Origin of the sequence: Massilia varians (genome assembly GCF_027923905.1) — a bacterium.
Classification (GTDB): Bacteria; Pseudomonadota; Gammaproteobacteria; order Burkholderiales; family Burkholderiaceae_D; genus Telluria; species Telluria varians_B.
Window position 1 is genome coordinate 2422355 of record NZ_AP026966.1, and the last position, 56078, is coordinate 2478432.

At 66.1% G+C, this 56078-nt stretch carries 50 protein-coding genes and 4 tRNA genes (2 of these 54 running past the window's edge); 23 read left to right on the forward strand and 31 right to left on the reverse strand.

The window, feature by feature from the left end:
- From MasN3_RS11020 to MasN3_RS11070, 11 genes are all read right to left on the reverse strand, one after another.
- Positions 1-192 carry the beginning of a DegT/DnrJ/EryC1/StrS family aminotransferase gene (locus MasN3_RS11020; protein WP_281914483.1) on the reverse strand. 963 nt of this gene lie to the left of the window's left edge, so 192 of the gene's 1155 nt are visible here — the first part of the coding sequence; the start codon lies at positions 190-192; its stop codon lies beyond the left edge, outside the window.
- A gap of 50 nt (positions 193-242) precedes the next feature.
- On the reverse strand, positions 243-1487 hold the full coding sequence (locus MasN3_RS11025; protein ID WP_281914100.1) for a glycosyltransferase family 4 protein: 1245 nt from the start codon (positions 1485-1487) through the stop codon (positions 243-245).
- Positions 1488-1509: 22 nt separating this feature from the next.
- Entirely contained in the window at positions 1510-2307 is a 798-nt protein-coding gene (locus MasN3_RS11030) for a hypothetical protein (RefSeq protein WP_281914101.1), read from the reverse strand.
- Positions 2308-2314: 7 nt separating this feature from the next.
- Positions 2315-2965: a hypothetical protein gene (locus MasN3_RS11035; protein ID WP_281914102.1), complete on the reverse strand. Its 651-nt coding sequence runs from the start codon at positions 2963-2965 to the stop codon at positions 2315-2317.
- A gap of 131 nt (positions 2966-3096) precedes the next feature.
- Entirely contained in the window at positions 3097-4263 is a 1167-nt protein-coding gene (locus tag MasN3_RS11040; protein WP_281914103.1) for a glycosyltransferase, read from the reverse strand.
- A 127-nt stretch (positions 4264-4390) separates the two neighbouring features.
- Positions 4391-5539 carry a DegT/DnrJ/EryC1/StrS family aminotransferase gene (locus MasN3_RS11045; RefSeq protein WP_281914104.1) on the reverse strand — a complete coding sequence of 383 codons (1149 nt, stop codon included), beginning with the start codon at positions 5537-5539 and terminating at the stop codon, positions 4391-4393.
- A 10-nt stretch (positions 5540-5549) separates the two neighbouring features.
- Positions 5550-6164: an acyltransferase gene (locus MasN3_RS11050; protein WP_281914106.1), complete on the reverse strand. Its 615-nt coding sequence runs from the start codon at positions 6162-6164 to the stop codon at positions 5550-5552.
- A gap of 2 nt (positions 6165-6166) precedes the next feature.
- Positions 6167-7228 (reverse strand): Gfo/Idh/MocA family protein, encoded by a 1062-nt coding sequence (locus MasN3_RS11055; RefSeq protein WP_281914107.1) that lies wholly within the window; start codon positions 7226-7228, stop codon positions 6167-6169.
- A gap of 50 nt (positions 7229-7278) precedes the next feature.
- Entirely contained in the window at positions 7279-8607 is a 1329-nt protein-coding gene (locus tag MasN3_RS11060; protein WP_281914108.1) for a nucleotide sugar dehydrogenase, read from the reverse strand.
- Between the two features lie 34 nt (positions 8608-8641).
- Positions 8642-10606 carry a polysaccharide biosynthesis protein gene (locus MasN3_RS11065; protein WP_307730415.1) on the reverse strand — a complete coding sequence of 655 codons (1965 nt, stop codon included), beginning with the start codon at positions 10604-10606 and terminating at the stop codon, positions 8642-8644.
- A gap of 416 nt (positions 10607-11022) precedes the next feature.
- Positions 11023-11997, reverse strand: coding sequence for an N-acetylmuramoyl-L-alanine amidase-like domain-containing protein (locus tag MasN3_RS11070; RefSeq protein WP_281914110.1), 975 nt, complete (start codon positions 11995-11997; stop codon positions 11023-11025).
- A 248-nt stretch (positions 11998-12245) separates the two neighbouring features.
- Here MasN3_RS11070 and MasN3_RS11075 point away from each other — a divergent pair, with 248 nt between their 5' ends.
- From MasN3_RS11075 to MasN3_RS11105, 7 genes are all read left to right on the forward strand, one after another.
- Positions 12246-15200: a TonB-dependent receptor gene (locus tag MasN3_RS11075; RefSeq protein WP_281914111.1), complete on the forward strand. Its 2955-nt coding sequence runs from the start codon at positions 12246-12248 to the stop codon at positions 15198-15200.
- 289 nt (positions 15201-15489) lie between these two features.
- Positions 15490-15651, forward strand: a complete 162-nt coding sequence (locus tag MasN3_RS11080; protein ID WP_281914112.1) for a hypothetical protein — start codon at positions 15490-15492, stop codon at positions 15649-15651.
- Positions 15652-15697: 46 nt separating this feature from the next.
- Positions 15698-15871 (forward strand): hypothetical protein, encoded by a 174-nt coding sequence (locus tag MasN3_RS11085; RefSeq protein WP_281914113.1) that lies wholly within the window; start codon positions 15698-15700, stop codon positions 15869-15871.
- A gap of 198 nt (positions 15872-16069) precedes the next feature.
- Complete coding sequence (locus MasN3_RS11090) at positions 16070-16459, forward strand: LiaF transmembrane domain-containing protein (protein ID WP_281914114.1); 390 nt, start codon at positions 16070-16072, stop codon at positions 16457-16459.
- Entirely contained in the window at positions 16449-17159 is a 711-nt protein-coding gene (locus MasN3_RS11095) for a LiaI-LiaF-like domain-containing protein (protein WP_281914115.1), read from the forward strand. Before MasN3_RS11090 ends, MasN3_RS11095 begins: the two co-directional genes overlap by 11 nt.
- Before the next feature lie 22 nt (positions 17160-17181).
- Entirely contained in the window at positions 17182-18255 is a 1074-nt protein-coding gene (locus tag MasN3_RS11100; protein ID WP_281914116.1) for a sensor histidine kinase, read from the forward strand.
- 3 nt (positions 18256-18258) lie between these two features.
- Entirely contained in the window at positions 18259-18987 is a 729-nt protein-coding gene (locus MasN3_RS11105) for a LytR/AlgR family response regulator transcription factor (RefSeq protein WP_281914117.1), read from the forward strand.
- Here MasN3_RS11105 and MasN3_RS11110 read toward each other — a convergent pair.
- The 7 genes from MasN3_RS11110 to MasN3_RS11130 form a co-directional block, all read right to left on the reverse strand.
- Complete coding sequence (locus MasN3_RS11110; protein ID WP_281914118.1) at positions 18944-21241, reverse strand: ATP-dependent DNA helicase; 2298 nt, start codon at positions 21239-21241, stop codon at positions 18944-18946. The genes MasN3_RS11105 and MasN3_RS11110 overlap by 44 nt on opposite strands.
- Positions 21238-22881 carry a VRR-NUC domain-containing protein gene (locus tag MasN3_RS11115; RefSeq protein ID WP_281914119.1) on the reverse strand — a complete coding sequence of 548 codons (1644 nt, stop codon included), beginning with the start codon at positions 22879-22881 and terminating at the stop codon, positions 21238-21240. Before MasN3_RS11115 ends, MasN3_RS11110 begins: the two co-directional genes overlap by 4 nt.
- An 87-nt stretch (positions 22882-22968) precedes the next feature.
- Positions 22969-23178 carry an HNH endonuclease gene (locus MasN3_RS25280; RefSeq protein WP_370662358.1) on the reverse strand — a complete coding sequence of 70 codons (210 nt, stop codon included), beginning with the start codon at positions 23176-23178 and terminating at the stop codon, positions 22969-22971.
- 259 nt (positions 23179-23437) lie between these two features.
- On the reverse strand, positions 23438-24463 hold the full coding sequence (locus MasN3_RS11120) for an IS5 family transposase (RefSeq protein WP_281913434.1): 1026 nt from the start codon (positions 24461-24463) through the stop codon (positions 23438-23440).
- Between the two features lie 11 nt (positions 24464-24474).
- Positions 24475-24906: a group II intron maturase-specific domain-containing protein gene (locus MasN3_RS25285; protein ID WP_370662359.1), complete on the reverse strand. Its 432-nt coding sequence runs from the start codon at positions 24904-24906 to the stop codon at positions 24475-24477.
- Positions 24906-25814 carry a reverse transcriptase N-terminal domain-containing protein gene (locus tag MasN3_RS11125; protein WP_281914120.1) on the reverse strand — a complete coding sequence of 303 codons (909 nt, stop codon included), beginning with the start codon at positions 25812-25814 and terminating at the stop codon, positions 24906-24908. Before MasN3_RS11125 ends, MasN3_RS25285 begins: the two co-directional genes overlap by 1 nt.
- 718 nt (positions 25815-26532) lie before the next feature.
- A complete protein-coding gene (locus MasN3_RS11130; protein ID WP_281914121.1) occupies positions 26533-27330 on the reverse strand; it encodes a hypothetical protein in 798 nt (265 codons plus the stop codon).
- Positions 27331-27422: 92 nt separating this feature from the next.
- Here MasN3_RS11130 and MasN3_RS11135 point away from each other — a divergent pair, with 92 nt between their 5' ends.
- From MasN3_RS11135 to MasN3_RS11150, 4 genes are all read left to right on the forward strand, one after another.
- Entirely contained in the window at positions 27423-28265 is an 843-nt protein-coding gene (locus MasN3_RS11135; RefSeq protein WP_281914122.1) for a M15 family metallopeptidase, read from the forward strand.
- A 112-nt stretch (positions 28266-28377) separates the two neighbouring features.
- Positions 28378-32145: a type VI secretion system membrane subunit TssM gene (gene tssM, locus MasN3_RS11140; RefSeq protein WP_281914123.1), complete on the forward strand. Its 3768-nt coding sequence runs from the start codon at positions 28378-28380 to the stop codon at positions 32143-32145.
- Complete coding sequence (gene tagF, locus MasN3_RS11145; protein ID WP_281914124.1) at positions 32145-33110, forward strand: type VI secretion system-associated protein TagF; 966 nt, start codon at positions 32145-32147, stop codon at positions 33108-33110. Before tssM ends, tagF begins: the two co-directional genes overlap by 1 nt.
- A gap of 20 nt (positions 33111-33130) precedes the next feature.
- Positions 33131-33868, forward strand: coding sequence for an OmpA family protein (locus MasN3_RS11150; RefSeq protein WP_370662341.1), 738 nt, complete (start codon positions 33131-33133; stop codon positions 33866-33868).
- Positions 33869-33922: 54 nt separating this feature from the next.
- On the opposite strand, the gene icmH is transcribed toward MasN3_RS11150, so the two are convergent.
- From icmH to tssJ, 3 genes are read right to left on the reverse strand one after another with little or no spacing between them, the layout of a single operon-like run.
- Positions 33923-34684: a type IVB secretion system protein IcmH/DotU gene (gene icmH, locus MasN3_RS11155; RefSeq protein WP_281914126.1), complete on the reverse strand. Its 762-nt coding sequence runs from the start codon at positions 34682-34684 to the stop codon at positions 33923-33925.
- Positions 34681-36042, reverse strand: a complete 1362-nt coding sequence (tssK, locus tag MasN3_RS11160) for a type VI secretion system baseplate subunit TssK (protein WP_281914127.1) — start codon at positions 36040-36042, stop codon at positions 34681-34683. The genes icmH and tssK overlap by 4 nt, the downstream gene beginning before the upstream one ends.
- 51 nt (positions 36043-36093) lie before the next feature.
- Entirely contained in the window at positions 36094-36657 is a 564-nt protein-coding gene (gene tssJ / locus MasN3_RS11165; RefSeq protein ID WP_281914128.1) for a type VI secretion system lipoprotein TssJ, read from the reverse strand.
- A 198-nt stretch (positions 36658-36855) separates the two neighbouring features.
- Between tssJ and MasN3_RS11170 the strand changes: the two genes are divergently transcribed.
- The 7 genes from MasN3_RS11170 (at position 36856) to tssA (ending at position 44296) form a co-directional block, all read left to right on the forward strand.
- Complete coding sequence (locus MasN3_RS11170; protein WP_281914129.1) at positions 36856-37449, forward strand: tetratricopeptide repeat protein; 594 nt, start codon at positions 36856-36858, stop codon at positions 37447-37449.
- Positions 37450-37506: 57 nt separating this feature from the next.
- Positions 37507-38019: a type VI secretion system contractile sheath small subunit gene (tssB, locus tag MasN3_RS11175; RefSeq protein ID WP_281914130.1), complete on the forward strand. Its 513-nt coding sequence runs from the start codon at positions 37507-37509 to the stop codon at positions 38017-38019.
- Entirely contained in the window at positions 38019-39509 is a 1491-nt protein-coding gene (tssC, locus tag MasN3_RS11180) for a type VI secretion system contractile sheath large subunit (RefSeq protein ID WP_281914484.1), read from the forward strand. The genes tssB and tssC overlap by 1 nt, the downstream gene beginning before the upstream one ends.
- Positions 39510-39543: 34 nt before the next feature.
- Positions 39544-40035, forward strand: coding sequence for an Hcp family type VI secretion system effector (locus tag MasN3_RS11185; RefSeq protein WP_281914132.1), 492 nt, complete (start codon positions 39544-39546; stop codon positions 40033-40035).
- 102 nt (positions 40036-40137) lie between these two features.
- Entirely contained in the window at positions 40138-40608 is a 471-nt protein-coding gene (tssE, locus tag MasN3_RS11190; RefSeq protein WP_281914133.1) for a type VI secretion system baseplate subunit TssE, read from the forward strand.
- A gap of 37 nt (positions 40609-40645) precedes the next feature.
- On the forward strand, positions 40646-43288 hold the full coding sequence (tssH, locus tag MasN3_RS11195) for a type VI secretion system ATPase TssH (protein WP_281914134.1): 2643 nt from the start codon (positions 40646-40648) through the stop codon (positions 43286-43288).
- Between the two features lie 9 nt (positions 43289-43297).
- Positions 43298-44296: a type VI secretion system protein TssA gene (tssA, locus tag MasN3_RS11200; protein ID WP_281914135.1), complete on the forward strand. Its 999-nt coding sequence runs from the start codon at positions 43298-43300 to the stop codon at positions 44294-44296.
- Between the two features lie 70 nt (positions 44297-44366).
- On the opposite strand, the gene phaP is transcribed toward tssA, so the two are convergent.
- From phaP to MasN3_RS11215, 3 genes are all read right to left on the reverse strand, one after another.
- Positions 44367-44927 (reverse strand): TIGR01841 family phasin, encoded by a 561-nt coding sequence (gene phaP / locus MasN3_RS11205; RefSeq protein WP_281914136.1) that lies wholly within the window; start codon positions 44925-44927, stop codon positions 44367-44369.
- Positions 44928-44989: 62 nt separating this feature from the next.
- Positions 44990-45187: a hypothetical protein gene (locus MasN3_RS11210; RefSeq protein WP_281914137.1), complete on the reverse strand. Its 198-nt coding sequence runs from the start codon at positions 45185-45187 to the stop codon at positions 44990-44992.
- A gap of 80 nt (positions 45188-45267) precedes the next feature.
- Positions 45268-47172, reverse strand: coding sequence for a hypothetical protein (locus MasN3_RS11215; protein ID WP_281914139.1), 1905 nt, complete (start codon positions 47170-47172; stop codon positions 45268-45270).
- Positions 47173-47289: 117 nt separating this feature from the next.
- Here MasN3_RS11215 and cueR point away from each other — a divergent pair, with 117 nt between their 5' ends.
- Positions 47290-47736, forward strand: coding sequence for a Cu(I)-responsive transcriptional regulator (gene cueR / locus MasN3_RS11220; protein ID WP_281914140.1), 447 nt, complete (start codon positions 47290-47292; stop codon positions 47734-47736).
- A 68-nt stretch (positions 47737-47804) separates the two neighbouring features.
- Here cueR and MasN3_RS11225 read toward each other — a convergent pair.
- The 4 genes from MasN3_RS11225 to MasN3_RS11240 form a co-directional block, all read right to left on the reverse strand.
- A tRNA-Leu gene (locus MasN3_RS11225) sits at positions 47805-47889 on the reverse strand.
- 60 nt (positions 47890-47949) lie between these two features.
- A tRNA-Leu gene (locus MasN3_RS11230) sits at positions 47950-48034 on the reverse strand.
- A 93-nt stretch (positions 48035-48127) separates the two neighbouring features.
- Positions 48128-48212 (reverse strand) — tRNA-Leu (locus tag MasN3_RS11235).
- Between the two features lie 118 nt (positions 48213-48330).
- Positions 48331-48415 (reverse strand) — tRNA-Leu (locus MasN3_RS11240).
- A 323-nt stretch (positions 48416-48738) separates the two neighbouring features.
- On the opposite strand from MasN3_RS11240, the gene rnr reads away from it, so the two are divergent.
- From rnr to MasN3_RS11260, 4 genes are all read left to right on the forward strand, one after another.
- Positions 48739-51312, forward strand: coding sequence for a ribonuclease R (gene rnr, locus MasN3_RS11245; protein WP_281914142.1), 2574 nt, complete (start codon positions 48739-48741; stop codon positions 51310-51312).
- 3 nt (positions 51313-51315) lie between these two features.
- Positions 51316-52059, forward strand: coding sequence for a 23S rRNA (guanosine(2251)-2'-O)-methyltransferase RlmB (gene rlmB, locus MasN3_RS11250; protein WP_281914143.1), 744 nt, complete (start codon positions 51316-51318; stop codon positions 52057-52059).
- Positions 52060-52206: 147 nt separating this feature from the next.
- Positions 52207-52944, forward strand: coding sequence for a serine O-acetyltransferase (gene cysE, locus MasN3_RS11255; RefSeq protein WP_281914145.1), 738 nt, complete (start codon positions 52207-52209; stop codon positions 52942-52944).
- 8 nt (positions 52945-52952) lie between these two features.
- Positions 52953-53648: a YceH family protein gene (locus MasN3_RS11260; protein WP_281914146.1), complete on the forward strand. Its 696-nt coding sequence runs from the start codon at positions 52953-52955 to the stop codon at positions 53646-53648.
- Here MasN3_RS11260 and MasN3_RS11265 read toward each other — a convergent pair.
- The 3 genes in view from MasN3_RS11265 to MasN3_RS11275 are tightly spaced (at most 4 nt apart) and all read right to left on the reverse strand, a layout consistent with a single transcriptional unit that may run on beyond the window.
- Positions 53608-54420: a hypothetical protein gene (locus MasN3_RS11265; protein WP_281914147.1), complete on the reverse strand. Its 813-nt coding sequence runs from the start codon at positions 54418-54420 to the stop codon at positions 53608-53610. The two genes, MasN3_RS11260 and MasN3_RS11265, sit on opposite strands and share 41 nt — an antisense overlap.
- 4 nt (positions 54421-54424) lie before the next feature.
- Positions 54425-55390, reverse strand: a complete 966-nt coding sequence (locus MasN3_RS11270; RefSeq protein ID WP_281914148.1) for a hypothetical protein — start codon at positions 55388-55390, stop codon at positions 54425-54427.
- Positions 55387-56078, reverse strand: partial view of an ABC transporter ATP-binding protein gene (locus MasN3_RS11275; protein ID WP_281914150.1) — the 3' portion only. Its footprint extends 181 nt past the window's final position; only the last 692 of its 873 coding nucleotides appear in the window; its start codon lies off the right edge, out of view — the gene reads right to left on this strand; it ends in the stop codon at positions 55387-55389. The genes MasN3_RS11270 and MasN3_RS11275 overlap by 4 nt, the downstream gene beginning before the upstream one ends.

Here is a 56078-nt window from a genome sequence, read left to right on the forward strand (position 1 = left end):
ATGCAGGCCGGCGGTGGCGGAATTGACCGAGATCGCCTGCACGTCGCCGCCCAGGTAGGACTGGAATTCCTGTTCGAAGCGGCGCGTGGTCGGTCCGGTGGTCACCCAGCCGGAGCGCAGGCAGGTTTCGACGGCCCGGATTTCCTCGTCGCCGATGTCGGGCAGCGCAAAGGGCAGGAAGGTCCGCGGCATGTTGTCCAGCGGATCGGCGTGCAGCTGCGCGCCAGCCTGTGCCTGTTCAGTCATGGGGAAACCTCGTGTGCGAAAGTGGTCAGGAAGCGTTGTCCAAGGACGGGATAGGTCAGGTTGGCCAGTGCGTGGGCGCGGCCGCGCTCGCCCAGCGCGCGCCGCTCGCGCCAGGACAGGGCCAGCAGGGACGCCAGGCCGTCGGCCACGGCGCGCGGATCCTCCGGCGCCACCGTCAGGCCGCAGCCGGCCTCCTGCACCGGGTCGTTGCCGGCTTCGACCGCATGCAGGACCGGGCAGCCGCCCATCATGTAGTCGATCAGTTTGTTCGGCGCGATGCCGAAGCGGTACAGGGGCTGGCGTTGCCAGCCGAGGTAGGCGATGTCGATCCGCGCCATCAGGGCCGGGATCTGGGCCTTCGGGATGGGCGCTGCAAAATACAGGTGCGCAAGGCCGAGTTCGCGCGCGCGTCGTTCGAGCCGGGTCTTTTCGGGGCCGTCGCCCACCAGCACGAAGGCCAGCGGCCGGTCTTTCAGGAGGGCGGCGGCATCGAGCAGGGTGTCGAGCGCATTGGCCAGCCCGTGGCTGCCGGCGTAGCCGACCACCGTGCGGCCCTGGGCGCGCAGGCCGGCGAGCAGGGCGTCGAGTTCTTCGGGCGGGGGCGGCGGCGTCGCCAGCCACTCGACCGGGTCGGCGCCGTTCGGGACCACGTGCAGCTTGTGCGGCGCCATGCCGCGCGCTTCGAGGTGCTCGCGGACCTTGGGCAGGATCGACACCACCGTATCGGCGTGGCGGCAGGCGTAGTCTTCGGCCGCCTGCAGCAGCCGGATGAAGGGATGGTGGCGCGAGAAGCCGCCCAGTTCCATCAGCGAGAGCGGCCACAGGTCATGCACCTCGTGCAGCAGGCGCGCCCCGGCGAGGCGCGCGATCCGGTGCGCCGGCCAGATGTCGAGCGGATAGGTGCTGGAGGCGATCACGACCTGCGGCGCGACCTCGCGCGCCAGCGCCGGCGCTTCACGCCACAGGCGCAGCACGAAGGCCGCCATGTTGCGCACCCTGGCCAGGCCGTTGCCGCGGTAGGGCGGCGTAGCGAACCAGGTGTAGTCGATGCCGTCGATGCTTTCGTCGCGCCGGCTGCGTCCCTCCATGCTCGGGGCACGGGCGCGCACGTGGGCGTGGCTGGCCGTCACGATCCGTACCCGATGCCCGAGCCGCACCCACTCGCGCGCGAGGTAGTAGGGCCGGTACTCCATGCCGTGGTGGACCGAGCCGGCGTAGTGGTTGATCAGGAGGATGTTCATGGTGGTGTCGGGGTGATGCGCGTCAGGCGCGCCAGGCCATTTCTTCGACCAGCCGGCGCACGTTGCAGCGCGTGCTTTCGACCCAGTTGGTTTCCCATTGCACAGGATGGGTGAGCAGGCAGATGTGCTCGTACTTCCCGAGCGCCTCGAAAGGCGACAGCGGGTAGTAGTAGACCGGGTGCTTGCGGTCGCTGATGTAGAGATCGAAGCAGCGCAGCAGCTCGGCATCGTAGGATTCGCACTCGATGCCGCAGCGGCGGCGCAATGCCTCGTCGCGCAACAGTTCGTGGTTGATCACCTTCAGGCGGCGGTTGGCAAAGTCGCCGTGGCTCGCCACCGTGGTCAGGGGATAACCGAGGCGCTCGACGATCCGGCCGACGTTGCGGGCGAACAGTTCGCGGATCTCGGGGAAGCGCTGGCGCACCGCATCGGCACTGCGCAGACGGTGGCGCTTGGCGAAATCGGCCACTTCTTCATAGTGATAGCTGGCTTCGCTGCCGGCGGCCTCGATCTCGCGCATGAAACCGTAGTCGAGTGTGCACAGCCGGAAGTAGTAGCTGGCGCGCACGCCATGGCGCGATTCGATGGCGAACATCTTCCTGGCGGTGCGCAGGTCGCTGTCGATGTCGTGCCGGTGCACGAAGCTGCGCGGCATGGGCTGGTCCTGGGCGCCTTCCTTGCCATAGGCCTGGCGAAAGAACTCGCGCACCGACAGCTGGGCATAGCCGGCGCTGGCGACCTCGCGCACCAGGGTCTCGTATTCGCCGAGCCGGCTCGGCATCAGGTAGTCCGCATAGACGCGGTTGAGCATGGCGTTCATGGCAGGCTCATTGCAAGTGATAGCTGGCGCGGTAGGGACGGAAACCCAGGATGGTCTTGAAGTTGCGCAGACCCGGCTGGGCGCCGAAAAAGGTGTCGTACATGACGTAGCGGACCTTGCCGGCGTCGATCAGCCGGCAGATCGCTTCGCTCAGGAGCAGGTGCATGATGCCGTCGTTATTCCGGATTCCCATCATTTGGGAAAATGAGGCGAAATTCCCGTAAATACCCAGGGTCGCATAGGCCACCAGTTTTCCTTCGGGATTGAGCACGCCCCAATAATGGAAATGCTGCTGGCGCTCGAAACGTTGCTGTTTCTCCAGATAGTGTCCGTCCATTTTCCGGCCCTGCCGCACATCCAGGCTGGTATTGATGTCGTGGATGTCGTCGACATAATCGTTGCGATCGATCTCGCGTACCACGTAACCGCGGCTGCGGGCCCGTTTGGCGTGGTAAGCGCCCTGGTTCTTGCCCTTGATGTGTTCCAGGTAGGCGGCGCGGTCCGGGAAAGGCGCGAGGTCGACCAGGGCCGCGCCGATGGTCTTATGGCGGATGATCTTGAAACGCGGATGCGGTTTCGTGTAATTGCGATAGGTCGCCTCGATATCGACCGGGTCGATTTGCTGCGAGAAATAAAGCCGCGCGCGCGGCAGTTTCATTACCTCGAGAAACGTATTGTAGTGTTGCAAGAACATAGTCGCTCTCATATTTCCTTGATAACTAAACAATACGGCCGATGGTGCTGGTCTTTGTTGAACTACGATAAAAACCTGACGCTGAGACAATCGATTCAGCGAATTGGATGGACAGATAGATCGCTTTTCCTGAGTCGTTTTTTTGGGCGCGGATCGGAAGACAGCAGATCGGCATAGAACGCGATCAGCTTGGCTTCTTCGTTTTCCCAGTTGTAGCGGGCGAGGACGGCGCGGCGCCCGTTGGCCCCCATGTCGCGCGCCTGGCGCGGATGGGCGGCGAGGTGGTCGATCGCCGCTGCGATCGCCGCCGGGTCGCGCGGATCGACGCACAGGCCGCAGCGGCTGCCCTCGACGATCTCGCGCCAGAGAGGAAAGTCGGAGGCGATCACCGGGATGCCGGCAGCCATGTATTCGAACATCTTGACCGGCAGGGCGTCACGGTAGCTGGCGGTCGGCAGCAGGGTGACCAGGCCGGCAAAGGCGCGCCCCATGACTCCGGCGATGCCGCCCCGGTCGAGGTGGCCGAGCGCATCGATACGCCGCCAACCCGGGTGGCGCCTGACCTCGGCCTCCAGCTCGGCTTCGGCGAAGCTGCCGGCCAGGGCCAGCCGCGCCGGCGTGCGCAGCAGGGCGCAGGCCTGGACCAGCTCGCGTACGCCACGGATGGCGGAGATGCTGCCGACGTAGCAGAAGCTGTCGCGCGCCTCGGCGGTGGGCGCCGGCCCCATGAACTCTTCGGCGCGGGGATAGTTGTTGACGTCTACGACCAGGGCATTGTGCCCGGCCAGGCGGTCGCGGATGGTGGGTGTCGCCGCCAAGACGCCGCCGAAGCGGCGCAGTGCGCTGCCTTCGAGCATGGCGTACGCGCGCGACAGCAGACGAGCGGCGCGCGGCGCCAGGTAGGGTTTGTCGAGCAGCTGGTTCGGCACGTCCTCGTGGGCGTCGAACACCACCTTGCGGCCGCCGAGGGCGAGCCGCAGGCCGACGGGAATCAGCTCGGGATCGTGCAAGTGGTAGACCTCGGCGTCGAGCCTTCGTGCCGCCCGGCCGACCCGGCGGGTAGCGAGCAGCATGCGTTCACGCCGGCCCGAGGGACGGCCGACATCGACGATCCGGACGCCGTCGCGGCAGGCGTCGCCGAGGCCGTCGGCCACCACCAGCGCAACTTCATGCCCGTGGCTGGCGAGGCTGCGGCACTGCTTGACGAAAATCCGCGTATCGAAGCGCGGGTGTGCCGAGCTCAGATGCACAATGCGGGCCATGTCTGCTCCGGTACGAATAGGGGGCGCAGGCGCCGGGCGGCATGCCTGCGCCGCGAAGGCGGCAGCGGCAGGGAAGGCAGCTTCGTGAAGACCGGCCTGGCGTTTCCCTGCCTCATGCGGCCGTCTTTCATGCCGCCTTGTCGCCGGCCTGCTCGGCAACGCGTTCGTCGCGCAGCTGTGCCAGCCCTTCGCCCAGCGCCTGCACCACGCGATGGGTGCTGGGACGGTCGAGGTAAGGGCCCATCGGCAGGCTCAGTACCTCGTGCGCCAGGCTGGCCGCCACCGGACAGCCGCCGGGACCGACCCAGTGCGCGTAGGCCGGCTGGCGGTCGATCGGCACCGGGTAGTGCACCGCGGTCGGGATGCCGGCCGCGTGCAGGACTTCCTGCAGGCGTTCGCGCTGGGGCACCAGGACCGTGTACTGGGCATACACGCTGGTCCGGTCGGTGCGGCAGCCCACCGGCTCGATCATGTCGCCCAGCACGCTGGCGAGCAGGGCGTCGTAGCAGGCGGCGGCGCGCTGGCGTTGCTCAATTTCCCATTCGAAGCGCTCGAGCTTGGCCAGCACGACGGCGCACTGCAGGGTGTCCATGCGGCCACCCACGCCGATGCGGGTATGCACGTAGCGGCGCGACTGGCCATGCACGCGGATCTCGCGCATCGCGCCCGCCAGGGCATCGTCGCTGGTGAAGATGGCCCCGCCGTCGCCATAGCAGCCGAGCGGCTTGCTGGGGAAAAAGCTGGTGCAGCCGATGCCCGACAGGTTGCAGCTCTTGCGGCCGCGGTAGGTGGCGCCGAAACTCTGGGCCGCGTCTTCGATCACGGCCAGGCCGTGGCGCTCGGCGACCGCGTTGATCTCGTCCATGTCGGCCGGCTGGCCGTACAGCGATACCGGGATGATGGCGCGGGTGCGCGGCGTAATGCGCGCCTCGAGCAGGCGGTGGTCGAGGTTGCAGGTGCCGGCCTCGACGTCGACGAACACCGGCGTGGCGCCCAGCAGCACGATCGCTTCGGCGGTGGCGATGAAGGAAAAGGGCGTGGTGATGACTTCGTCGCCGGGCTGGATGCCGAGCGCCATCAGCGAGATGACCAGGGCCTCGGTGCCGGAGGAGACGGTGATGCAGTGGCGCGCGCCGGTGAAGCCGGCGAGGCGACTTTCCAGTTCAGCCACTTCGGGCCCCATGATGTACTGGCCATGGTCGAGGACCGCCTGGATGCGTGCGTTGATCAGCTCGCGGGAAGCGAGGTATTGCGACTTGAGGTCGATGAAATCCATGGGGTCCTCGTCAGGGTTGGAGGGCGGCGCGTTCGAGGTGGCAGGCGCCCTCGTGCAGCACATACAGGTCGCCGGTGTGGGGACAGCGGGCTTGGGCCTCGCGCTGGACTGCGCCATCGGCGCCGGGCAGGGGCAAATCCAGGCGTTCGCCGAAGCGGCTGATCCATCCGATCTGGCGTGCCGGCACCCCGGCCACCAGGGCGAACGGGGGCACGTCGCGGTTGACGACGGCGCCGGCCGCAACGAAGGCGTACTCGCCGATGGTGACGCCACACACGATGGTGGCGTTGGCGCCGATGGTGGCGCCGCGCCGCACCAGGGTGCGCCGGTATTCGTGCTTGCGGGTCACCGCCGCGCGCGGGTTGTAGACATTGGTGAACACCATGCTCGGGCCGCAGAAGACCTCGTCTTCGAGCGTGACGGCGTCATAGATCGAGACATTGTTCTGGACCTTGACCTGGTTGCCGAGCACGACGTCGTTGCCGACATAGACGTTCTGGCCCAGCGAGCAGTCTTCGCCGACGCGGGCGCCGGCGCAGACATGGGCGAAGTGCCAGACGCGGGTGCCGTCGCCGAGGGCGGCGCCCTGGTCGACGATGGCGCTGGCGTGGATGACGATGGCCATGATCAGTACTCCAGCGGCAGGGCGATGCGCTTGCCGTCGCGCGCCGAACGATAGGCCGCCACCAGCACCTCGAGCGACTTCAGGCCTTCGCGCCCGTCGGTTTCCGGCTCGGCCTCGCCGCGCAGCACCTTGATCACGTTGTCGTAGTAGAGCGGATGGCCGAAACCGTAGACCGAAGTGGTCTGGTAGCTGGCTTCCTTGACGCGCTCGTCGTCCGGATCGGGCGTGGCGAATTCCCACTGCTGCACCTCGTTGACCGCGACGCCGCCGATCCGTGCGGTGCCGTGCTCGCCGAGGATGGTGATCGAGCCTTCCAGGTTGTGCGGATAGGTCAGCATGGTGACGTTCATCGAGCCGAGCGCGCCGTTGCGCCAGCGCAGGCTGATGACCCCGGTGTCCTCGACCTCGATGTCGCGCGCCAGGGTGGCGGTGTAGGCCTGCAGGCTCTCCACCGGGCCGACGATCCAGTCGATCAGGTCGACGTAGTGGCTGGCCTGATTCATGAAGGCGCCGCCGTCGAATTCCCAGGTCCCGCGCCACTTGGCGCTGTTGTAGTACTCGTCCGGCCTGGTCCAGAACACGTTCAGGTTGACCATGTAGATGCGCCCGAAGCGCTTCTTCTCGACCGCGCTCTTGAGCAGCTGCAAGGTGGCGTTGCGGCGGTTCTGCTTGACCACGAACAGGCGCACTCCGGCGGCGTCGGCCGCCGCGACCATCGCCTTGCCATCTTCCCAGCGCGTGGCCATCGGCTTTTCGGTGATGACGTGGCGCCCGGCGCGCGCCACCTGGATCGCCTGCTGCGGGTGCAGCCCGGATGGGGTGCAGAGCACGAAGGCGTCGGCCTCGCACTCGGCCAGCATGCGCTCCAGGCTGGGCCAGGCACGCGCCCTGGTGGCGCCGGCGGCGCTGTCGAGGGCGCGCGGGTCGACGTCGCACACGCCGACCAGTTCGGCGCGGCCGTGGTGTTCGCGGATGGCATTCATGTGGTTCTTCGCTATGCGGCCGCAGCCGACCAGGGCGAAGCGGATCTTGCGGTCGAGAATGGCAGGGGGGTAGGAACGCATCGTGTTCTCCGGCTTGTTCGGTGTGTTGTTGCCTTGTGCTGCGGCGGGTCTCAGGCCTTGATGACGTTCGGCAGGCGCTCGGTGTAGACGCCGCGGGTGTCGACGATCAGGTTGGCGTACTGGCGCACCAGCTCGTAGTCGAAGGCGCTGTGGGCGGTGGCCACCAGCACCACGTCGTAGGAAGCGATCGCGTTCGGGCTCAAGGGCACGCTGGACAGCTCGAAGCGGTGCTCGCGCATGCGCGGGAAGACCGGCACGTGCGGGTCGGAGTAGTCGACGGTGGCGCCCTTGCGGCGCAGGATCTCCATCATGGCCACCGAAGGCGACTCGCGCATGTCCTCCACGTCTTTTTTGTAGGCGATGCCGAGCACCAGCACGCGGCTGCCCATGATCGAGCGCCCGCGCTCGTTCAGCGCATCGGCCACCTTGCCGATCACCCAGTGCGGCATGTCGCTGTTGATCTCGCCGGCCAGTTCGATGAAGCGGGTGTGGACCCCGTATTCGCGCGCCTTCCAGGTGAGGTAGAAGGGGTCGATCGGGATGCAGTGGCCGCCCAGGCCGGGGCCCGGATAGTAGGGGGTGAAGCCGAAGGGCTTGGTGGCGGCGGCGCGGATCACCTCGTGGATGTCGATGCCCATGCGGCCGGCGATGATTTTCATCTCGTTGACCAGGCCGATGTTGACGGCGCGGTGGATGTTCTCGAGCAGCTTGGTGAGCTCGGCCGCGCGGGTCGAGCTGACCGGGACCACGCGGTCCACGGCGGACCGGTACAGGGCCAGGCCGGCTTCCAGACAAGCATGGGTGGAGCCGCCGCACACCTTCGGGATGGTGCGGGTCTGGAAATGCGGGTTGCCCGGGTCTTCGCGCTCGGGCGAGAACACCAGGAACAGGTCGCGCCCCACCGTGAAGCCGCGCGACTCCAGGCGCGGACGCAGTTCCTCCTCGGTGGTGCCGGGATAGGTGGTGCTCTCGAGCGACACCACCTGACCCTCGCGTACATAGGGCAGCAGGGCGCCGACGGTGCCGAGCACAAAGGACAGGTCGGGTTCGCGGAAGGCGTTCAGCGGGGTCGGTACGCAGATGATCAGGGCGTCGGCCTCGCCGGCGCGGGTGAAGTCGGCGGTGGCTTCGAAGCCGAGCTCGCGCGCCGAGCCGATCGCCCTGGCGTCGATGTGCTTGATGTAGCTCTTCCCGCGGTTCAGGCGCTCGACCTTCTCGGTATCGATGTCGATGCCCAGCACCTTGAAGCCTTGCGCCGCATAGCAGAGGGTCAGGGGCAGGCCGACATAGCCGAGGCCGACAATGCCGATGACGGCGGTGCGGTTCTGCAGCTTGGCCAGCAGCTGCTCCAGGTGAGGGGAGGTGTTCTCGTCGCGCATGAATTTCCTCGTCGGTGACAGTGGGGGTACGGGTTCAGATCCGGAACGGCACGAACTTCTTGATCAGGCTCGGCGCCTGGGTGTCGGCCACCAGGGGCGGCGGCGTCACCGGCGAGGTCGGCACGTATTCGGCGACGATGGCCTTGACCATCGATTCGATCGTGCCGCGCTCGTGGGTCTCGCAAGCCATCATGAGGCAGGTGATGCAGGTTTCCAGCACGCTGGGGCGCAGGGCGCTTTCCTTCATCCGCATGATGCGCGGATGCTCGCTCGGGAAGACCGTGCCCTCGGTCAGCAGCTCCTCGTGCAGTTTCTCGCCGGGGAACAGGCCGACGAACTGCACCTCGATGTCGCCGCGCGGGTTCTGCGGGGTGCGTTCGGTGAGCCCCGACATGGCGATCATGGTGCGGGCCAGGTCGACGATCTTGACCGGCTCGCCCATGTCGAGCACGAACACGTCGCCGCCCTTGGCCATGGCGCCGGCCTGGATCACCAGCTGGGCCGCCTCGGCGATCAGCATGAAGTAGCGCGACACCTCCGGATGGGTGATGGTCAGCGGCCCGCCGCGCGCGATCTGGCGCTGGAACAGGGGAATGACCGAGCCGGACGAGCCCAGCACGTTGCCGAAGCGGACCATGCAGAAGGTGGTGTGGGCGCCGTGGCGTACGGCCGCCGCCTGGAAGATCAGCTCGGCGATGCGCTTGCTGGCGCCCATGATGTTGGTCGGGCGCACCGCCTTGTCGCTCGAGATCAGCACGCAGGTCTCGACCTTGTGCTGGGCGGCGGCGCTGGCCACGACCTGGGCGCCGATCACGTTGTTGCGCAGTCCTTCGACGATATTGGCCTCGACCAGGGGCACGTGCTTGTAGGCGGCAACGTGGTAGATGGTGTTGACCTTGCCGTCGCGCAGGACGCGCTCGACCAGTTCGCTGTTGCAGACCGAGCCCAGGTGGGCGTGGATGGCCAGGCCGGGAAAGCGCGCGGCCAGCTCCTGGCGGATGGTGTACAGCGCGTACTCGGAGTGGTCGAGCAGGTGCAGCTCGCGCGGGGTCAGCGTGACGATCTGGCGGCACAGTTCGCTGCCGATCGAGCCGCCGGCGCCGGTGACGAGCACGCTCTTGCCGCGGACGCAGCGGGCAAACAGGTCGAGCCGCGGCGGCACCGCCGGGCGCCCGAGCAGGTCTTCGAACTTGAGTTCGCGGATCGAGCCGTGCGCCGGCGGCCGGTCGTCGGCCAGGTCGACCAGGCGGCTCAGGATCTTGACCGGCACCCCGGCCTGGCCGAGGCGCTGCATGATGTCGCGCAGGCGCTCCGGCGAGACCGAGGGCAGGGCGATCACGATGGTGCGGATGCCCTGGGAAGCGACCAATTCGGCCAGGCGCGCGGTATTAAACACGCGCAGGCCGGCGATGGTGCGTTCGTTCAGGGCGCGCTTGTCGTCGAGGAAGCAGACCGGGCGGTACTCGTCGCCGTGGCGCATCGCCTGCACCAGGCGCGCACCGGCATCGCCGGCGCCGTAGACGGCCACCGCATCGGACGCCCCTGCGCGCCGCCCGGCATGGGCGCGCAGCAGGTTGCGCAGGCCGATACGGGAAATGACGACGTAAGAGAAAACCACGAACCAGTAAATGGCGAGCGCACTGCGCGGAAAACGCGGTTCGTTCATGATGATTAATACGACATACACACATAAAATGCCGAATGCAAGTGCGGCGCCGGTGAAACTCAATAAACGCTGGTCGATAAAACGGATTACCGCGCGATATAAGTCGGATACCGAGAATGCGGCGATGGTGACCACGGCCACCAGCGCATACGATGCGGGACCGAAATTCTGTGCAAGCTGTAAATCGCCACCCCGTAATATCATCGCGATCAGAAAACAGACCGGCAGTGCCAGCAGGTCGCACCCCACCATCAGGGCGATCTTGCCGGTGCGGCTCATCGACACCATCCTTGCGCAAAGCTGGCTGAAAAGATCGGATCTGAAATTGGACATGGCAATCCGCTGCGGTTAGGAATTAATGAAAGCCTAGAGAAATTCGGGCGCGGCAATGCATAAAACGCGATAATCCGGTCATTATCCAGTAAGGAAACAAGTAAATGAATATGAAGTTTTGTAAATTTATTATCAGGCGGCTACTACTAATGGAGTTTGACCTGACTCAACGGCGGCAAGTGAATTAATTCGAAAATGCCCGAAAATGAAAATAGGAAATGAAAATGGGAAATAAATCGCTAATTTCATTTCCATTGATTATTTAATTGATGAGCGGAACTGATGAGGGGCGACAGGCGCGGACAGGCCGCGCGGTGGGCGGCACGCGGCGCGACAGGATGAGGGGAAAAAACGACGCGCCGGCAGGGCGGCGCGTCGGAAGGGGCGGGAACGCCGCCGGCGGGGCGGGCGGCGGGTCAGGCGGGCGGGCGGCCCGGGCGCGGTTGCGGCGCCATCGGCGGCACCGTGATCGCTTCGTTCAGGCGCAGGAACTTGAAACCGGCCAGCACCTGGCCAGGCTTGCCTTCGCGCGCATTGCGCGCCTCGCGCTCGGCGGCGCGCGCGATGAAGGAGTCGAAGCTCTCCTCGCGCACCTGCGGCGCCTGCGAGTGCAGGAAGCGGCGCTCGCCGTCCGGCCCCAGCACCACCAGGCCGACGTGCGAGGCCCAGTATTCTCCGTTGCGGGTCGAGATCACGTTCACGAAGTCGCCTTCCTGCAGGCGGCTGGCGATCGCCGCCACGCCTTCCTTGGGGACGTAGGCCTGGCGGCTGCTCTCGACCGGGATGTCGCGCACCGTGTTGTGGCGGGTGCGCAGGAAACGCGCGCGGTCTACCGTCATCGGGTATGCCGGCCCATCGGCGCCGGCCAGTTCGGCGCTGACGTCGGTCACCAGCCAGCGGTTGGCCACGTTCCAGTCCATCTCGGTGTAGTGGTTGCGGGTGGCCACCCCGATCACGCCGTCGCGGTAGCGGATCCGCTGCAGCATCCAGAAGAACTCTTCCCAGGACTGCGACAGGGCCATTGCATAGGTGTGCTCCGCGAACACCACGCAGTCGCTTTCCTTCAGGCTGAACAGCGGCAGGTCGTCGTGTACTTCATAGGGAAACTCGCCCAGCAGGTGCAGCGAGTAGGGCTGGCCGAGGTTCTTGCGGCCGATTGCCGCAATGCGCTTGCGCAGGTCGGGCTCGGCCGTATGGACGTGGGCGATGTAGCGGCCCGCTTCCTGCGGCGTCATCTGGTAGATCTGCTTTTGCAGTACGGCGGCCAGCGGGAGCTCGGCCGAGGGCGCGCCCGGCCTGGCGGAAGAATGTGGGGTCGGGGGAGTGCTGGCGCAGCCGGCCAGGGCGGCGCCGGCAAGCAGCAGGCTGCTGAGACGAATGGCGATGGGCATTTGTAAAAAAGAGACACTTTGGGCGGTGGAAGATGGTGCCACGCTAACCCCGCGCCGGGATAAATGGGAATGAAATTTTGTTCATTCACTATAACTTAGGCAATGGTCGAATATGTACATTCCTGAAAGTTATATAGAGCCGAACACAAGTGATTATTCAGCAAGCTTCACATCATCAATACTCCCGACCATGGCAGAAAGGTGCCTACCAGTTGCATACCAATAGCTATAATCTCAGGAGAGACGTCATGTTCAAGCAGAAGCCGCTCGCAGCGGCCGTTTCGTTGGCCGTTTGGAGTCTGGCCGCCGCGTCCGCCGTCGCGCAGGACGCACCGATCCAGACCGTCGAGGTCACCGGTATTCGTGCCTCGATGGCGCAATCGCTGGCGGTCAAGAAGAATGCCAGCGCCAACGTCGAGGTGATCACCGCCGAAGACGTCGGCAAGATGCCAGACCGTAACCTGGCGGATTCGCTGCAGCGCCTGTCGGGCGTCGCCGTGCGTACCGACTACGATGAGGCCGAGAAGGTCGCCATGCGCGGTACCAATCCAGACCATACCTTGATCCTGTTCAATGGCCATACGGTGTCCGGCGGCGACTGGTATTTCGGCGACCAGCTCTCGAGCAGCCGCTCGACCAGCCTGTCGCTGATGCCGTCCTCGGTCCTGAACCAGGCCGTGGTGTACAAGACCTCCGAGGCCAAGCTGGTCGACGGCGGCATGGCAGGCACCATCAACGTCAGCACCCGCAAGCCGCTGCAGCAGAAGGAGCGCCTGAGCGGCATCGTCAACCTGGGCGCCGTGTACGCGGACCTGCCGGGCAAGGCCGCGCACGATACCAACGCCTCGCTCAACTGGAAGAACGAATCGAACACCTTCGGCTTCATCGTCCAGGGCTTCGCCCAGAAGCGCCACGTGCGCCGCGACTCGGCCTCGCGCTTCGCCTATGTCGGCGGCAGCGGCTGGGACGTGATCGACACCAAGACCATGCTGGGCATCACCGACGAATCGCTGGCCGGCACCGGCTACAAGGCCTCGGACCTGAACGGCGTGCGCCTGCCGGGCTCGATGAGCACCGAGTACGTCGAAAGCGTGCGTGACCGCAAGGGCGGCATGTTCTCGATGCAGTTCAAGCCGAACCAGGACCTGGACATGACCCTGACCGGCTTCCATTCGGAGATGAAGGCGAACAACTTCGGCCGCCTGAACGCCGGCGCCATGTTCAGCATGCTGAAGGGCCTGGGCGGCGCGCAGGGCGCCGCCACGCCGACCGACTCGAAGGGTCAGCGCGTATACGCCCAGATCAAGAACCCGATCATCACCACCGAGCGTACCGTCTACGGCCACGAGCTGAAGGTGCTGAAGGCCGCCGACATCGTCTACCCGGCGGGCACCACCCCGCAGTACATCGGCGAGACCGAGGGCGCCTACCGCGACGGCGCGCGCGCCACCAGCGCCTTCCTTGACCTGGACGTCAAGTACCGCGTCACCCCGGACCTGACCGTCAAGGCGCTGCTGTCGTCCACCAAGGGCGTCGGCGAGACCGCGCTCGACCAGGGCCTGACCTACACCCGCTACGGCACCGGCGTGTCCTACAAGCTGGGCAGCCTGTACGACGCTCCCTTCGTCAAGTACTACGGCACCGGCCCGAACGTCCCGGGCATGAACCCGGACGGCAGCGGCTACGTGCTGACCGGCCGCGCCGCTTCCGGCGTCACCACCAACGACCGCGAAAACAGCCTCAACCTGGATGCCGAGTACCGCACCGACCTGGGCGCACTGCGCTCGGTCGATTTCGGCGTGCGCCATGCCGATCACCGCCGCGACAGCGCGCGCCGCTTCCCGCAACTGCGCACCGGCAACCTGAACGACAACGCACCGACCGGCGCGTTCAACTTCCAGCCGATTCCGGCCGACTTCGGCAGCGGCCTGGACGGCCCGGCCGGCTGGGACAATACCAGCTGGACCCTGACCCCGGAAGCGCTCAAGGCTTACTTCGCGGCCAACTACAAGCCGACCACCGCAGAGTGGGAGCGTCGCGTGTCGACCGAACTCGACATGCGCGAACGCCAGAGCGCGGCCTATATCCAGGGTAACCTGGAAGCGGAACGCTGGTCGGGTAACTTCGGCCTGCGCTTCGTCCGCACCCAGGTCAATGCGATGATCCCGGTCCCGCTGCCGGTCGGTACCTGCGCGCGCACCGAGCCGGGCAAGCCGGCCACCACCTGCGCCGCCGTGCCGGGCGCGATCACCACCGCCAGCGACGGCGTCCAGTACTACGACGGCGTGCCGTTCAACCCGCTGGCCGGCGTGATGTACTACAAGAAGGAGCGTGAAACCACCTTCAACAACCTGCTGCCGAGCCTGAACCTGCGCTACGAGCTGAGCAAGGACCAGATCCTGCGCTTCGGCGCCAGCAAGACCATCTCGCGCCAGAACTACAACATCCTGGGCGCCGGCTACGGCTCGCCGGCCTGTACCGACGGCGTGTGCCAGGTCACTGGTCCGAATCCGGAAATGGAACCGCTGATCGCCAAGAACCTGGACGTGTCCTGGGCCTGGTACTTCGCACGCCGCTCGATGGTGGGCGTAAACCTGTACTACTCGGATATCAATGGTTATCCGAAGACCGGTACCGCCGGCAGGACCACGGTCGAGCTGCTCGATCCGCGTGATTCGCAGATCAAGACCTTCGCCGTGAACACCGCTTCGCAGCAGGGTGCGCGCATCGCCGGCATCGAGCTGATGTACGAGCAGCCGTTCGGCAACACCGGCTTCGGTTTCACTTCGAACGTCAGCAAGGCCAAGACCAAGGTCGACGACGGTCGTCCGATGGTCGGCGCTTCGGAGTACTCCGCCAACCTGGGCACCTACTATGAGGACGACAAGCTGTCGGCACGCCTTGTGGCCAACTATCGCAGCGAGTATGTCAATACCTCGACCGCTCCCGCGCCGACTGCCAACAGCCAGGGTCTGTCGACCGTCAACGGCATCCTGATGCCGGTGGCACCGACCTTCGCCGCGCCGGTGACCACGCTCGCCTTCAATGCGAGCTACAACCTGACGCCGAATCTGGTGCTGTCGTTCGACGCGACCAACCTGACCAACGTCAAGCGTGCCTATTATCGCTACAGCGAGGAAGAGCAGCAGAAGCTGGACGTCGGCGGCCGCCAGTACTACGTGAACCTGAAGTACAAGTTCTGATCTTCGCGTAGCGCCATCCAGGGGGAGCTTCGGCTCCCCTTTTTTGCGTCCGGCCTCAGCGGCTTCCGGCGGCGCCCGCGGCCTTGTAGGAGACGGCCTATCGAAAAATGTGCGGCACCTAACGGTGGGATCGGGAGCCCATCGGTAACATGGGAACCGTCTGAGCGAGGCACCTGTGCGACAAGCGCACGGCACCTACGGCTCAACAGGTTAGCCGGTCGCCTCGAGGACCGGCACCAATTCGGGCCGCGCACCAGGCGTCGGCCCTCAAACGGAAGTGGAGGTCGCCATGTCCGAGATCAAGCAGCCACCCAAGCACCTGGTTCGTGAATACCTCGAGCGCCGTGCGCGGGACAGTGCGCCACCGCCGACGCCGGAGGAAATCCGCCGCCAGCTCGGCTGGGGCATGCTGATGCCGTCCGATCTCAAGATGGCGACCAACCGCTCCTGATCCCGCGCCGCGCCGCGGTTCACCACGGTCCATCCAGGAGACATTCATGACCAGAAAGATCGGCAGCAAACACGAGGCACAACACCGCGGCAAGAAAGAGCGCCTGGAGATCCGCCGCACCAACATCGCGCGCGAAGCCGTCAAGATGGCCGCGGCCCGCGCCAAGTACCGCAACCAGGTCAAGGGCCGTCCGGCGATGGACCTGTCGGCGCCGGCCTGAAGCGCTGACGTTTGCCCCAGGACCCGCCCGCAAGCGGGTTTTTTTTCGCCCGCCGCCGGCTGTCCGCGCCGCCGCCGTTTGCCGAATACTTCGCCATTCACCGCCCTCGTACCGCCGTTCACCGAAAGGCGCTTTCCCCGCAGCTTGCCGTTCCGGTATCGTGTGTCCATACCGTCCACACCCGAGGAGTCACGCAACATGCATACCGAAGAAGCTTACCGCTGGCGCAAGCAGGCAGTCTGGGGCCTGCTCCTGATCGTCGTCGGCACGGTCATCCTGCTCGACCGCCTGTACTACATCGATGCCGGCGCCTGGTGGCGCTACGCGCCGCTGCTGCTGGTCGTCATCGGCATCAACCAGACCATCGGCTATCCGAGCCCGCGCGAATTCGGCAACGGCTTGTGGACGGTCTTCATCGGTCTGTGGCTGTTCGCCTGCTTCAACCACGTCTTCGGCCTGAGCTTCCGCAACAGCTGGCCGTTGTTCCTGCTGGCCTGGGGACTCAAGCTGGTGTTCGAGCCGCTGGTCGCGCGCCGCTTCGCACAGCAGACCGCCCTCAAGCATTCGGAGAACCAGCATGAAGGATAACTTCCAGTCGAAGGGCGTCACCAGCCAGGTCGTGCTGGGCCTGCTCGTGATCCTGATGGGCCTGCTGTTCCTGCTCGATAACCTCGACCTCATCGAGATCCGCCGCGTGCTGAGCTTCTGGCCGACGGTGTTCATCGTCGCCGGGATCGTCAAACTGTTCGACACCCAGTCCCGCGGCGGTCAGCTGGCGGGCGCCGGCCTGGTCGGCCTCGGGCTCGTGATGACGCTCGACCGCATCGGCATCATCGACCTCGACATCCGCACCCTGTGGCCGCTGTTCCTGATCGGCGCCGGCGCCTTCGTCCTGTACAAGGCCCTGGACGCGCGCCGCGCCGGGCCGACGGCTTTGCTGAAGGACGACGCCGGCTCGGACAGCGACGTGGTCGACGTGGCCGCGATCCTGGGCGGCTTCGAGCGGCGCGTCACGACCCAGAACTTCCGCGGCGGCGAGATCACGGCGGTGATGGGCGGCTGCTCGCTCGACATGCGCACCGCCTCGATCCAGGATGAAGCGACCATCAATGTGTTCGCGTTCTGGGGTGGGGTGACGCTCAAGTGTCCGCCCGACTGGACCGTCGTCCTGCAGGGAACGCCGATCATGGGCGGTTTCGAGGAAAAGACCGCAAGCCCGCCGCACAACCGGAAGCGCCTGATCGTGCGCGGCTACGCGATCATGGGCGGCGTCGAGGTACGCAACTGATGCCGCGCACGGCGGGCCCGCGATGAGCGGCGAGTTCTGGGCGCGCCGCAGTATCGCGCTCTACCTGCTGGCCTGGTCGATGCTTGGCGTGCTGCTGGCGGGACTGATTGTCGCCGCCGCCGGCGCGGGCCCGGGCGCCAGCCTGCTGTTCGCGCTGCCGCTCACCTTGTTCTATGCGGTCGCCTGCGGCTTCTCCAGCTATTACCTGTGCCGCGCCTTTCCGCTGGCGCAGCGTCCATTGGTGACGGTGCTGTCGGTGTTCTTCTTCAGTGGCCTGAGCGCGGCGCTGCTGTGGTGCGCGGCGGGCAGCGCCTGGGCCGCCGTCTGCGAGGCAGTGCTGGCCGAAGGCGAAGCCCTCGCGTTCACCCGGCCGTTCGCGGCGCTGATGCTGGGGATCGGGATGCTGCTGTACTGGATGACCGCCGTGGCCCAATTGCTGGCGCTGGAATTCGAGCGGACTCGCCGCGCCGAGACGCGCGAACTGGAGTCGCGCCTGCTGGCGCAGGACGCGGAGCTGCGCATGCTGCGCACCCAGATCGATCCACACTTCCTGTTCAACAGCCTGAACTCGATCAGCGCACTGACGGCGATCGACCCGGGCCGGGCGCGCGACATGACCCTGCAACTGGCGGGCTTCTTCCGCCAGACGCTGGGACTGGAAGCGCAACGCAAGCTGCGCCTGGGCGAAGAACTGGCGCTGGTCGAGCGCTTCCTGGCAATCGAAGGGGTGCGCTTCGGCCCGCGTCTGCGCTTCGCGCTCAGCGTGGGCGAGGGCGCGCAGGACTGCCTGCTGCCGCCGATGATCCTGCAGCCGCTGGTGGAGAATGCGGTCAAGCACGGGATCGGCGCTCTGCTCGAAGGCGGTAGCATACGGGTGATCGCGCGGCAGGCCGGTTCGCTGCTGCGCATCGCGGTGGAGAACGATGTCGACCCGGTGGACGCCGGCGCGGCGCAGGCCGGCAAGGGCATCGGCCTGGTGAACGTGCGCCAGCGCCTGGCGGCGGCCTATGGCAGGGAAGCCAGCGTGCACTGGGCGCGCGAGGACAATCTATTCCGGGTGGAGCTGGTGCTGCCCGTGCAGACGAAGGAGAAGTAAGCGATGCGAGTACTGATCGTCGACGACGAACACCTGGCGCGCGCGCTGCTACGCGAATACCTGGCCGGCCACCCGGACATCGAGCTGGTGGGCGAATGCGCGAATGGCTTCGAGGCCGTCAAGGCCATCGGCGAGCTCGACCCGGAGCTGGTCTTCCTCGACATCCAGATGCCCAAGCTGGACGGCTTCGAAGTGGTGGAACTGGCCGGACGCAAGCCGCACTATATCTTCGCCACCGCCTACGACCAGTACGCGCTGAAGGCCTTCGAGGTGCACGCCATCGACTACCTGCTCAAGCCCTTCAGCCGCGAGCGCCTGGCGCAGGCGCTGGACCACGCGCGCAGCCGCCGGCCGCAGCCGCAGCAGATGCAGGCGGTGGTGCAGGATGCGGCCCGGCGGCGCGGCTACCTCGAGCGGGTCCTGATCAAGGATGGGGCGCGGGTGCACGTGGTCCCCAGCGCCAGCATCGACTACATCGAAGCGCAGGACGACTACGTGCAGGTGACGGCGGCCGGCAAATCCTGGCTGAAGAACCAGCGCCTGTCCGAGCTCGAAGCCCAGCTCGACCCCCAGGTGTTCGTGCGCATCCACCGCTCCTGGATCGCCAACCTGGGCTCGATCGCGCGCATCGAGCCGGCCAGCAAGGACAGCCATTGCGCCGTGCTGAAGGACGGGACCAGGCTGCCGATCAGCCGCAGCGGCTACCAGAAGCTGCGCGAGATGATGCGCTAGGGACGGCGTCCACGTCCCACCAGGCGGGCAACAGGGCGCGCACCTCCGGCCGTCCGAAGCGGTCGTCGATCAGCCACACGACGCCGCGGTCGGTCTCGGTGCGGATCACGCGCCCCGCGGCCTGCACCACCTTCTGCATGCCGGGATACAGATAGGTGTAGTCGTAGCCGGCTCCGAACATCGCCTGCATCCGCGCGCGCAGCTGCTCGTTGACCGGGTTCACCTGCGGCAGGCCGAGCGTGGCCACGAATGCCCCGATCAGGCGTTCGCCCGGCAGGTCGATGCCCTCGCCGAAAGAGCCGCCCAGCACCGCGAAGCCGACCCCGCGCCCACCGGGCGTGAAGTGCTCGAGGAAGGCAGCCCGTTCCGGCTCGCTCATGCGGCGCTCCTGGCGCCAGGCCGGGACTTCCGGATGGCGCGTCTGAAGCTGCTCCAGCACCTGTTCCAGGTAATCGAAGCTGCTGAAGAAGGCCAGGTAATTGCCGGGACGCTCGGCGTACTGGCGCGCGACCAGGTCCGCGATCGGCCCCAGCGAGGCGGCGCGGTGCTGGTAGCGGGTCGAGATGCCGGTGGCGACGTGGACGGCGAGCTGGCTGGCCGAGAACGGCGAGGCGACGTCGGCCCAGGCGGTGTCCGGCGGCATGCCGAGCAGGTCGCAGAAATAGTGCCAGGGACTGAGGGTGGCCGAGAACAGCGTCACCGAATGCGCCAGCGCGAAGCGCGGCGCCAGGAAGGGCGCCGGCACCACGTTGCGGATGCTGATGCTGGAATCCCTGGGGCCGGCGCGGACCAGGTCGCACAGCGAATGCTCGCCGAAGGATTCGGCCAGGCGCAGGAAGGCCAGGGCGTCGAAATGGAAGCGCTGCAGTTCCGGGTCGAGCGGACCGGGCACCTCCACCAGGAAGTCGTTCACGGCGCTGGTGGCGTTCTGCAGCGCGTCGAGCAGCTTGGCCGGCACCTCGGGCAGGACCTGGTAGGGCGCGACGGGCAGCGGCGCTTCCTTGTCGACGCCGCTCCAGGCGCGGCCCACCCGTTCCAGGGCTTTCTTGACCACCCCGGGCGCGTTGGCGCGCGCGGCGCGCAGCTGGCCGCGCTCCAGTTCCACGCTGTACATCGCGCGCGCGCGCGACACCATGTTGTGGGCTTCGTCGACCAGCACGCTGGTGTTCCAGCCCCGCTCGAGCGCCAGCGCGTAGAGCATGGCGCTGCCGTCGAAATAATAGTTGTAGTCGCCGACCACCATGTCGGCCCAGCGCGCCATTTCGCTGCCCAGGTAATACGGGCAGACCTCATGCGCCAGGCCCACCTCGCGCAGGGCGTCGCGGTCCAGCAGGGCCACCTGCGCGGCGGCCGCCCGGGCGGCCGGCAGGCGGTCGTAGAAGCCCTTCGCCAGCGGGCAGGCGTCGCCCTGGCAGGCCTTGTCCGGGTGTTCGCAGGTCTTGTCGCGCGCCGTCAGCTCGAGCACGCGCAGCGGCACGGCGGCGCCGGCGCCGAGGCTGGCGGCGGCATCGAGGGCAAGGCGCCGGCCCGGGGTCTTGGCCGCCAGGAAGAAGACCTTGTCCAGGCCCTGTTGCGGCATCGCCCGCAGGACCGGGAACAGGCTGCCGACGGTCTTGCCGATGCCGGTCGGGGCCTGCGCCAGCAGGCAGCGCCCGCTGATGTTGGCGCGGTAGACGTCTTCCGCCAGCTGGCGCTGGCCGGGACGGAATTCCGCATGCGGGAAGCGCAGCGCGCCCAGTGCCGCGTCGCGCGCCGCGCGGTGCGCCGCTTCGCTGGCCGCCCAGCTCGAAAACCGTTCGCACAGCTGGCCGAACAGGGCGGCAAGCTCCTGCGCTTCCTGGGTTTCGCGCAGCACGGTTTCCCGGCCGCTGCCGATGTCGTAGTAGACCAGGGCCAGGTTGACGCGCTCCAGGCCGAGCTGCCGGCACAGCAGGTGGCCGTAGACCCGCACCTGCGCCCAGTGCAGGTGACGGTGGTTGTCGGGAATGGCGTCGAACTTGCCGCGGTGGGTCTTGATCTCTTCGATCAGGTTCTGGTCCGGGTCATAGCCGTCGGCGCGCCCGCGCACCTGCAGCTCGCCCCAGCTTCCTTCGAGCGCTACCTCGGTGCGGTAGTTGGGGCCGCGCCGGCCTGTGACCACCGCATGGCCATTGATGCCTTCCTGGGCGGTGGGCGAGGGGGTGAAGCGCAGGTCGAGGTCTCCCTGCTTGGCGGTGAACTCGCACAGGGCGCGTACCGCGACAGCGTAGCTCAAGCGGCCTGCTCCCACTGGAGGTAGCACACCGATACCGGCATCCCGTGCACCGAACAGTAGTCGATCCAGCGCAGCTGGTTGTCCTGCAGGCGGTCGCCCGGACCCTTCACCTCGATCATGGTGTAGCGGTTTTCTGCCGGCCAGAACTGGATCAGGTCGGGAAAGCCCGTGTGGTTGGCGCGCACGTCGGCCAGGATCCGTTCGCACCATTTGCGCAGGTGCTGCGGCGGGATGCAGGCCAGCGCCAGCTCCAGCAGTTCCTCGCTGAGTGCGCCCCAGTAGACGAAAGGCGAGGCGATGCCCGCTTTTTCGCGGTAGTGGGCGCGGATGGTGTCGCGGTAGCTGCCGTCGTCCAGGCGGGCCAGGCAGGCATCGAACTCGGCCTTGCGGCGCAGGTGGAAGTCCGGACTGTGCAGGTCGGCCGGGCCGCGGTGGAAGGGGTGGAAGAAGGCGCCGGGAATGGCGGCGAAGATCGCCGGCCAGCACAGCAGGCCGAACAGCGAGTTGGCCAGCGCGTTCTCGACGTAGAACACGGGCGCCGTTTCGCTTGCCAGGTGGTCGCGCACCACGCCTTCGACCCAGCGCTCTTCCACCGGCATGGGCAGGGACAGGTCGAGGCGCTGGACGACCGGCTTGCGGGCCGGCAGCCGGGCATGGCCGAGGCGGCGCGCCAGGCGCGGCCCGATGCGCATCAATTGCTGGCGCTCGGCCTCGCTTTCCGGCGCGGCCTGGGCGGCCTGGAACAGGGCATAGGCATCCTCGAAGCGCTCGTGCTTTTCCAGCACCCGGATCGCGCGCCCGCGCGCACCGAGAAAGCGGCAGCGCGCATAGACGGCATAGGCCTGATCCCAGTCCTTGAGCTTCTCGAAACCCTGGCCGATCTGGAACATCAGCTTTTCGCGCCGGCTCACCAGCCAGTCGTTGTCGAAGACGTGGCCGGGCAGGTCGCGCAGCACCTCGTCCGGCGGCTCGCCGGCATGGAAGCGCTCCCTGCAGGCGTGCAGGAGGATGTAGTGCTCGACGTCGGCGCGCGAGCGGAACCCGCGCGACGCCTGCGAGATCTCGACCTGCTCGAAGCGGAACATGCCGAGGTCGGACAGCACGAATTCGGTCCAGTCCTGGGTCAGGTTGCCGAAGAAGATCAGGCGCAGCCGGTCGCACAGCGGCTTGACCCCGATGCGCAGCGCGAGATCGTCGCAATCGCGGTACCACGCGGAGAACGCCCGGCTGTCGGGGAATTCCTCGCGCAGCGCAGCCAGCTGCTCGCCCTTGCGCGCGTTTTTTTGCCGCAGCTGCGCACCGAAGGCCGCGGCGATCTCGGGCTTGGACAGCAGATCGAACAGCTCGTCGAGCGAGATGACCGGATCGGCTTCGACCCAGCCGGTGGCGAGCAGCGCGCGCGCCGCCTCGACCGGGCAGCCGATCTCGGCATACACCAGCTTACTGGCGCGGAACAAATTCCCCTTGCGCATGACCATGCGCACAAACAGGGCGCGCGCAGGATGGGGCAGCGTGGGAAAGGCGGCAAGAAAGGCGAGCTCGTCGTCGTCCAGGAGGTCGCGATAGCGCTCGCCGATCCAGTCGAGGACGCGCTGGAAATTATCCAGATAATAAAATTCGTTTTCCAGAACCCTGATCATCTCATGACGCCATAGTCGGGTAGCAGAGCTGTGTTCCCACAGCTCCGCCCCCTAAGAACCGTACGGGCCAGTTTCCCGGCATACGGCTCAAGTTTCTACAAAGGCCCGTTTTACCGGACCCGGTTTCTCTAACTTGATTCCTTGGCTATACACCTGTTTGTGGCAGGTTTCATGCAACAGAACCTCGTTGGATGGTATCTCTTTGCCGCCCTTGCAACGCTCAATGAGGTGATGCACATGTATATCACCTATTTCCAGCAATTGGTGACATACAAGGCATTGCCCATGTTGAGACATCCATAGGTCAGCTATTCTTTTTCTTGGGTTGATTGTTTCATGCGCCAAACTGCACGCTTTTCAAAATACTCTTCCCACGCAGGATCATAGGGATTCGCATCCGATTTGATCTTTTGGGCACCTCGAATAACCCTTGATTTTGCCGCCATCAGCGGGCCGAGCGTTTGAGTGTGGCCGGAAATGCGCGAGCGACGCCGTTTCTCGGCCTGTTTTTCAGGCTGCGGTGCTCGATTTCAGTGGTCCGGACGGACCCTGGGCGTCAGAACGCCTCGATCCGGGCCTCCTTCAAATAGACGAGGCGCTGTAAGTTGTATACAGCTACCTTCCAGCTCAGGTGCAGCGTGGCGCGCGCCAGGCCGATCGAACGCAAGGCCTTGCCACCCATCTGCGCCAGGGCGGCGAAGACATGCTCGACGCGGGCGCGGGTCTTGGCGATGCGGCGGTTGCGGCGCTCCTGGGTCTCCGAGATCGGCTTGTCTTTGCTGCCCTTGCGCTGAATCTGCATGCGCCAGCCTTGCTTGCTCAGCCTCGCTTCACGCTCGCCATCGACATAGCCCTTGTCAGCCAGGATGTTCCGATTTGTGTTGGCAGGGTCGAGCACTTCCTCGAAATGCGTGGTGTCGTGTTCGCTGGCCGTGCTCACTTTGATCTTGCGTACCAGCTTGTAGCGCTTGTCGGCGTTGGCCGAGACCTTGTAGCCGAAATAGGACTTGCCGTGCTTTTTCGTCCAGCGCGCGTCCGTATCTTTCTGGCGCCGTTTGGCTGGCTTCCAGTCGGCCGGCATCGCGCCTTCGCTGACCAGGGCTTTCTCTTCCTTGCTCAGCGACTGCCTGGGCGCCTGCACGATGCTCGCGTCGATCATTTGGCCGCCGCGAGCAATGTAGCCGTGCATGGACAACTGGCGATTGACCGCATCGAAAATGCTCTCGCTGGCGCCGGCTTGGATCAGGCGCTCCTTGAAAGTCCAGATCGTCGTTCGGTCCGGGATCTGGCTGCTGGCGCGCAGTCCGACGAAACGCTGAAAGCTCAGGCGATCAAGCAGCTGGAATTCCATCTGCTCATCGCTCAAGTTGAACAACTGCTGGATCAGCAGCACGCGCACCATCAGTTCGGTGGGGAACGGTGGACGGCCGCCGCGTTCGCGGCTGGGACGCGGTGCCGCACGATCGACTTCGGCGGCAAGGGCAACGAAGTCGACATGCTGCTCCAACACCCGCAGCGCATCGCCAAGCTTGTTCAGCTTGGCTTCGCGCTCCTGGTCGGCAAACAAACTGGTCTTGATCATGAAAATTTACGTCAGGTTCGAGGCGACAGCATCATGACAGATTCGGGAGGGTTTTTCGAGGTGCCCTTTTGATGACGTTCTATTGGCATTCTCGAAGCAAGCCGTATTGCACTATAAATTGGCTCGCCTTCTTTCGGCAGTCTTCCGTCTCGGACGGCAAACATGTTTCGGTCGCCGACTCGATGGAAGTATCGTTCTGCTATCCATTTATTAGTTTTCTTTGGATGACGACGTTTTGCCCATCGCCACAAACAATACCAAATCTGATTGTCCACCACCGTAAAGGTATGACTCGAAACCACGTGTCGGTGGTACCTTGCCCAACCATCAATCACCGGATTCAATGCTTCGATGATCTTGGATTGAGGCGCCGCACCCAGCTTCTTAACAAGACTCCGAACTTTCTGTAAGAAAGCCTTGATGTTTCTCCTGGAAGGCTTGATTAATTAGGGCTGATCCGTTGCTCCAATAACTCCTTGGACGCTCCGGTAATAACAAAGTCGTCCGCATAACGTACCATATTCACCTTTGCCGTTTCGAACTGTTTATCGTTCTTAAAAGCACCTCTAAGAGCGTTTTCCAATCCATTTAATGCAAAGTTGGCTAGCACCGGGCTAATTATCCCGCCTTGCGGCGTTCCTTTCAACATTGGTGCAAATACGTTTCCTTCCAAGTAACCTGCTCTCAACCATTTCCTGAGAATGCCTGTGTCCATGGGGACGTGGTCAAGCAACCAGTCATGGTCGATGTTGTCGAAGCAGCCTTGTATATCTGCCTCAAAAATCCACTCTGCCGATCGACGTATTCCTTTGTCTTTCGGATTTCCATGAAATCGTGCGTTCAAAAAGCACTGCGCAATCGCGTCATGGGTAGAGCGAGCTTTGCGGAACCCGTATGACTGTTCATCAGACACCGTTTCGGATACAGGGTCTAGAGCTAACAAGTGCAAAGCCTGCATAGCTCGGTCCCGCATCGTCGGGATGCTCAGGGGTCGCATTTTCCCGTTACTCTTTGGGATGTATATCCGTTTAAGCGGCAGGGGATGATATCCCTGTCTTTTCAACGAATAAGCTGCGTCCATCTTGGCTCCCGGCGTAGACCACAATGAACCGTCTATTCCAGGCGTGCGTTTACCTTGGTTTTCAGTCACTCGTCGTACGGCTAACGCTTTGCCGTAGAACGAGCTGGTAAGCAGCCGTTGCAAGGCTTTCACCTTGTTCCAGCGCTTTTCCTGAGTCGCCTTCACGATACGAGTTTGCATTCTTCTGACATATCTGTACGCCTCGGCCCAATCAATGTCGTGCCAAGATGTCTTAATGTCGGCAAGTGCACACGTCAACTGCCCGTTCATTTGCCTTCCTGCCTTCGTAGATTATACAAACGCTTTCGTGACGAGAAACTAGCTGGAAGTCTGCACGCTTTCGCGTTGGGTGACTTCGGGTTATCCCTGCGCCCATATCCACACCATTACTGTCTGGCCTTTGCTTTCTCCAGCCTCCTTTACCCGCCTTTCCAACAGTGTTCCTTACGGTTCACCTGCCATATGGCAGAAAGACGGGCTTACCCTGTTCCGTTGCTTCAACAGAATGGCTAGGTTCCTTCTTTACGCCGGGGATGTTATTGTCTGCGTGCTCCCAAAACAGAGGGGATACACCGAATCCCATTAGCTTTTGCCCTCAGCCTGTCAGCATCTTTGGCTGGACTGTACACACGACGCTTACAAAGGTTCACTTTCGTTAACCATCTTCCATTCGAGCCAGGCTCAGCCCTCCGCATGATGCTTGCAGAGATCGTCATACCTCACGGGATGACTTAGATCTTTCGACCGCGATACCTTATCCCCGAAGCTTTAAACATAGCCGTTACCAGCCATGCTTATTCGGGTAGGCTACTGCTGGCAGAACAGCAGGTTCTGTCCTCGGATCCATCATGGAGTCAAAACAGTTGAAACAGCGACTTTCCAGGTCGCACCTGTGCTTTCGTACAGTATAGCGCCACGCGAGGGCAATAACCCAGCAGTAAGCCGGTTTTTGCCGGACTTTCAGCGCGTTTGCGGACTTTTCGCCACGCTACTTGCCCGCTGGACGGGACTGGCAAGCGTTGTTCGGACACAGCAGCTCGGTCATCTGCGAGCCTTCGGGAGCGTGGCCGTTGGCATGCACGATGACGGCCGAGATCAGCGCCACGTCGGCATCGACCGGGGCGTCGGCACTCCTGGCCGGGTTCACGCCACGCTGGGCCTTCGCTGGCGCAGGTTTGACGGTATTCTTGGCCAGCGCGGCCTGCCTGGGCTTCGCCGGCGCCGCCGCGCGATTGAGCGGTCGGGTGTCGTCTGGTGCCGGCGCCGCCGCACGTGTAGGCAGACTCGGCTTTGCCACCGGCCGGGCGGCCACCGCCGTTGCGGGAACCGGCGGCGTGCTGCTGCGCGCCGGCGGAGCGGGCGGTTCCGGGACCGGTTTGCCGGGCGCCGGCTTGAGCAGGCGCAGCGGCGGGACCGCCTCGGCCGGTGCGGGCTGGTCCACGATGACGGCCGCGCCGCCCGGCTGCGCGGCCGGGGCCATCGCGACCTGCAGGATGCTCGCCGCCGCCGCCGGGCTGTCGGCCGCGCCACTGCGCTGCGGCGCATGGGCCGTGTCGGCCAGCACCGTCTCCTGCACGTCGGGCCGCAGGCCGTCGTTGTTGGCCGCCATCCAGACCAGGGCGCCGGTCAGGGCCAGCGCCAGCAGCGCGCTGGCGCCGTAGCCGGCCAGCCGTATGCCCGAGGGCTTGGCGCCGCGCTTGCGCGCCGGCTCGCGCTCGAGCATCGCCAGGATGCTGTCCTCGCCGGAGGTCGCGGTGCGGCGTGGCGACATCAGGTTCGGACGCATGGACGGGGATTGATTTTCGTCTGTAGGCCGCACGGCATTACTCCTAAGATTGGTTCTCCCAGTTCTGATTAGAAACAATCTTGGAGGAAGCGATGCTGATTTTTCTCGCCCTTCTGTACTTTTGTCTGGCGACCGCTGCCATCTGGCTGGCCCTGTTTCCTGGCGGAAGGGCTTTTCTGGCGCGTGGCTGGTTCACGCTGCGCCAGCGCTGGTCCCGCCGCGCCCTCGGCTGGCAGATCGCCGGCAGCCGCTATGCGGGTGCGGTGCGTGGCGAGATGCCGCGCGATGTCCGGGGCGGCATCCTGCGCTTCATCCGGCGCCACCGCATCGCCTGCGCGATCGGCGTGCCCGCGGTCCTGATTCCCTCGCTGCTGGCGCTGGCCCTGAGCAGCCCGGCCATGCTGCCGGTCTACGAAGGCGAGACGGCCGCGCCCGACGTCCAGGTGGCGGCGCTGCTGCAGGGCGAGCGCCTGGTGCCGCCGGTGGCCCTGCCGCCGATGGCCTTCAGCACCGCGGAGGTCGAACTGGTGCGGCCGATGCTGGTGAATGCCAGCCGCAACTGGGGGCTGCTGCATCCGGACTTCAGCCAGCGCCTGCTGCTCGCATTCAAGATCATGAAGGAAAAACATGGCTATGAGATGGCGCTGCTGGAGGGCTACCGCAGCCCGGCGCGCCAGGATGAGCTGGCCCGGGCCGGCAGCCACGTCACCAACGCACGCGCCTTCCAGAGCTGGCACCAGTATGGTCTCGCGGCCGATTGCGCCTTCTGGCGCGACGGCAAGCTGGTGATCTCCGAAAAGGATCCCTGGTCCATGCGCGGCTACCAGTTGTACGGGCAGGTGGCCGAGCAGCTCGGCCTGACCTGGGGCGGACGCTGGAAGATGATGGATTTCGGCCACACCGAATTGCGGGTACGTGGCGTCATGCAGCGCTGAAGCACGCACCAGGGCCGGGCAACTCTTGCGCCGTCGCAAGTGTTGTCCAGCAAGCCCGTGCGAGCATTTCCTTTAGAACCTATCTTCCACAACCCACCGTCCTGCTCCCGCCATGGCACGAATCTGGCAGTTATTGACCGACAGCCGAGTGCTGGTCGCGATCGGCATCGCCGCGCTGGCGGCTTGCCTCATCATCGGCGCCGACCTGATCGGCATCGACCTCATCTGGGCCCTGATCGCCGGCCTGCTGTTGCTGGCCTGCTGGGGCATCTGGTGGGCGATCCGGCGCCACATCCGCGCCCGCGCGGCCAGGCAGCTGGGCGAGGCCATCATCCCGGGCGAGGGGGCGCTGGGCCAGGCCGGCGGCGCGAGCGGGGAGATGGCGGTCCTGCGCAAGAACATGCTGGAAGCGATCGCCACCATCAAGACGTCCAAGCTGGGCCTGACGCGCGGCGCCGCGGCGCTCTACGAGCTGCCCTGGTACATGATCATCGGGAATCCGGCGGCGGGAAAGAGCAGCGCCATCGCACGCTCGGGGCTGAGCTTCCCGATCCCCGGCAACAAGGCGCTGCAGGGCGTGGGCGGCACCCGCAACTGCGACTGGTTCTTCACCACCGACGGCATCCTGCTCGACACGGCGGGCCGCTATTCGGTGCAGGACAAGGTTCAGGAAACCGACCGCGCCGAGTGGTTCAGCTTCCTCGAGCTGCTGAAGAAGCACCGTGGCAAGGCCCCGATCAACGGCATCCTGATCGCGGTCAGCGTGGCCGAGCTGGTGGCCGGGCCCACCAGCGCCTCGCACGAACTGGCCAAGAGCCTGCGCACCCGCGTGCAGGAGCTCACCGAACGCCTGGGCGTGCATGCGCCGGTCTACGTGGTCTTCACCAAGGTCGACCTGGTGGCCGGCTTCACCGACTTCTTCGCCGACACCGAGCGGGCCGAACGCGACCGCATCTGGGGCGCCACGCTGCGCTATAACCGCCGCAGCGCCCCGCAGGACGTGCTGGGCTTCTTCGACCAGCACTTCGACGAGCTGTACGACGGCCTCAAGGAGATGAGCCTGGCCAGCATGGGCGCCAACCGCAGCACCCAGATGCGCTCCGGCGTATTCACCTTCCCGCTCGAGTTCGCGGCCATCAAGACCCCGCTGCGGGCGTTTCTGTCCACCCTGTTCGAAGAGAACACCTATCAGTTCAAGCCGGTGTTCCGCGGCTTCTACTTCACCAGCGCGCTGCAGGAAGGCAGCGTGCAGGACCTGTCGAGCAAGCGCGTGGCCAGCCGCTTCGACCTGGCGTTGCGCGAGCAGAAGGGCGGGGAGGTCGCGGAGCAGTCCGGTTACTTCCTGCTCGATCTGTTCCGCAAGGTGATCTTCGCCGACAAGGACCTGGTCAAGCGCTATACCAATCCGCTTGCCGCGCGCTGGAAGGTGGCGGCCTTCTTTGGGGCCACCGTCCTGCTGGGCGCCGCGCTGGGCGGCTGGAGCTGGTCTTACATGGGCAACCGCCAGCTGGTGGCCAACGTCCAGTCCGACCTCGACAAGGTGGCCAGGCTGCAGGCCGGACGCGGCGACCTGCAGTCGCGCCTGGAGGCGCTCGACATCCTGCAGGACCGCATCGAGCAGCTCGACAAGTACCACAGGGAGACGCCGTGGGCGCTGGGCTTCGGCCTGTATCAGGGCGAGGCCCTGGTGCGCAAGCTGCGCGACGAATACTTCGCCGGCGTGCGCGCGGTGATGGTCGAGCCCGTGACGGCGTCGCTGGAATCCATGCTGGCCGAGGTCAATGCGAATGCGGCCCAGTTGGCGCCTGCAGCCGCCCCCGATGCCGCCGGCACCCACCTCGTCTCCGCGCCGGCGGCGGCGCCTGCCGGCGGCCAGTACCAGAGCGTTTCCGCCACCAGCGTGGCCGACGCCTACAACGCCCTCAAGACCTATCTCATGCTGGGCGACAAGCGCTACGCCGAACCGGGCCACCTGAACGACCAGCTGACCCGCTACTGGCGCACCTGGCTGGAAGCGAACCGCGGCAACATGCCGCGCGAGCAGATGATCCGCAGCGCCGAGCGCCTCTTGACCTTCCACCTGGCGCAGGTAAACGATCCGGCCTGGCCACAGATGACGCTGAAACTCAGCCTGCTCGACAGCACCCGCGAGCACCTGCGCCGTGTGGTGCGCGGCACCCCGGCGCGCGAACGCGTCTACAACGACATCAAAACCCGCGCCGCGACCCGCTTCCCGGCGGTGACGGTGGCGCGCATCGCCGGCGAGCAGGATCAAGGCCTGGTGGCCGGCAGCCATGCGGTCTCGGGCGCTTTCACCCGGCAGGCCTGGAAGGATTATGTACTGGGCGCGATCCGCGACGCCTCCAGCAGCGAGGCGCAGAGCGCCGACTGGGTGCTCAAGACCGTCTCGAAAGACGACCTGACCCTGGAAGGCAGCCCGGAGCAGATCCAGAAGGCCCTGATCGAGATGTACAAGGCCGAGTATGCGCGCGAATGGCTGAGGTTCGTGCAGGGCGTGGCGATCGCCGAGCTGAAGGGCTTCGAGGGCAGCGTGCAGGCCATGAACCGCCTGGGCGACCCGCAGTCGTCGCCCATGGCCAAGCTGCTGCGCACCGTCTACGACGAGACCGTGTGGGACAACCCCGGCGCCGGCGCCGGCTTGAGCAAGACCGAGCGCAGCTTCGCCGACTGGTTCAAGGAAGTCGTCCTGCGCCGCGCGCCCTCGGATGCGCGCACGCTGGCCAATGCGGTCGACCCGGGCGCGCTGCTGGGGGCGCAAGGGGCGGGACCGATCGGCCGCGAGTTCGCCGGGGTGGCGCGCCTGGTCGGGGTCAAGGAAAAGGACGCTTCCCTGATGAGCGGCTACCTCGACGCCCTGTCGAAATTGCGCACCCGCCTGAACGCGCTGAAGAACCAGGGCGACCCGGGCCCCGGCGCCAAGCAGTTCATGCAGCAGACCCTGGAAGGCAGCGGCTCCGAACTGGCCGACGCGCTGCGCTACGTGGACGAGCAGATGCTGACCGGGATGAGCGATACCCAGAAGGCTGCGCTGCGCCCGCTCTTGGTACGCCCGCTGACCCAGACCTTCGCCATGATCGTGCTGCCCTCCGAGGCCGAGATCAACAAGACCTGGCAGCTGCAGGTGGTGGAACCCTTCCAGCGTACGCTGGCCACCAAGTATCCGTTCGCCGCCGGCGCCAACGTGCAGGCCACCCCGGGCGAGATCGGCCAGATCTTCGGGCCCGAAGGGCAGGTCGTCAAGTTCGTGAATACCTCGATGGGCCCGCTGGTGGTGAACCGCGGCGGCGTGCTGGCGGCGCGCACCTGGGCCGATATCGGGATCACGCTGGCGCCGCAGGTGATTTCCAGCTTCCCCGGCTGGATCGCGCCGCTGTCGGCCAATGGCGTGGCCGAGGGGGGCGGCCCGCAGACCGTGTTCCAGATCCTGCCGCAGGCGGCGCCGGGCACGCTCGAATACACGCTCGACATCGACGGCCAGCAGCTGCGCTACAAGAACACAGCGCCGGTCTGGACCAATATGGTGCATCCGGGACCGCAGGGCATGGCGGGCGTGCGCATCGCGGCCGTCACTTTCGATGGGCGCAGCGTGGAGCTGTTCAACGAGCCGGGCCAGGCCGGCCTGAAACGCATGATCGACGCGGCCCAGAAGAAGAGAAAGGACGGCGGGGTGTTCGAACTGCGCTGGAGCGCCGGCAACGTCGCGGTGACGGTCGACCTGAAGATCGTCTCGAGCGCGGCCGCCAACGGCAGCGGCGAGCAGGGCCAGGGCTTCCGCGGCCTGCGCCTGCCGACCGCCATCGTCGGGCGCATGCCGGACGCCGGCGCGCCGGCGCTGGCCAGCGCGAGCGGAGGCCAGTGATGCGCGGCCCGGCTTCGGAGCGGATCGGCTACTTCGGCAAGGTTCCGGCGCGCGCCGATTTCGTCAAGCTGGCCGACGACCCGGCCGCCATCGCCATGCTGGATCGCTGGCTGGCCCAGGTCATGACCCAGCTGGCCCAGGATGCGCGCTGGCGCATCAACTATGACGCCATGCCCGCGGTCAGCTTCGCCCTGGTGGGACCGGCCCGGCGCCATGCGATCGCCGGCCACCTGCTGGCCAGCCACGACCAGTCGGGGCGCCGCTTTCCCTTCCTGGCGGCGCGCACCCATGCGGTGCAGGACCCGGCCGCCTTCGTCACGCGCTGCCCGCTGGCCTTCGCGCCGCTATGGTCTTTTCTGGAGACGCGCTGCCCGCGGGTGCTGTGCGAGGCCGATCCCGGCCCGCACCTGCAGGCGATCGCCGACGCCACCGTGGCCCTGGGCGATGCCGAACCGACGCTCTCGCACCTGCTGGCCAACGGCACCGTCGGTTCGCTCGGCGCGCTGCTGGAGGAGCGCCAGTTCGCGCGCATGGTGCTGGCGCTCGGCTTGCTGCTGCAGCCGGTGATGCACAGCCAGCCGGCCGAGCTGCACAAGAGCCTGGTGCTGCCGCTGCCGAACGATGCCGGGCAGCGCTATCCGGTGGCCGCATTCTGGCTGCAGCTGGTCGCGCCTTTCCTGCGCCGTTCCAACTTCGACCTGGCGATCTTCATCACGCGCCAGGAGGGGCGCCCGGTGCTGGTGGTGGGCTTCTGCGCCGCCCTCGCCGAGACCCTGCGCGCGCTGGTCGACCCGCTGGTCGGCGCCGAGCAGCAGGTGCGTCTGTCCGACACCGGCTGGATCGACGAGCAGCTCTACATCGACCTCGACGTGCGTTCGCTGGCGAGCTACCTGGCGCAGGCCGACCTGCCGCTCGGGCTGGCGCGCGACATGTTCATGAAGACCTTCATTGGAGCAGGAACGTGAGACTACCCATCCAATCAGCCGTGTTGACGCTCGCATTGCTCGGCAATCCTGCCGCCGCGCAGCAGGAGGCGCCGGTCGTGGTCAGCGGCACCGTGCCCGACGAGGCGACCCGGGCGGCCCTGCTCGACCGCCTGCGCATCGTCTACGGGGCCGCGCGCGTGGTCGACCAGCTGGCGGTCGGCACCGTGGCGGCCCCGGGCAACTGGAACGAGTACGTCTCCCGGCTGATCAATCCCAACCTGAAACTCATCAGGAGCGGCCAGCTCAAGGTCGAGGGCAGCAACGTCAGCCTGCGCGGCGACGTCGCCAACGAAGAGCAGCGGCAAAGGATTGCCGGCGACATCGCGGCCAGCCTGAACGGAAGCTACACCGTCAACAACGGACTGCGGGTGGCGGTGTCGGAACAGGGCGTGCTGGACGCGGCGCTGGCCAACCGCATCATCGAGTTCGAATCCGGCAAGGCAACCCTGACCGAAGCGGGGATGGCGGTGCTGGACCAGATGAGCGCGGCGATGCAGAAGCTCAGGGGCGTGAAGGTCGAGGTGATCGGGCACACCGACAACGCGGGCTCGCGCGCCGGCAACCTGTCGCTGAGCCAGGCGCGGGCGGAGGCGGTCAAGGCCTATATCGTCGGGAAGGGCATCGCGGCGGACACCATCGCGGTGTCGGGAGAAGGGCCGGACCGGCCGGTGGCCGACAACCGCACGCCGGAAGGGAAGGCGAGGAATCGCCGGATCGAGTTCAAGGTGATGCAGTAGGGAGAAACAACACCGGGTCCGCGCGCAGGCGCGGACCCGGGCAGGCCCTGCGCGCTAAGGCAGGGTAATCGTCACATGCGCCGCCTTCGGCGGCAGCTTCACCAGGTCGTTATAGGCTGCCAGCTGCGTCGAGGTCTCGTTCGACAAGGCCGTCCGGAAGCCAAGGTAAGCCCCCAGCCCCGCCACCATGAACACCGCACCCAGCACCCACAGCGACAGGTCGCTCTGCAGCCGGTTGACCACCTGGTCCGGCCGCTCGGCATGCGGCGCGAAGCCGCGGGTGCGGCCGCGCATGCGGGCGATCTCGTCGCCCAGGCGCGCCACCAGGTAGTCCAGCTTGTCGCGCCCGTCGAGCGCGTAGCGCCCCTGGAAGCCCAGCAGCAGGCACATATGGAAGACTTCCAGCGCCTCCACGTGCACCTGGCCCTTGGCGCGCAGGTCTTCCAGGCGGTGGAAGAAGTGCTCGCCCGCCAGCTGGTCGCCGAACACGCGCAGCTGCAGCGGCCGGGTTTCCCAGGCCTCGCGCACCTCGTAGGTCGAGCGCAGGATGATCTCGTCCACCGCCGAGCAGAACGCGTACTTGGCGGCCGTCACGTCCTCGGCCGAGATGCCGAGCGCCTTGGCATTGCGGTCGACGTCGGAAAGGAAAGCGGTCATGTTGTCGGCGAAAGCCACCTTGTCCTGCGGGCCGCAGCCGTTCTTCAGCAGGAACAGGGCGTAGAAGCCTTCGTACATGATGTCCACCAGGCGCTGGGGCGGACGTTCGGCCGCCACGCCCGCTTGCGGCGCCACGCGCCGTTCGACGAAGGCGTTCATGCGGCCACCGCGATCAGTTCGAGGCGCAGGTCGCGGATCCCGTTCGGGACATGCCCGTCCGGGACGTAGATCGAGATCGCCTGCGATTTCAGCATCGTTTCATACAGCATGCCACGGTTCTCCAGGGTGAAGTAATAGGTATCGGGCCGCACCGGCACCGCCGCCGGCACCTGGGGCGCGTGCACCAGCTTCACGCCGGGCAGGGCCGACAGCACGAACTTGTCGACGTCTTCCGGCGCGCCCACCTTGAACTGCAGCGGCACCACGTCCACCAGCTGCAGCGCCGGCATGTCGGCCGACACCGCCAGGTAAAGGGTGGTCTGCAGGTTGATCCTTCCCGAATCGAGCGCGCCCAGGTAGTAGGACGGGCGCTCGCGGTTCAGCGCGATCGTGAAGTAGCGCGACGAGATCACGGTGTCGAGCAGGTCGCGGATGATGCCGTCCAGGCGCGCGAACTGCGGGCCCGGATCGGCGTGGACGTAGGAAGGCAGGTCTTCCAGCCGGTAGCTGCGCGAATAGGTCATCAGGCCGCCGGCCAGCCCCAGCAGCTCGCCGAACAGGCGTTCCGGGTGCAGGTCGCGGTGGCCCAGGTAGTGCGACAGCGCGGCATAGCCGGTGCTGGCGGTGTGCAGCAGCCAGAAGGCCGAGACGTCGCCGCCGCGGATCTCGATCACGTTCTTGCTCGGCTCGCGCATGTGCCCGTACAGGGCGTTGACCTTGGCCAGCAGCTTTTCCATCAGGCGCGCCAGGTTCAGGTGCAGGCCGGGCGCGGCGTCGATCGACAGGCTGGGCGGAACGAACGCGGGGTCGGCCTCGAAGCCCCCTAGCGGCACGCGCTTCAGCCGCACCAGGGGGAAGCTGTCGTAGGCTTCCAGCGGCTCGGTGTCGGCCACCAGGCGCAAGGCCTTGCGCAGGTAGGTGATCGGGGCCTCGGCGGCGCGCGTGTACAGGTCCTGGGTATCGCGGTCGATGCTGCAGAAGCGGGCGTCGAGCTGGGTGTCGCCATCGAGGGCCGCGTTGTCGCCCCAGGCCCTCAAGACCGGCAGGGCGGCGTGGAAGGTGACCGTCTGGACCCCGGCCGGCAGCTCGCCCAGGCGCACCTGCAGGGGCAGCGGGTCGCCGTCGGGCGCACGATAGACCTCGCCGTCCGGGAACAGGAGCGACAGCTCTTCGATCCGCAGCACGTCGTGGCGCAGGGCGTCGTAGTCGACCACCAGCTTGCGCACGCCCCAGGCATAGGGGTGGAGGGCGCAGGCGGTCTGGTTCAGGCGCGCCTCGTGGTAGCGGTCCTGCTGCTGGAAATGCTGGGGCCGCAAGAAGAGTCCCTCGCCCCACAGTAGCTTCGCTGGCATGCTCATCGACCTGCCTCCAACTCAGAAACTCCTAGCTTGGCGGAAACAACACCGGCTTCATTGACAGCGCACAGAAGATAGCGTCGCCGCCTCGCCGCTGCCGCCCACCGTCATGGCGCAGGCGTGCAGGCCGAGCGTCAGGCCGCCGCGCTCGGCGTCGGCGGCCGCCACGGCGGTGCGCCAGCGCCCCTCGGCGGGGCGCTGGAACAGGGCGACCACGGCCAGGTAGCCCGCTTCGCGGCCGAGTTTCTCGAGGACTTCGTAGCGCTGGCCAGGCACCAGCATGATCTCGCGCACGTCGAGCAGGTCCGGGCCCAGGCTCTCGCGTTCCGCCTGCGGGTTGAGGAAGTCGGAATAGGGCGCCTGCTCGAACGCATGCTTCTGGCGCAGCTGGTACAAGCGCACGGACAGCGCCAGCGGCTGGCCGCGCTTGTCGGCATTCAGCTTGGGCGAGGCGTGCAGGCGCAGCGCCACGCTGCGCGGCGCCCCTTGCGCATCGGGCAGTGCGGGCGGCTTGCGCAGGCCGCTGGCCTCCATGGCCCTGGCCGCGAGTCCATTGCTGCCGCAGCCGGCCAGCACACAGGCCGCCGCCAGGATCGCCAGGGATGAATTTGTTCTCATCTCCATTTCCTTCACTCATCGTTTATGGGTTCAAGCACGGATTGAAACCCAGTGGCGTGCGCGTGCCGTGATCGCGCGCAAGCGCAAGCCCTGAACGTGTGAAAGAAAGGGAACTCTACTTTGGTTGACAGTGCGCAATTTCACGAAAATCCGCTTGCGAATAATGGTGGCTGGCTTAACTGTCGTGGAGAAACCAGCATGATCTACAAACGCTTGATGCCCTTGATCCTGGGTGTCGTCGCCCTGGCCGGGTGCGAAACCATGCCGAAGAAAGACACCGCCAGGCCGACCGCCGCCCTGGGGGAACAGATCTTCACCGAGGCCGATGCCGCGATCGCGGCGAAACAGGAAGAGAAGGCCTTCAACATGATGAAGGCGGCCAGCCAGTCGCACCCGGTCGACAAACGGCCCTGGGTCAGGATGGCGCAGATCCGCTTCAATGCCGGCGTCTATGGCGAAGCGATCACGAATGCGCAGGAGGCGCTGGAGCGCGATCCGGACGACACGGTGGCGCACAGCATCATCGCCGTCAGCGGGCTGCGCGTGGCCAGCAAGTCCTTGTCCGACCTGACCCGCAAGAACAACCTGGCCGGCGACGTCAAGAGCGAGGCGCAGGACCTGGCCAAGTTGCTGCGCACCAGCCTGGGTGAGCCTGTGCTGGTGCCCGGGAAAGGCGACGCCGGCAAATCCGCGGCGCCGCCCAGGTCGCGGCCGTCCACCGCGTCCGCCCAGCCGGCGCCGTCGTCCAAGTCCGCCAGCAACGACAAGGATCCGTTCGCCGGTCTCAAGTAATCCGCGTGGCCGGCCCCGCCGGCCCGTCTATCCCCCCCCCCGCAACCTGGAGTCGACATGGCCAAGAGTGAAAGCGTGCAGAAACGCTTGCAGAAGGTGCGCGCGCCGCGCGTGCAGATGACCTACGACGTCGAGATCGGCGACGCCATCGAGAACAAGGAGCTGCCCTTCGTCGTCGGTGTGGTGGGCGACTTCGGCAACGACCCGTCGCAGGAAAAGAAGCGCCTGAAGGACAAGAAGTTCGTCAACGTCGACGCCAGCAATTTCGACGAGGTGCTGGGAGCGGTGGCGCCCAGCGTGAGCTTCAGGGTCGACAACCACCTCACGTCCGAAGGCGGCCAGTTCGCGGTGCAGCTGCAGTTCAAGGAGATGGACGACTTCCGGCCCGAGTCCGTGGTGCGCCAGGTGGCGCCGCTCAATGGCCTGCTGGAGGCGCGCACCAAGCTGGCCGACCTGCGCAACAAGCTGGCCGGCAACGACAAGCTCGAAGACATCCTCAGCGAAGTGCTGGGCAATACCGAGAAACTGCAGGGCCTGAAGAAGCAGGACAAACCCGAAGGGGAGGCATGATGGCGGCCGTCCTCGATACCGCGAAGGCGGGCGCGACGACCGTGGAGCTCGACGCCTCGCTGCTCGACCAGATCGTCGAACAGAGCCGGGTCGCGAAATCCAGCAGCGAGCACGAACGCGCGCGCGACATCATCTCCGAGCTCGTCACCCAGGTGATGCAGGGCACCATGATCATGTCCAACAACCTGTCGGCCATGATCGACGCGCGCCTGGCGGAGCTGGACCGCATGATATCAAGCCAGCTCTCGGCGGTGATGCACGCCCCCGAGTTCCAGAAGCTCGAGCGCAGCTGGACCGGCCTGAATTACCTGGTCAGGAACAGCACCACCAGCGCCAACCTGCAGATCCGCATGCTCAACGCCAGCAAGCGCGAGCTGGTGAAGGACTTCCAGTCGGCGCTGGAATTCGACCAGAGCAGCATGTTCAAGAAGGTCTACGAAGAGGAATTCGGCAGCTTCGGCGGCGCGCCCTACGGCACCCTGATCGGCGACTTCGAGATCTCGCGCCAGCCCGAGGACATCTACTTCCTGGAGCAGATGTCGCACGTGGCGGCCGCCAGCCACGCGCCCTTCATCACATCAAGCTCGCCCGAATTGTTCGGCATCGACAGCTTCGGCGACCTGGGTAAACCACGCGACCTGGCCAAGGTCTTCGACACCGTCGAATACGCCAAGTGGAAGGCGTTCCGGGAGTCGGAAGACGCGCGCTACGTCGGCCTGACCCTGCCGCGCTTCCTGGGCCGCCTGCCTTACCATCCGGCCGACGGCATGACCACCGAAGGCTTCAACTACGTCGAGGATGTGGACGGCAGCGACCACCAGAAGTACCTGTGGTGCAACGCGGCCTACGCGTTCGCCTCCAAGCTGACCAAGGCGTTCGAGGATTACGGCTGGTGCGCGGCGATCCGCGGCGTCGAGGGCGGCGGCCTGGTGGAGAACCTGCCGGCCCATACCTTCAAGACCGACGAGGGCGAGGTGGCGCTCAAGTGCCCGACCGAGCTGGCGATTACCGACCGCCGCGAGAAGGAGCTGTCGGACCTCGGCTTCATCTCCCTGGTCCACTGCAAGAACACCTCGTACGCGGCTTTCTTCGGCGCTCAGTCGGCGCAGAAGGCGAAGAAGTACAACAACGAAGCGGCCAATGCCAACGCCGTGCTGTCCTCGCAGCTGCAGTACATCTTCGCGGTCTCGCGCATCGCCCACTACATGAAGGCCATGATGCGCGACAAGATCGGCAGCTTCGCCGCCGCGTCCAATGTACAGGATTACCTGAACCGCTGGCTGACCCAGTACGTGCTCCTCGACGACAACGCGAGCCAGGACCAGAAGGCCCAGTTCCCGCTGCGCGAGGCCAGCGTGCAGGTGTCCGAAGTCCCCGGCCGTCCCGGCGTGTACCGCGCGGTGTCCTTCCTGCGCCCGCACTTCCAGCTCGACGAGCTGTCCGTTTCGCTCCGACTGGTCGCGGAGTTGCCCCAATCGACCAATGGCTAAGCAGCTTTTTCTTTTAACGTGAATGGAGTAGAACATGGCAATTGACGTGTACCTGCAGATCGACGGGATCAAGGGCGAATCGATGGACGACAAGCACAAGGACTGGATCGAGTGCCTGGCCGTGGACTGGGGCGTGAAGCAGCCGCGTTCGGCTACCGCATCGACCGGCGGCGGCCACACCGCCGAGCGTTGCGAACACGAGGAGATCACGCTGAAGAAGCTGGCCGATCTGTCCTCGCCGATCCTGCTGCAGACCTGCTCGGCGGGCAAGACCATCCCGAAGGCCAAGCTGGAATTCATGCGCGCCGACGGCCAGGGCGAGCGCATCAAGTACTTCGAGATCGAACTGGAGAACGTCCTGATCGGCGGCGTCAAGCCGAAGGTGGCCGAGGGTAGCATCATCCAGGAAGAAGTCGGCCTGAAATTCTCGAAGATCAAGTGGAAGTACACCCAGCAGAAGATCGGCGGCGGCTCGGGCGGCAACACCTCGGGCGGCTGGGACCTGGCGGCCAACAAGGTCGCCTGATTCCTCGGCCGCCCCGGGGTGCAGACCGGGGCGGCCGGTGCGTGCGCGGCGCACGCGGCCGATGCCGCTGCGCCGCGCGCTTTTTCAAGGATCGGAGGACGCATGAAGGGCTGCAAGCCCGGCCTGCTGGACCGGCTCATGGACGAGCGCCCGGACGCCGCCAGGGGCGCGCCCCTCACCAGCGAGCAACTCAAGGACTGCGTGGCGCGCGACCTCGAAGCGCTGCTCAATACGCGCCTGTCGTTCGATCCGGCCATCCTCAACGCCTATCCGGAAGCGCGTGCTTCCATCCTGCACTACGGCCTGCAGGATTTCGCCGGCTACTGCCTCACCAGCAGCGCGGACCGCGCCGCCGTCTGCGCCAGCATCCAGGACGCGATCGAAGCCCATGAGCCGCGCCTGCGCGACGTATCCGCCACGCTCGACCTGGTGGCGGGCAGCGTCAACCGCCTCAGCTTCATCATCCATGCCCGCCTCAGCCTGCTGGACGGCAGCGAGCCGGTGAACTTCAATGCGGTGCTGCAGCCTTCCTCGCTGCACTACGCCGTCAAGCGCAACGGCCGGCCGCGCTGAGCCGCGGCCAGCCCTCTATCTACAAGGACGCGATACGATGGACATCAATCTCAAGACCCTGATCGGCAAGCTGAACGACACCACCCGCGCCGCCGCCACGCGCGCCGCCTCGATCTGCGTCGGCATGGGGCAGTACGAGGTCGAGATCGAGCACCTGTTCCTGGGCCTGATCGAGCAGCCGGGGAGCGACCTGTGCGTGATCGCCCAGGCCTGCGACATCAGCCCGACGGGGCTGGAGACCGATCTGCGCAAGGAGGTCGCCCGCTTCGCCAGCGGCAGCGCGCGCACGCCGGTGTTCTCGCGCCACCTGCCGGTGCTGTTCGAACATGCCTGGCTGATCGCGTCCCTGGCGACGCCAACCGCGGGTCAACCGAACCAGATCCGCAGCGGCCACCTGCTGCTGGCGCTGCTGACGGAGCCCTCGCTGTCGCAGCTGGCGCTGCGCGCGTCGCCCCTGTTCCGCAAGTTCCCGGTCGACCGCCTGAAGCATGACCTGGACAAGCTCACGCGCGGCTCGGTAGAAGCGCAGACGGCAGTATCCGGACAGGATGATCCGCCCGGCGACGCCGCCGGGGAGATCGCCGCCGGCCCGGCGCGCGCGACGCCGGCGCTCGACCAGTACACCACCTGCCTGACCCAGCGCGCACGCGAGGGACGGGTCGATCCGGTGATCGGGCGCGATCCCGAGATCCGCCAGGCGATCGACATCCTGATGCGGCGGCGCCAGAACAACCCGATCCTGACCGGCGAGGCGGGCGTGGGCAAGACCGCCGTGGTGGAAGGCCTGGCGCTGCGCATCGCAAAGGAGGAGGTGCCGGAGGTGCTCAGGGGCGTGGAGATCCACACCCTCGACATGGGCCTGCTGCAGGCCGGGGCCTCGGTGAAGGGCGAGTTCGAGAACCGCCTGAAGAACGTGATCGAGGAAGTGAAAAAAAGCCCGCACGCGATCATCCTGTTCGTCGACGAGGCCCACACCATGATCGGCGCCGGCGGCGCGGTCGGCCAGAACGACGCCGCCAACCTGCTCAAACCCGCGCTGGCGCGCGGCGAATTGCGCACCATCGCGGCCACCACCTGGGGCGAGTACAAGAAGTACTTCGAGAAGGACGCGGCGCTGGCGCGGCGCTTCCAGGTGATCAAGGTCGAGGAGCCGGACGAGCCGACCGCCTGCGCCATGCTGCGCGCCATGGCGCCGCTGATGGAAAGCCACTTCAAGGTGCGCATCTATGACGACGCGGTGCTTGAAGCGGTGCGCCTGTCGCACCGCTACATCAGCGGCCGCCAGCTGCCGGACAAGGCGATCAGCGTGCTCGACACGGCCTGCGCCAAGGTGGCCCTGGGCCAGAGCGCCACCCCGGCGGCGCTGGAAGACTGCAGCCGCCGGATCGAGCGCATCGACGCGCAGATGTCGGCGCTGCAGCGCGAAGCCGACACCGGCGCCAGCCACGAGGACACACTGTCACAGCTGCGCCAGCAGCGCGGCGCCCTGATCGATGAGCGCATCGGCCTGCAGCAGCGCTGGGACGAGGAGCAGAAAATCGCCCTTGAAATCGGCGAGATGCGCAGCGCGCTCGAGGAAGGACGGAGCCAGGACGCGGGCGCGCTGCGCGAGCGCGTCGACCGCCTGCGTAGCCTGCAGGGCGACACGCCGCTGGTGCCGGTGCAGGTGGACGGCCACACGGTGGCGGAAATCGTCGCCAACTGGACCGGCATCCCGTTGGGCCGCATGGTCAAGGACGAGCTGAGCACGGTGATGCGGCTGCAGTCCATGCTGGACGAGCGCATCCTCGGCCAATCGCATGCCAGTCATGCGGTGGCGCAGCGGGTGCGCACCGCGCGCGCCAACCTGGACGACCCGAACAAGCCGAAAGGCGTGTTCCTGTTCGTGGGCACCTCGGGCGTGGGCAAGACCGAGACCGCGCTGGCGCTGGCCGACATCCTCTACGGCGGCGAGCGCAAGCTGGTCACCATCAACATGAGCGAATACCAGGAGGCGCACAGCGTCTCCGGTCTGAAAGGCTCGCCGCCCGGCTACGTCGGCTATGGCGAGGGCGGCGTGCTGACCGAGGCGGTGCGCCGCAATCCCTATAGCGTGGTGCTGCTCGACGAAGTCGAAAAGGCCCATCCCGACGTGATGGAGCTGTTCTTCCAGGTCTTCGACAAGGGCGTGATGGACGATGCGGAAGGGCGCCAGATCGACTTTCGCAACACCATCATCATCCTGACCTCGAACGTCGGCTCGAGCCAGATGATGGCGGCCTGCCTGAACAAGCCCCTGAACGAGGTGCCGACGCCGGAGCAGCTGGCGGAGCTGATCCGCCCGCAGCTCATGAAGCACTTCAAGCCGGCCTTCCTGGGACGCCTGGCGGTGGTGCCCTTCTACCCGATCCGCGACGAGGTGCTGACCAACATCATCCGCCTGAAGCTGGACCGCATCAAGACGCGCGTGCTGGACAACCATCGCGCCCGCTTCGAGTACGACGACGCGCTGGTGTCGGCGGTATTGAGCCGCTGCACCGAGGTCGATTCGGGCGCGCGCAACGTCGACAACATCCTGAACGGCACGCTGCTGCCCGAGATCGCGGACAGCGTGCTGGCGCGCATGGCCGAGGGCGGGGCGATCACCCGGGTCAAGGTGGGCGCGACCAGGGCCGGCAAGTTCAAGTACGCGATCGAATAAGGAGCTCCCATGCTGGATATCGAGAAACTGCTGGCCCCGATCGCTGCGGACCAGCCTTGCGGCGAGGACCTGGCGTTCTCGCCCGAGTTCGACGCCGTCAGCCGCGCGCGCCAGGCCGACGACCCGTCGATCGAGCAGGGCGCCTGGGTGACGACCCTGAAGGAAGCCGACTGGAAGTTCGTGGCCAGACGCTGCGCCGAGCTGATCGAAACGCGCAGCAAGGATCTGCAGCTGGCGGTCTGGCTGGCCGAGGCGGCGGCGAAGACCGACCGGCTGGCCGGCCTGGCGGACAGCCTGCGCCTGTTGGCGGCGCTGTGCGAGCGCTACTGGGACGGCGTTCATCCCTTGCCGGACGAAGACGGCCATGAGCGCCGCATCGGCAACCTGGCCTGGATCGCCGCGCGCATCGCGCCCCTGGTGAAGGAAGTGCCGCTGGCCGATGGCCTGACCATGCTCGGCTGGGAAGCGGCGCGTGCGCGCGGACCGGACAGCGTGGCCGAGCTGGAGGCGGCGCGCACCAGGGCGACGCCGGCGGCGCGCCAGGCGCTGGCCGAAGCGGCGCACGGCTGCCTGGCCGCGCTGGCGGAACTGGAGCGCGTCGTCGACGAGCGGCTGGGCGTCGACGGCCCCAGCTTCGGCGCTGCGCGCGCGGCGCTGCGCGACTTCGAGGACCTGGCGGCGCCGCAGGTAGCACGTCCGCAGGTAGCGGCGCAGGGCATGCCGGTGGCGGCGGCCCCTGGCGGCGCGCCGCGCGTGCAGGGCGTGCAGGGCGTGCACAGCGTGGGAGAGGGGCCGCCGCAAAGCCGCGAGCAGGCGCTGGCCCAGCTGCGCGGCGTGGCCGAATTCTTCCGCCGCACCGAGCCGCACAGCCCGGTCGCCTATCTGGCCGAGAAGGCGGCGCGCTGGGGCGAACAGCCGCTTCACGCATGGCTGCGTTCGGTCATCAAGGAGGATGCCTCGCTGGCGCGGCTGGAGGATTTGCTGGGAATCGAGAACGACGAGGGTTGAAAGAAAATTTCATCTAGAAGCGTAAAATGAAATTTCCTTTCATGGGGCCGGCATTGCCGGCCCTGATGCTTTATTCAGCCTGTTTTTGTTCGCCCGGCTGGACCATCGACGTGGCCTTCGCGATCTGCGCTTCCACGGTCTGCACTGCCTGGCGGGTCGCCTGGGTTACCTGTTCGTAGCCCTTGAAGGCATTGTCGATGGCGGTCTTGATGATCTCGACGGCGTTTTCCGACCCCGGCTTGACGTTCTGGGTCACGTCGTAGATCAGGGCCGACAGGGTGCTCTTGGCTTCGGCCACGTGGGTATCGGCGGCCTGGCGGAACTCCTGGTGCATCTCGTCGATGATGGCCTTGAGCTGCTCGCGGTACTCCGCGGCGCCGGCGGCGCCCGGCTGCATGCGCGCATGCAGGGCGGCGATGGCGGCCTTGGGGTCGCCGCTGCCGGCCAGGCCCGCGATCTGCTGGCCGGCCGCGATCGAGCCGGCCATCGAGCTCTTCGCTGCATTCATGTTCAGCGCCACCACCTGCTCGACGCCCTTGACGGTCTTGTCGGCGAGGGTGTTGAAGGTTTGCATCTGCAGGTCGAACAGGGTCTTGGTCGCGTTGGCGAACTGCTCCGGACTCGTAAACATCGGTGTCTCCTCGCTATTGGAATAATCGGATGCATGTCGGATGAGATGCGGCTTGCACCCCATTATTTAGCAACAATGGGTTTTTCGCAACGCGCGTCCCGGTAGGGGCCGGCGGATTTCTCCCAACCCGGCCCCAGGGGCGTCTGCGAGCATGCAAGCGCGCCGTTCAATTTGCTGCGCCATTGGTAATACGGGGCCGGACCGGCAAATGCCGCATGTGCCGCCAGGCCAAGCGCAAGGAGGAGGATACGATGTTTCATGTGCTGTCGAGCTTACCGCGATCGTGCGGCAAGTCAAGTATCGCGTCGTTTTTCCTCCTCGCCCGGAGCACGGCGCCGGCCTATGCCACCCGGTTGTAGCGCAGCACGATTTCGTAGCGGCTGTCCTCGTCGTCGCTGATGTACTCGCGCCGTTCCCGGTACTGGCCGGGAATCTTGTCGAGCGGCGTCACCCGGACCCTGATCCCCTGCGGCGTGAGGTGTTCGCTCGCCGCCGGCAGCGCAACGTCGACGTTGGTCAGCTCGACCAGGTCCTGGACGCTGGGCCCGATCATGTCCTCGATGATCGGATCGGCCGGCGCCCACAGCGCCACGAACACGTCGATCGCGACCACCACCGCGGCCGCGATGGCGGCGGCGATCAGGCCCTTGAGGCCGTAGCCGGCCAGCTTGGCGGCGATCTGGCCGGCCTCCTTGAGGTGGTCCATCACGAAGGCCAACTGGTCCTTCAGGATGGCGATGAAGGCGTCCAGCGTGTCCTCGATCTGGCGCTCGAAAGCCTCTTCGCCGTCGATCTCGAAGCCCCGGATCGACAGCGCGGCGCCCAGGATCGGCGCCTGGTGCGAAAACAGCAGGTGGTCCATGGCGCGCGTTTCGCCGGAATCGACGTCGTCGAAGCGGATCGGCGCGCCGCCGTTGGGCAGTTGCGCGGGGCCCGAGCTCAGGTCGGGAAACAGCGGCAGCGCCACGATGCGGATGCCGACTTCGTCCGAGCCGAACGAGGCGGGCGAGGTCTCGGCGCGCGCGTACAGGCTTTCGCTGCGGATCTCGAAACGCGCGCTCGAGGGCGTGGCCACGCCGATGTACTCGACGTTCGACAGCAGCACCGGACCGTGGCCGGGATAGGTGCTGAGGTTGGGCACTGCGACCTGGAAGCCGTACACGCCGGGCGCCAGGTCGGCGGGCACCTGGAAGCTGAGGCGGTCGTGTACCCGGCAATCGAGGATCAGGCGGTCTTGATTGCCGACGCGCTCGGTGAGCGGAGTCTCGTCGTCGCCGCACACCTGGGCGGGGACCTCGCGCAGCACCGTGCCCGGCGCGTCCTTGGCGAAGATCCGCACCGATGCATCGACGCTGGAGAAGTTCACGCCTTCCAGCAGCACGCCCTGGCCCGCCTCGATTTCCAGTACGCGCTGGCAGGCGCCGGCCGCGCTGTTGCCGGGGCAGTCGGTGGTCTGCACCTCGCATACCTGCCGTGCCTCGTTGCCTTCCATGATCACGCGGCAGCGCTGCTGCAGTTCGGCGGGCAGGTAGTCGCCCGGGGACAGCGGCGGGGTGTAGCTGCCGGTGCGCAGGCCGTTGACCCGGCAGATCCGCACCAGGGGATCGAAGTTCTCCTCGCCCGGGATATACGGCCGCACGCGCACCCGGCCGGAATGCTCCTGGGTCGCACAGCCGGCCTCGTCGAAGGCCTGCACGCCGACGCGGTCCGCGATTTCCTGGGCAAAGCCCAGCGACAGCTGCGCCAGGGCGAGCGGCTGGTCGATGGCGGGCAGCAGGCCGGTCGCGAACAGGCGGCTGCGCTCGCCGCCGCTCAGGCTATTGAGGGAATTGCTGGCGCAGGCCAGCACCCGTTGCAGCTCCGGCGGCAGCCGGCGCAGGGTGGCGAAACCGCTTTCCTCCAGCGCGTTGGCGGGCGTCTTGCCCGCGAGGTAGCGCCGCGTCAGGTGGAAGAACGAGGCGCCGAGCGTGCTGGGGACGCGGTTGTTGGCGAGCAGCCGGTCGAGCTTGTTGCGCCGGCTCTGCTTGGGCTTGGCGCCCAGCGAGACCGGCACGCAGGCGCCGGGCGCGCCGGGAGGGCAAGGATGCTCGCCATCTGGCGGCGCGCACGGGGTCTCGGGCGGCGTGGGCGCGGAGCAGTTGTAGATGTTGATGGTGCCGCTGCTCTTGATGCGGATGTTGATGGTGCATCCGCCTTCATGCCCGGGCTTGCCGGGATCCGGGGCATTGCTCTTTCTTGATTTCATGATTAATCTCCGTAACGAGGCGACAAGGGCAGGGACCGGGCCATCGAACAGGCTCGACAGGAGTGACCGTAGCGCGGGATGTGCCGGCGCCCTTGGATCGGGCTCAATGGAGGAACAATGGGAAGGCAACAGGAGGGGACCATGCCGCAAGGCGCCACGCTGCTCAATATCGGTGACGCCGCCAGGGCTTCCGGCGTATCGGCCAAGATGATTCGTCACTACGAATCGATCGGCTTGACCGGCGAGGCGAAACGCACCGAGGCCGGCTACCGTGTGTACGGCGCGGACGACGTGCGCGTGCTGCAGTTCATCCATCGCGCCCGCGCGCTCGGCTTTTCGCTCCAGCAGATCGGCAAGTTGCTGAGCCTGTGGCAGGACAAGGGGCGCGCCAGTGCCGACGTGCGCGCCCTGGCACGGACCCACATCGATGAACTGAACCGCAAGATCGCGGAAATGGAAGCGATGCGCCGCACGCTCGAAGCCCTGGCCGCATCCTGCCATGGCGATGCGCGTTCGAGCTGCCCGATCCTGGACGACCTGGCGGCACAGGAAGAGGGCGGGTAAACGCAAAACGCCGTAAGCCTTTTTCAAAGCTTACGGCGTTTTGCGGGACGTCTGTCCTAGGTAGAGTTTGGTGCCCACGGAGGGACTCGAACCCCCACACCTCGCGGCACATGGACCTGAACCATGCGCGTCTACCAATTCCGCCACGTGGGCACTGATACTGCTACAACCTCAAAACTTCTTACAACTTCTTGCGGATTTACATCCGGTAGCTGGTGCCCACGGAGGGACTCGAACCCCCACACCTCGCGGCACATGGACCTGAACCATGCGCGTCTACCAATTCCGCCACGTGGGCATATTTACTTCGGTACTGCTAACACCTTGCAGGCTTCCGCACCGGCGGGGAACCCGCCGGGCCTACGATACTGCATACTTCTACGGAATTCTATGGTGCCCACGGAGGGACTCGAACCCCCACACCTCGCGGCACATGGACCTGAACCATGCGCGTCTACCAATTCCGCCACGTGGGCATATTTACTTCGGTACTGCTAACACCTTGCAGGCTTCCGCACCGGCCTTCGTAATTCAGACCATTAGTCCGAATTACCCCGCCGGGCCTACGATACTGCATACTTCTACGGAATTCTATGGTGCCCACGGAGGGACTCGAACCCCCACACCTCGCGGCACATGGACCTGAACCATGCGCGTCTACCAATTCCGCCACGTGGGCACTGAACTAACTCTGCTACAATAGCAGGCTTTGTCATTTTTCGCCAGATCAACTTTCGTTGGTCGCAGTGTGAAACGCCTCTGCCGCTACTGTTTTTCTCCTGCTGCAGCGAGCTGCGTTGCTGAAGAGACCGAGATTATAGCGGAAGGATTTCAAAAGTCAAAAGCCCAAAGCAAGGTTTTCATCGGGAGACTTCGAGCACGCTTCGCTGCACATGTTAGGCGAATCGCTAGGCAATCCCTTACACTACGCCTGTCAAGGTATTCATCATTCCCGGGCAGCTGCACCGGCAGCGCCGCTATCAAGAGAAATAAGAAAACGATTTGAAGCAACCTACCCATACCATTCCTAGCCGCGAGGAAATCCTCGCCGTCTTTCGCAGTGCCAAGGGCCCGCTCGCCGCGAGCGATCTGGCGCGCAGCCTGAAGGTCAAGCCCGCCGCCCAGGAAGTCCTCGGCCGCCGGCTGAACGCCATGGAGCGCGACGGCCAGATCCGTGCCGACGCGAGCGGCACCTATGTGTTGGCCGACCAGTCCGGTTTCGTTACCGGCCGCGTCAGCGCCCACCGCGACGGCTACGGCTTCGTCATTCCGGATGAGGGCGGCGACGACCTGTTCCTGAACGATAAGGAAATGAACAAGGTGCTCAACGGCGACCGCGTGCGCGCACGCGTCACCGGCACCGACCGCCGCGGGCGCCCGGAAGGGACCATCGTCGAAGTGGTCGAGCGCGCCAACACCCACCTGATCGGCCGCCTGCTGAACGAAGGCGGGGTCTGGATCGTGTCGCCGGAAGACGTGCGCATCAGCCAGGACGTGCTGGTCGCGGGCGGCCCGGGCAAGGCCAAGGCCGGGCAGGTGGTCAGCGTCGAGCTGATCGAGCAGCCATCGCGCTTCCAGCAGCCCACCGGCAGGATCGTCGAGGTGCTCGGCGAGCTGGACGACCCGGGCATGGAAATCGAAATCGCGGTGCGCAAGTTCGGCGTGCCGCACGTGTTCTCGCCGGCCGCGCTGAAGCAGGCCAACCGCCTGCCCAACGAAGTGGTGGATGCCGACCTGGCCAACCGCGTCGACCTGCGCGACGTGCCCCTGGTGACCATCGACGGCGAAGACGCGCGCGACTTCGACGACGCGGTCTACTGCGAACCTGTCAAGATCGGCCGTACCAAGGGCTACCGCCTCCTGGTGGCGATCGCCGACGTCAGCCACTACGTCAGGCCGAACGACGCGCTCGATACCGATGCGATCGAGCGCAGCACCTCGGTCTATTTCCCGCGCCGCGTGATCCCGATGCTGCCCGAGAAGCTGTCCAACGGCCTGTGCTCGCTGAACCCGGCGGTGGACCGCTGCACCCTGGTGTGCGACATGGTCGTCACCGAGGACGGCGAAGTCACCGCCTACCAGTTCTACCCGGCCGTGATGCACTCGGCTGCGCGCCTGACCTACAACGAGGTTGCCGAGATCCTTGGCAACACGGGTGGCCCGGAAGCGCAGCGCAGGCCAGGCATCGTGCCGCACCTGCTGCACCTGAACGAGGTGTTCCGCGCGCTGCTCAAGGCGCGCCAGGAACGCGGTGCGATCGACTTCGAGACCACCGAGACCTACATCGTCTGCAATGCGGTGGGCAAGATCGAAAAGATCATCCCGCGCACCCGCAACGATGCGCACCGCCTCATCGAAGAGTGCATGCTGGCCGCCAACGTGTGCGCGGCCGACCTCCTGATCCGCCACAAGCACCCCGGCACCTTCCGCGTCCACGCGGTGCCGACCGAGGAAAAGCTGCTGCAGCTGCGCACCTTCCTGAAGCTGGTAGGCCTGAACCTGGGCGGGGGCACTTCGCCCACGGCGCGCGACTACGCCGAGGTCATGCAGAGAATCAAGGAGCGCCCGGATGCGGCCCTGCTGCAGACCATGCTGCTGCGCTCGATGCAGCAGGCGGTCTACAGCCCGGACAACGTCGGCCACTTCGGCCTGGCGTACGAAGCCTATGCCCACTTCACCAGCCCGATCCGCCGCTACCCGGACCTGCTGACCCACCGCGCGATCAAGGCCATCCTGCAAGGCAAGAAGTACGAGCCGAAGGGCATCGACCTGGCCGGCCTGAACACGACGCTGTCGAATTCGGCGCGCAAGCAGGCCGCCAAGGACAAGGCGGAAGGCAAGGCCAAGAACGAGAAGGACCTGACCATCTGGGACGCGCTGGGCGTGCACTGCTCGGCCAACGAGCGCCGCGCCGACGAAGCCTCGCGCGACGTCGAGAACTGGCTGAAGTGCTACTTCATGCAAGACAAGCTGGGCGAGGACTTCACCGGCACCGTCTCCGGCGTGACCCCGTTCGGCATCTTCGTCACGCTTGACCAGCTCTACGTCGAGGGCCTGGTGCACATCAGCGGGCTGGGCACCGACTACTTCCAGTACGACGAGGCGCGCCACGAACTGCGCGGCGAGCGCAGCGGCCAGGTGTACAAGCTGACCAGCAAGGTGACCGTCAAGGTGGCGAAGGTCGACCTCGAGGCGAGGAAGATCGACCTGGTGCTGGCCCAGGCCGGCGCGCAAGAGAGCATCCCGGCGCCGCTCGAGCGTGCGCGCCAGGCCGCGGTCGAGGCCCTGGAGCCGAAGCCGCCGAAGAAGCGCAAGGCGAAAGCCCAGGCCGAGGCGCCGACGGAGCCGTCGCGCGCCACCAGCACCGAGGCAGCGCAAGAGGAGGACAAGGACGAAGACGTGGTCTTCGTGCCGCCGCCGCGCAGCGCCCGCAAGCCATCGGCCAAGACTGCCGGCAAGACCGCAAGCAAAACCGCGTCCAAGACGCCCACGAAGCGCGCCGCCAAGCCCGGCGCGCCAAAAACCAAAGCGGTGGCCAAGACCCCCGCTGCCAAAACTAGCAGGAAGAAACAGTAATACATGAAAAATAAAATGTTATTCGGGTTCCACGCGGTGACCTCGCGGCTGCGCCACGAGGCCCAGTCGGTGGAAGAGATCTTCGTCGATGCCGAGCGCAACGATGCCCGCATGAAGGCCTTGATCGCCAGCGCGAAAGAGGCCGGCGTGCGCGTCATGCCAGTCGACGCCGCGCGTCTCGACAAGATCACCGGCACCCGCCGCCACCAGGGCGTGATCGCCTTTGCCAGCCAGCTGGCGCTGGCGCGCAACCTGGACGAGCTGCTCGATGCGATCGAGGGTCCGCCGCTGCTCCTGATCCTCGACGGCATCACCGACCCGCACAACCTGGGCGCCTGCCTGCGCGTGGCCGACGGCGTCGGCGCGCACGCCGTGATCGTCCCGAAAGACCGCGCGGTCGGCCTGAACGCCACCGCGGCGAAAGTGGCGAGCGGCGCGGCCGAGACCGTGCCCTACATCACGGTGACCAACCTGGCGCGCACCATGCGCGAGCTGAAGGACCGCGGCATCTGGCTGATCGGCACCTCGGACGACGCCGACAAGGGCCTGTACGAAGCCGACTTCAGCGGCCCGACCGCGCTGGTGATGGGGTCCGAAGGCGAGGGCATGCGCCGCCTGACGCGCGAGACCTGCGACCTCCTGGTCAACATTCCGATGTTCGGCTCGGTCGAGAGCCTGAACGTGTCGGTCGCCTCGGGCGTGTGCCTGTACGAGGCGCGCCGCCAGCGCATCGCACGCGAAGCCTGAGTGTTTCACCCATCCTGAGGGAGCAATGCCGCCGGCATTGTTCCCTCGATTTCTTTGCGCAACCCGCAGCGCAAGCTTTCCCGCAAGCTCCAAGCAAACCCCCGCAACATGCGCTACCATCCGCACTGGTTTGCGAATTTCCTTATTATGTTTTCCAAATTACGCGACGATATCCAGAGCATCATCCAGCGCGACCCGGCCGCCCGCAACGGCTGGGAAGTCCTGACCTGCTATCCCGGCCTGCACGCCGTGATCATGCACAGTTGGGCGCATGCCTGCTGGAAGCTGGGCCTGAAGTGGATCGGCCGCTTCATCTCCTACCTCGCCCGCATCATCACCGGCATCGAGATCCATCCGGGCGCCACCATCGGCCGCCGGGTCTTCATCGACCACGGCTTCGGCGTGGTCATCGGTGAAACCGCCGTGGTCGGCGACGACTGCACCATCTACCAGGGCGTCACCCTGGGCGGCACCACCCTGGTGGCCGGCACCAAGCGCCACCCGACGCTCGAGCGCGGCGTGATCGTCGGCGCCGGCGCCCAGGTGCTGGGCGCCTTCACGGTCGGCGAATACGCCAAGGTCGGCTCCAATGCCGTGGTCATCAAGCCGGTGCCCGCGGGCGCCACGGCGGTCGGCAACCCGGCCCACATCATCCGCAAGGAAGACCAGTCGCGCAGCGCCCACCTGTTCGCGGCCTACGGCGTCACGCCCAACGGCGACGACCCCTTGTCGAAGGCCCTGCGCGGCCTGATCGATCACGTCGCCCGCCAGGACGAGCAGATCGAGCGCCTCACCAACACCATGGTTGATGCCGGCCTGTGCTGTCCGAAGCTGGCCGAGGGTGATAAACTCGATTCGGCACAACTGAACCGACTGGTGGACTGAGGAAACGCATGACGAATGAAACGACGGGCACGCCCGAGAATACGGCCGGCGCCGCGAATGCTGCCGTACTTGACCCGATGGAAATCCGCGTGCTCGCGGTACTGGCCGAAAAAGAGGCGCTGACGCCCGATAACTACCCGATGTCGGTGAACGCCATCGTCAACGGCTGCAACCAGCTGTCGAGCCGCGATCCGATCATGCAGCTGACCGACGAGATGGTCCAGGATACCCTGCAGCGCCTGATCGAGAAGAAGCTGGTCAGCGCCATCTCGCAGGCCGGCGCGCGCGTGGTGAAGTACGAACACCGCATGCGCATCAAGTGGACCCTGGAGCAGGACAAGGTGGCGGTCCTCAGCATCCTGATGCTGCGCGGCCTGCAGACCGCCGGCGAGATCCGCACCCGCACCGGCCGCCTGTTCGAGTTCAAGAGCGTGCCGGATGTCGAGGCCGTGCTGCAGTTCCTGATCGATAAATACCCGCCGCTGGTCGCCAAACTCGACCGCGCCGCGGGCACCAAGGAGCCGCGCTACGGCCACCTGCTGGGCGGCGAGCTGGCGGCCTACGAGCCGCCCGCTGCCGGCGCCGGCCTCGGCGGAGGCGGCGCCAGCCGCGTCGGCCAGCTGGAACAGGAAGTCGCCGCATTGCGCGGCGAACTCGAGGAACTCAAGGCGCAGTTCGAGGCGTTTCGCCAGCAGTTCCAGTAGCCGGTTCGGGCGGCTGCGCGAACGTCAGCTCGACCAGCGCGTCGTCGCTCCAGCTGGCGTTCCCGATCGGCACCTGGAAAGTATGGCCCTTGACTTCCAGTTTCGCCGAGCGGTTCCCGTCGACCAGTACCGCCCCTAGAAGCGGCTGGTCACTGCGGAACGGGAAATGCGCCTTCTTGCTCACGTTCTCCCACCGAAAGTCCTCGGGGTCGCCGAAGAAGTTGCACCAGTCGGTGCGCAGCAGGATGGTGTTGATGGTCATCACCCAGAAGGTCGGGATCTCCGCCTTGGCCATCGCCACCGTCACCTTGCACTCCAGCCGCAGGTCGCCCAGACGGCGCTGGTTGGCGGGGATGCCCGGCGTGCGGATATCCGGGTCGGTGCGGTAGGCGCGGCGCTTGCGGTTTAGTTCCAGCTCGCTTTCCGCGTCCTCGGCGGCATCAACGCGCGGCACCACGAAACGCCGGTCGGCGTCGATCGTGAGCGGCATGTTGAAACCGCCGTCGCCCACCAGGCGGACCGCCAGCGCCTGCGCCGACTCGTCCTTCCCCTGCGGGCGCAGCCGGAAATGCAGCTGCTGCGCCCCTGGTGCCAGCTGCCGGTGCCGCTCGAACGCGTCCAGGCCGGCCAGGATGACCTTGTACTTGCGCACTTCCGGATTGCGCATGGCGTTCACATGCACAGGCTCGAGTTCGCGGACCGGCTTGTCCTGTGCGGCGGCGCTGCCGCACAGGAGCAGGGCGCCGAGTGCGATCGCTGTCAGGGCGCGCACGGGTTCAGCCCTCGTCGCGCCAGCGGCGCAGGCGCATCGCGGCGTAGATCATCGCGGCGCCGATGGCGGCGGCGATCCAGGTGCTCGGGTGGCCCAGCGTGGAGTACGACAGGCTCAGCAGGGTAGTCGGGTCCAGGCCATACTGCTGGTTGATGGTCGCGATGTCGCCGCGCGACAGCCAGATCCCCGGCACCAGGCCGGCCAGGCCGCGCACCACCACTTCCTGGAAGAACCAGTCGACGTCGATGACCGAGTTCGACACGTGGCCGACGATGACGTTGAACCACTTCAGCAGCAGGGCCACGACCAGCGGCGTGCCGACCGCCCACAGAAAGACCTTGGAGCGCGCCCAGCTCGACACCATCAGCAGCCAGCCGACGGTCGGCAGCGCCCAGATGACGTACAGCGGCAGGAAGGCCAGCAGGTACAGGGGGCCGAGATACAGGTTCGGTTCCGTCAAGACCGGTGCGAACAGGTTGATGCCCTTGCCGGCGGCGCTGATCATGCCGAGCACCAGCAGTGCCAGGCCGGTCACCACGCCGATGGCGATCGTGGTCAAGGGCGCCACGAGCAGCGCGGTGGCCGCCTTCGACAGCACGGTGTCGCGGTCCGACAGCGGCAGCGACTTCCAGAACAGGATGCTGCGGTCGCGGCGTTCGTCGTGCAGGGCGGCCAGGCAGTAGAAGAACACCACCACCGCCAGCACGATGAACAGGGGCGCCGCCAGGCCCAGGTAGCTCGACGCCGCGACGTGCGCGATCTGGTAGCGCAGCGCCGGCGGGACGCCCTGGATCGACACGACGTTGTGGCCGTTGATCTGGATGGTTTCGCTGCCGCCGAAGGCCATGGCGTACATGAAGCCGCCGCCCACCAGCAGGAGCATGGCCGCGGCCACCGCGACCGGGGTCCAGAAGAAGGCGCCCTTGTGCTCCCAGAACTCGCGCCGGAGCAGCCATTTCATCGTTTTCATGCGTAGGTTCCTTTCATGGTTGCCACGAACAGGTCGGCAACGCTGGGATTGCGGGTCTCGCCGAGCTGGGCGAGCTGGGCGCGCGACACGCCGCCCGGCGCGTTTGCATCGAACAGCATCACCGACTTGCCGAACACGGTGCGCTTGTCGAGCGGGGCCAGGGCATTGGCGGCATTGAGCTTGTCGGCCGGGACCATCACTTCGGTGTAGCGCTCGCCGATTTCTTCCATCGAGGCGGACAGCACGATCTTGCCCTCGCGGATGAACATCAGGTCGGTGAGGATGTGCTCGACCTCTTCCACCTGGTGGGTGGTGATGACGATGGTCTTCTGCTCGTCGAAGTAGTCTTCCAGCAGGTTCTGGTAAAACTGCTTGCGGTACATGATGTCCAGGCCCAGCGTCGGTTCATCCAGGACCAGCAGCTTGGCGTCGATGGCCATCACCAGTGCAAGGTGCAGCTGGACGATCATGCCCTTCGACATTTCCTTGACCTTCATGGTCGGCCTGAGCTTGGTATGCGCGATGTAGCGCTCGGCCTTCTTGCGATCGAAGCGCGGATGCACGCCGGCCACGAAGTCGATCGCATCCTTCACCCGCAGCCAGCGCGGCAGGATGGCGACGTCGGCGATGAAGCAGACTTCCTTCATCAGGTCGTCGCGCTGGGTGCGCGGGTCGAAGCCCAGCACCG

What these genes read in the sequence shown, in the direction of transcription:
- MasN3_RS11025 (WP_281914100.1), bottom strand. Translation starts at nt 1,487, where the DNA reads ATGAACATCCTCCTGATCAACCACTACGCCGGCTCGGTCCACCACGGC.
- MasN3_RS11030 (WP_281914101.1), bottom strand. Translation starts at nt 2,307, where the DNA reads ATGAACGCCATGCTCAACCGCGTCTATGCGGACTACCTGATGCCGAGC.
- MasN3_RS11035 (WP_281914102.1), bottom strand. Translation starts at nt 2,965, where the DNA reads ATGAAACTGCCGCGCGCGCGGCTTTATTTCTCGCAGCAAATCGACCCG.
- MasN3_RS11040 (WP_281914103.1), bottom strand. Translation starts at nt 4,263, where the DNA reads ATGGCCCGCATTGTGCATCTGAGCTCGGCACACCCGCGCTTCGATACG.
- MasN3_RS11045 (WP_281914104.1), bottom strand. Translation starts at nt 5,539, where the DNA reads ATGGATTTCATCGACCTCAAGTCGCAATACCTCGCTTCCCGCGAGCTG.
- MasN3_RS11050 (WP_281914106.1), bottom strand. Translation starts at nt 6,164, where the DNA reads ATGGCCATCGTCATCCACGCCAGCGCCATCGTCGACCAGGGCGCCGCC.
- MasN3_RS11055 (WP_281914107.1), bottom strand. Translation starts at nt 7,228, where the DNA reads ATGCGTTCCTACCCCCCTGCCATTCTCGACCGCAAGATCCGCTTCGCC.
- MasN3_RS11060 (WP_281914108.1), bottom strand. Translation starts at nt 8,607, where the DNA reads ATGCGCGACGAGAACACCTCCCCTCACCTGGAGCAGCTGCTGGCCAAG.
- MasN3_RS11065 (WP_307730415.1), bottom strand. Translation starts at nt 10,606, where the DNA reads ATGTCCAATTTCAGATCCGATCTTTTCAGCCAGCTTTGCGCAAGGATG.
- MasN3_RS11070 (WP_281914110.1), bottom strand. Translation starts at nt 11,997, where the DNA reads ATGCCCATCGCCATTCGTCTCAGCAGCCTGCTGCTTGCCGGCGCCGCC.
- MasN3_RS11075 (WP_281914111.1), top strand. Translation starts at nt 12,246, where the DNA reads ATGTTCAAGCAGAAGCCGCTCGCAGCGGCCGTTTCGTTGGCCGTTTGG.
- MasN3_RS11080 (WP_281914112.1), top strand. Translation starts at nt 15,490, where the DNA reads ATGTCCGAGATCAAGCAGCCACCCAAGCACCTGGTTCGTGAATACCTC.
- MasN3_RS11085 (WP_281914113.1), top strand. Translation starts at nt 15,698, where the DNA reads ATGACCAGAAAGATCGGCAGCAAACACGAGGCACAACACCGCGGCAAG.
- MasN3_RS11090 (WP_281914114.1), top strand. Translation starts at nt 16,070, where the DNA reads ATGCATACCGAAGAAGCTTACCGCTGGCGCAAGCAGGCAGTCTGGGGC.
- MasN3_RS11095 (WP_281914115.1), top strand. Translation starts at nt 16,449, where the DNA reads ATGAAGGATAACTTCCAGTCGAAGGGCGTCACCAGCCAGGTCGTGCTG.
- MasN3_RS11100 (WP_281914116.1), top strand. Translation starts at nt 17,182, where the DNA reads ATGAGCGGCGAGTTCTGGGCGCGCCGCAGTATCGCGCTCTACCTGCTG.
- MasN3_RS11105 (WP_281914117.1), top strand. Translation starts at nt 18,259, where the DNA reads ATGCGAGTACTGATCGTCGACGACGAACACCTGGCGCGCGCGCTGCTA.
- MasN3_RS11115 (WP_281914119.1), bottom strand. Translation starts at nt 22,881, where the DNA reads ATGATCAGGGTTCTGGAAAACGAATTTTATTATCTGGATAATTTCCAG.
- MasN3_RS25280 (WP_370662358.1), bottom strand. Translation starts at nt 23,178, where the DNA reads ATGTCTCAACATGGGCAATGCCTTGTATGTCACCAATTGCTGGAAATA.
- MasN3_RS11120 (WP_281913434.1), bottom strand. Translation starts at nt 24,463, where the DNA reads ATGATCAAGACCAGTTTGTTTGCCGACCAGGAGCGCGAAGCCAAGCTG.
- MasN3_RS11125 (WP_281914120.1), bottom strand. Translation starts at nt 25,814, where the DNA reads ATGAACGGGCAGTTGACGTGTGCACTTGCCGACATTAAGACATCTTGG.
- MasN3_RS11130 (WP_281914121.1), bottom strand. Translation starts at nt 27,330, where the DNA reads ATGCGTCCGAACCTGATGTCGCCACGCCGCACCGCGACCTCCGGCGAG.
- MasN3_RS11135 (WP_281914122.1), top strand. Translation starts at nt 27,423, where the DNA reads ATGCTGATTTTTCTCGCCCTTCTGTACTTTTGTCTGGCGACCGCTGCC.
- tssM (WP_281914123.1), top strand. Translation starts at nt 28,378, where the DNA reads ATGGCACGAATCTGGCAGTTATTGACCGACAGCCGAGTGCTGGTCGCG.
- tagF (WP_281914124.1), top strand. Translation starts at nt 32,145, where the DNA reads ATGCGCGGCCCGGCTTCGGAGCGGATCGGCTACTTCGGCAAGGTTCCG.
- icmH (WP_281914126.1), bottom strand. Translation starts at nt 34,684, where the DNA reads ATGAACGCCTTCGTCGAACGGCGCGTGGCGCCGCAAGCGGGCGTGGCG.
- tssK (WP_281914127.1), bottom strand. Translation starts at nt 36,042, where the DNA reads ATGAGCATGCCAGCGAAGCTACTGTGGGGCGAGGGACTCTTCTTGCGG.
- tssJ (WP_281914128.1), bottom strand. Translation starts at nt 36,657, where the DNA reads ATGAGAACAAATTCATCCCTGGCGATCCTGGCGGCGGCCTGTGTGCTG.
- MasN3_RS11170 (WP_281914129.1), top strand. Translation starts at nt 36,856, where the DNA reads ATGATCTACAAACGCTTGATGCCCTTGATCCTGGGTGTCGTCGCCCTG.
- tssB (WP_281914130.1), top strand. Translation starts at nt 37,507, where the DNA reads ATGGCCAAGAGTGAAAGCGTGCAGAAACGCTTGCAGAAGGTGCGCGCG.
- tssC (WP_281914484.1), top strand. Translation starts at nt 38,019, where the DNA reads ATGGCGGCCGTCCTCGATACCGCGAAGGCGGGCGCGACGACCGTGGAG.
- MasN3_RS11185 (WP_281914132.1), top strand. Translation starts at nt 39,544, where the DNA reads ATGGCAATTGACGTGTACCTGCAGATCGACGGGATCAAGGGCGAATCG.
- tssE (WP_281914133.1), top strand. Translation starts at nt 40,138, where the DNA reads ATGAAGGGCTGCAAGCCCGGCCTGCTGGACCGGCTCATGGACGAGCGC.
- tssH (WP_281914134.1), top strand. Translation starts at nt 40,646, where the DNA reads ATGGACATCAATCTCAAGACCCTGATCGGCAAGCTGAACGACACCACC.
- tssA (WP_281914135.1), top strand. Translation starts at nt 43,298, where the DNA reads ATGCTGGATATCGAGAAACTGCTGGCCCCGATCGCTGCGGACCAGCCT.
- phaP (WP_281914136.1), bottom strand. Translation starts at nt 44,927, where the DNA reads ATGTTTACGAGTCCGGAGCAGTTCGCCAACGCGACCAAGACCCTGTTC.
- MasN3_RS11210 (WP_281914137.1), bottom strand. Translation starts at nt 45,187, where the DNA reads ATGAAACATCGTATCCTCCTCCTTGCGCTTGGCCTGGCGGCACATGCG.
- MasN3_RS11215 (WP_281914139.1), bottom strand. Translation starts at nt 47,172, where the DNA reads ATGAAATCAAGAAAGAGCAATGCCCCGGATCCCGGCAAGCCCGGGCAT.
- cueR (WP_281914140.1), top strand. Translation starts at nt 47,290, where the DNA reads ATGGGAAGGCAACAGGAGGGGACCATGCCGCAAGGCGCCACGCTGCTC.
- rlmB (WP_281914143.1), top strand. Translation starts at nt 51,316, where the DNA reads ATGAAAAATAAAATGTTATTCGGGTTCCACGCGGTGACCTCGCGGCTG.
- cysE (WP_281914145.1), top strand. Translation starts at nt 52,207, where the DNA reads ATGTTTTCCAAATTACGCGACGATATCCAGAGCATCATCCAGCGCGAC.
- MasN3_RS11260 (WP_281914146.1), top strand. Translation starts at nt 52,953, where the DNA reads ATGACGAATGAAACGACGGGCACGCCCGAGAATACGGCCGGCGCCGCG.
- MasN3_RS11270 (WP_281914148.1), bottom strand. Translation starts at nt 55,390, where the DNA reads ATGAAAACGATGAAATGGCTGCTCCGGCGCGAGTTCTGGGAGCACAAG.